Annotated in this window: 46 protein-coding genes, 1 tRNA gene and 3 pseudogenes (1 of these 50 only partly in view); 21 read left to right on the forward strand and 29 right to left on the reverse strand. The window is 71.5% G+C overall.

The genetic code is table 11. The features are described from left to right. A pseudogene (locus tag ACFYZB_RS40115) lies at positions 1-282 on the reverse strand (hypothetical protein); the annotation flags it as partial. 473 nt (positions 283-755) lie between these two features. Here ACFYZB_RS40115 and ACFYZB_RS40120 point away from each other — a divergent pair. From ACFYZB_RS40120 to ACFYZB_RS40140, 5 genes and pseudogenes are all read left to right on the forward strand, one after another. Beyond that, complete coding sequence (locus ACFYZB_RS40120; protein ID WP_388766850.1) at positions 756-911, forward strand: hypothetical protein; 156 nt, start codon at positions 756-758, stop codon at positions 909-911. Continuing rightward, a complete protein-coding gene (locus tag ACFYZB_RS40125) occupies positions 908-1,747 on the forward strand; it encodes a bifunctional DNA primase/polymerase (protein WP_388766852.1) in 840 nt (279 codons plus the stop codon). The genes ACFYZB_RS40120 and ACFYZB_RS40125 overlap by 4 nt, the downstream gene beginning before the upstream one ends. 2 nt (positions 1,748-1,749) lie before the next feature. Beyond that, a complete protein-coding gene (locus ACFYZB_RS40130) occupies positions 1,750-3,225 on the forward strand; it encodes an ATP-binding protein (RefSeq protein ID WP_388766854.1) in 1,476 nt (491 codons plus the stop codon). A gap of 604 nt (positions 3,226-3,829) precedes the next feature. Then, complete coding sequence (locus ACFYZB_RS40135; protein ID WP_388766856.1) at positions 3,830-4,054, forward strand: helix-turn-helix domain-containing protein; 225 nt, start codon at positions 3,830-3,832, stop codon at positions 4,052-4,054. 66 nt (positions 4,055-4,120) lie between these two features. Further along, positions 4,121-5,518: pseudogene (locus tag ACFYZB_RS40140) on the forward strand (tyrosine-type recombinase/integrase). A 45-nt stretch (positions 5,519-5,563) separates the two neighbouring features. On the opposite strand, the gene ACFYZB_RS40145 reads toward ACFYZB_RS40140, so the two are convergent. The 11 genes from ACFYZB_RS40145 to bldG form a co-directional block, all read right to left on the reverse strand. Continuing rightward, positions 5,564-5,637, reverse strand: a tRNA-Thr gene (locus ACFYZB_RS40145). 118 nt (positions 5,638-5,755) lie between these two features. Continuing rightward, the gene (locus tag ACFYZB_RS40150; protein WP_388766858.1) at positions 5,756-7,357 is read right to left on the reverse strand and encodes an alpha/beta hydrolase; all 1,602 of its coding nucleotides are present in this window, start codon (positions 7,355-7,357) and stop codon (positions 5,756-5,758) included. A gap of 142 nt (positions 7,358-7,499) precedes the next feature. Further along, positions 7,500-8,705: a DNA polymerase III subunit delta' gene (locus ACFYZB_RS40155; protein ID WP_388766861.1), complete on the reverse strand. Its 1,206-nt coding sequence runs from the start codon at positions 8,703-8,705 to the stop codon at positions 7,500-7,502. Positions 8,706-8,897: 192 nt separating this feature from the next. Next, positions 8,898-12,146, reverse strand: coding sequence for a dTMP kinase (gene tmk / locus ACFYZB_RS40160; protein WP_388766863.1), 3,249 nt, complete (start codon positions 12,144-12,146; stop codon positions 8,898-8,900). A 199-nt stretch (positions 12,147-12,345) separates the two neighbouring features. Continuing rightward, positions 12,346-15,159, reverse strand: a complete 2,814-nt coding sequence (gene topA / locus ACFYZB_RS40165) for a type I DNA topoisomerase (RefSeq protein ID WP_388766865.1) — start codon at positions 15,157-15,159, stop codon at positions 12,346-12,348. A gap of 265 nt (positions 15,160-15,424) precedes the next feature. After that, the gene (locus tag ACFYZB_RS40170) at positions 15,425-15,622 is read right to left on the reverse strand and encodes a hypothetical protein (RefSeq protein WP_388766867.1); all 198 of its coding nucleotides are present in this window, start codon (positions 15,620-15,622) and stop codon (positions 15,425-15,427) included. 369 nt (positions 15,623-15,991) lie between these two features. Further along, positions 15,992-17,512 (reverse strand): methyltransferase, encoded by a 1,521-nt coding sequence (locus tag ACFYZB_RS40175; protein ID WP_388766870.1) that lies wholly within the window; start codon positions 17,510-17,512, stop codon positions 15,992-15,994. A 290-nt stretch (positions 17,513-17,802) separates the two neighbouring features. Further along, positions 17,803-18,426 (reverse strand): small secreted protein, encoded by a 624-nt coding sequence (locus ACFYZB_RS40180; protein WP_388766872.1) that lies wholly within the window; start codon positions 18,424-18,426, stop codon positions 17,803-17,805. A 242-nt stretch (positions 18,427-18,668) separates the two neighbouring features. Next, positions 18,669-21,071: a sodium-translocating pyrophosphatase gene (locus ACFYZB_RS40185; protein ID WP_388766874.1), complete on the reverse strand. Its 2,403-nt coding sequence runs from the start codon at positions 21,069-21,071 to the stop codon at positions 18,669-18,671. 272 nt (positions 21,072-21,343) lie between these two features. Next, entirely contained in the window at positions 21,344-21,787 is a 444-nt protein-coding gene (locus ACFYZB_RS40190; RefSeq protein ID WP_388766876.1) for an ATP-binding protein, read from the reverse strand. 203 nt (positions 21,788-21,990) lie between these two features. Continuing rightward, positions 21,991-22,332 carry an anti-sigma factor antagonist BldG gene (gene bldG / locus ACFYZB_RS40195; RefSeq protein ID WP_010986038.1) on the reverse strand — a complete coding sequence of 114 codons (342 nt, stop codon included), beginning with the start codon at positions 22,330-22,332 and terminating at the stop codon, positions 21,991-21,993. 83 nt (positions 22,333-22,415) lie between these two features. On the opposite strand from bldG, the gene ACFYZB_RS40200 reads away from it, so the two are divergent. Then, the gene (locus ACFYZB_RS40200) at positions 22,416-24,977 is read left to right on the forward strand and encodes a DEAD/DEAH box helicase (RefSeq protein WP_388766878.1); all 2,562 of its coding nucleotides are present in this window, start codon (positions 22,416-22,418) and stop codon (positions 24,975-24,977) included. Between the two features lie 243 nt (positions 24,978-25,220). Here the strand turns inward: ACFYZB_RS40200 and ACFYZB_RS40205 are convergent. From ACFYZB_RS40205 to ssd, 7 genes and pseudogenes are all read right to left on the reverse strand, one after another. Next, a pseudogene (locus ACFYZB_RS40205) lies at positions 25,221-25,598 on the reverse strand (Rv3654c family TadE-like protein); the annotation flags it as partial. Next, positions 25,595-25,951, reverse strand: a complete 357-nt coding sequence (locus ACFYZB_RS40210; protein ID WP_388766879.1) for a TadE family type IV pilus minor pilin — start codon at positions 25,949-25,951, stop codon at positions 25,595-25,597. The pseudogene ACFYZB_RS40205 and the gene ACFYZB_RS40210, both read right to left, overlap by 4 nt. 22 nt (positions 25,952-25,973) lie before the next feature. Continuing rightward, positions 25,974-26,180, reverse strand: coding sequence for a DUF4244 domain-containing protein (locus ACFYZB_RS40215; RefSeq protein WP_388766881.1), 207 nt, complete (start codon positions 26,178-26,180; stop codon positions 25,974-25,976). A 97-nt stretch (positions 26,181-26,277) separates the two neighbouring features. Next, complete coding sequence (locus ACFYZB_RS40220; protein ID WP_388766883.1) at positions 26,278-27,057, reverse strand: type II secretion system F family protein; 780 nt, start codon at positions 27,055-27,057, stop codon at positions 26,278-26,280. Continuing rightward, positions 27,054-27,899 (reverse strand): type II secretion system F family protein, encoded by an 846-nt coding sequence (locus ACFYZB_RS40225; protein WP_388766935.1) that lies wholly within the window; start codon positions 27,897-27,899, stop codon positions 27,054-27,056. The genes ACFYZB_RS40220 and ACFYZB_RS40225 overlap by 4 nt, the downstream gene beginning before the upstream one ends. Positions 27,900-27,906: 7 nt before the next feature. Then, entirely contained in the window at positions 27,907-29,121 is a 1,215-nt protein-coding gene (locus tag ACFYZB_RS40230; protein ID WP_388766886.1) for a TadA family conjugal transfer-associated ATPase, read from the reverse strand. Then, positions 29,118-30,224, reverse strand: coding sequence for a septum site-determining protein Ssd (gene ssd, locus ACFYZB_RS40235; RefSeq protein WP_351210312.1), 1,107 nt, complete (start codon positions 30,222-30,224; stop codon positions 29,118-29,120). Before ssd ends, ACFYZB_RS40230 begins: the two co-directional genes overlap by 4 nt. Positions 30,225-30,816: 592 nt before the next feature. Between ssd and ACFYZB_RS40240 the strand changes: the two genes are divergently transcribed. Next, entirely contained in the window at positions 30,817-31,647 is an 831-nt protein-coding gene (locus ACFYZB_RS40240; RefSeq protein ID WP_388766888.1) for an HAD family hydrolase, read from the forward strand. Positions 31,648-32,022: 375 nt separating this feature from the next. Here the strand turns inward: ACFYZB_RS40240 and ACFYZB_RS40245 are convergent, their stop codons facing one another. Next, entirely contained in the window at positions 32,023-32,847 is an 825-nt protein-coding gene (locus tag ACFYZB_RS40245) for an oxidoreductase (protein ID WP_388766890.1), read from the reverse strand. Positions 32,848-32,948: 101 nt separating this feature from the next. On the opposite strand from ACFYZB_RS40245, the gene ACFYZB_RS40250 reads away from it, so the two are divergent. Continuing rightward, the gene (locus tag ACFYZB_RS40250) at positions 32,949-33,941 is read left to right on the forward strand and encodes an ATP-binding protein (protein ID WP_388766893.1); all 993 of its coding nucleotides are present in this window, start codon (positions 32,949-32,951) and stop codon (positions 33,939-33,941) included. A gap of 42 nt (positions 33,942-33,983) precedes the next feature. Here the strand turns inward: ACFYZB_RS40250 and ACFYZB_RS40255 are convergent, their stop codons facing one another. Continuing rightward, positions 33,984-35,258 (reverse strand): hypothetical protein, encoded by a 1,275-nt coding sequence (locus ACFYZB_RS40255; protein ID WP_388766895.1) that lies wholly within the window; start codon positions 35,256-35,258, stop codon positions 33,984-33,986. Between the two features lie 263 nt (positions 35,259-35,521). On the opposite strand from ACFYZB_RS40255, the gene ACFYZB_RS40260 reads away from it, so the two are divergent. The 6 genes from ACFYZB_RS40260 (at position 35,522) to ACFYZB_RS40285 (ending at position 43,676) form a co-directional block, all read left to right on the forward strand. Continuing rightward, positions 35,522-38,113: a SulP family inorganic anion transporter gene (locus ACFYZB_RS40260; RefSeq protein WP_388766897.1), complete on the forward strand. Its 2,592-nt coding sequence runs from the start codon at positions 35,522-35,524 to the stop codon at positions 38,111-38,113. Between the two features lie 48 nt (positions 38,114-38,161). Continuing rightward, entirely contained in the window at positions 38,162-40,117 is a 1,956-nt protein-coding gene (gene acs, locus ACFYZB_RS40265) for an acetate--CoA ligase (RefSeq protein WP_388766898.1), read from the forward strand. 188 nt (positions 40,118-40,305) lie between these two features. Then, on the forward strand, positions 40,306-41,748 hold the full coding sequence (nhaA, locus tag ACFYZB_RS40270; RefSeq protein ID WP_388766899.1) for a Na+/H+ antiporter NhaA: 1,443 nt from the start codon (positions 40,306-40,308) through the stop codon (positions 41,746-41,748). A gap of 139 nt (positions 41,749-41,887) precedes the next feature. Continuing rightward, positions 41,888-42,376 (forward strand): phage holin family protein, encoded by a 489-nt coding sequence (locus tag ACFYZB_RS40275; protein ID WP_388766900.1) that lies wholly within the window; start codon positions 41,888-41,890, stop codon positions 42,374-42,376. Then, positions 42,373-43,293, forward strand: a complete 921-nt coding sequence (locus ACFYZB_RS40280) for an alpha/beta hydrolase (RefSeq protein WP_351210329.1) — start codon at positions 42,373-42,375, stop codon at positions 43,291-43,293. The genes ACFYZB_RS40275 and ACFYZB_RS40280 overlap by 4 nt, the downstream gene beginning before the upstream one ends. Before the next feature lie 203 nt (positions 43,294-43,496). Then, positions 43,497-43,676 carry a hypothetical protein gene (locus ACFYZB_RS40285; protein WP_351210331.1) on the forward strand — a complete coding sequence of 60 codons (180 nt, stop codon included), beginning with the start codon at positions 43,497-43,499 and terminating at the stop codon, positions 43,674-43,676. Between the two features lie 24 nt (positions 43,677-43,700). On the opposite strand, the gene ACFYZB_RS40290 is transcribed toward ACFYZB_RS40285, so the two are convergent. Genes ACFYZB_RS40290 through nth form a run of 3 tightly spaced genes read right to left on the reverse strand, consistent with a single transcriptional unit; the run spans position 43,701 to position 46,710 of the window. Beyond that, positions 43,701-44,900, reverse strand: a complete 1,200-nt coding sequence (locus ACFYZB_RS40290; protein ID WP_351210333.1) for a MarP family serine protease — start codon at positions 44,898-44,900, stop codon at positions 43,701-43,703. Positions 44,901-44,913: 13 nt separating this feature from the next. Further along, positions 44,914-45,609, reverse strand: a complete 696-nt coding sequence (locus ACFYZB_RS40295; RefSeq protein WP_351210335.1) for a CoA pyrophosphatase — start codon at positions 45,607-45,609, stop codon at positions 44,914-44,916. Between the two features lie 54 nt (positions 45,610-45,663). Then, positions 45,664-46,710, reverse strand: a complete 1,047-nt coding sequence (nth, locus tag ACFYZB_RS40300; protein WP_388766901.1) for an endonuclease III — start codon at positions 46,708-46,710, stop codon at positions 45,664-45,666. 276 nt (positions 46,711-46,986) lie between these two features. On the opposite strand from nth, the gene ACFYZB_RS40305 reads away from it, so the two are divergent. From ACFYZB_RS40305 to ACFYZB_RS40320, 4 genes are all read left to right on the forward strand, one after another. After that, the gene (locus ACFYZB_RS40305; RefSeq protein WP_014674022.1) at positions 46,987-47,661 is read left to right on the forward strand and encodes a Crp/Fnr family transcriptional regulator; all 675 of its coding nucleotides are present in this window, start codon (positions 46,987-46,989) and stop codon (positions 47,659-47,661) included. A 134-nt stretch (positions 47,662-47,795) separates the two neighbouring features. Beyond that, the gene (locus tag ACFYZB_RS40310) at positions 47,796-48,620 is read left to right on the forward strand and encodes a nucleotidyltransferase domain-containing protein (protein WP_351210340.1); all 825 of its coding nucleotides are present in this window, start codon (positions 47,796-47,798) and stop codon (positions 48,618-48,620) included. A 104-nt stretch (positions 48,621-48,724) separates the two neighbouring features. Beyond that, complete coding sequence (locus ACFYZB_RS40315; protein ID WP_388766902.1) at positions 48,725-49,651, forward strand: RNA polymerase sigma-70 factor; 927 nt, start codon at positions 48,725-48,727, stop codon at positions 49,649-49,651. Beyond that, a complete protein-coding gene (locus tag ACFYZB_RS40320) occupies positions 49,639-50,082 on the forward strand; it encodes an SRPBCC family protein (protein WP_388766903.1) in 444 nt (147 codons plus the stop codon). The genes ACFYZB_RS40315 and ACFYZB_RS40320 overlap by 13 nt, the downstream gene beginning before the upstream one ends. On the opposite strand, the gene ACFYZB_RS40325 is transcribed toward ACFYZB_RS40320, so the two are convergent. The 4 genes from ACFYZB_RS40325 to ACFYZB_RS40340 form a co-directional block, all read right to left on the reverse strand. Then, positions 50,079-50,909, reverse strand: coding sequence for an MBL fold metallo-hydrolase (locus ACFYZB_RS40325; RefSeq protein ID WP_388766904.1), 831 nt, complete (start codon positions 50,907-50,909; stop codon positions 50,079-50,081). The genes ACFYZB_RS40320 and ACFYZB_RS40325 overlap by 4 nt on opposite strands. Then, the gene (locus tag ACFYZB_RS40330; RefSeq protein WP_388766905.1) at positions 50,906-51,787 is read right to left on the reverse strand and encodes an NUDIX hydrolase; all 882 of its coding nucleotides are present in this window, start codon (positions 51,785-51,787) and stop codon (positions 50,906-50,908) included. Before ACFYZB_RS40330 ends, ACFYZB_RS40325 begins: the two co-directional genes overlap by 4 nt. 100 nt (positions 51,788-51,887) lie before the next feature. Further along, the gene (locus tag ACFYZB_RS40335; RefSeq protein WP_388766906.1) at positions 51,888-52,352 is read right to left on the reverse strand and encodes a RidA family protein; all 465 of its coding nucleotides are present in this window, start codon (positions 52,350-52,352) and stop codon (positions 51,888-51,890) included. After that, complete coding sequence (locus ACFYZB_RS40340) at positions 52,349-52,513, reverse strand: DUF4177 domain-containing protein (protein WP_136744038.1); 165 nt, start codon at positions 52,511-52,513, stop codon at positions 52,349-52,351. Before ACFYZB_RS40340 ends, ACFYZB_RS40335 begins: the two co-directional genes overlap by 4 nt. A gap of 142 nt (positions 52,514-52,655) precedes the next feature. On the opposite strand from ACFYZB_RS40340, the gene ACFYZB_RS40345 reads away from it, so the two are divergent. After that, positions 52,656-53,633 carry an ArsA-related P-loop ATPase gene (locus ACFYZB_RS40345; RefSeq protein WP_351210352.1) on the forward strand — a complete coding sequence of 326 codons (978 nt, stop codon included), beginning with the start codon at positions 52,656-52,658 and terminating at the stop codon, positions 53,631-53,633. Beyond that, on the forward strand, positions 53,630-54,964 hold the full coding sequence (locus ACFYZB_RS40350; protein ID WP_388766907.1) for an ArsA family ATPase: 1,335 nt from the start codon (positions 53,630-53,632) through the stop codon (positions 54,962-54,964). The genes ACFYZB_RS40345 and ACFYZB_RS40350 overlap by 4 nt, the downstream gene beginning before the upstream one ends. Before the next feature lie 450 nt (positions 54,965-55,414). Here ACFYZB_RS40350 and wblA read toward each other — a convergent pair whose 3' ends face one another. After that, positions 55,415-55,753 carry a transcriptional regulator WblA gene (wblA, locus tag ACFYZB_RS40355; RefSeq protein WP_351210356.1) on the reverse strand — a complete coding sequence of 113 codons (339 nt, stop codon included), beginning with the start codon at positions 55,751-55,753 and terminating at the stop codon, positions 55,415-55,417. 494 nt (positions 55,754-56,247) lie between these two features. Between wblA and ACFYZB_RS40360 the strand changes: the two genes are divergently transcribed. Then, positions 56,248-57,671 carry the 5' portion of a transglycosylase domain-containing protein gene (locus ACFYZB_RS40360; RefSeq protein ID WP_388766908.1) on the forward strand. 898 nt of this gene lie beyond the right edge of the window, so only the first 1,424 of its 2,322 coding nucleotides appear in the window; it begins with the start codon at positions 56,248-56,250; its stop codon lies beyond the right edge, outside the window.

The following is a 57,671-nucleotide window of genomic DNA, read 5'->3' on the forward strand; positions in this document are numbered from 1 at the left end:
CATGGTCTGGTAGACGTGCCACATCGCCCCGTCGGTACCCCTCGCGAAAACCTCCAGGCGCCCGTCCTCGTTCTGGAACACCGAAGGTTCGCCAGCCATGACCACCGGAGGGTCGCCGTCCATCAGGTACCCGCCGAGGCCTGCCCAGTTGGACCAGCCGTTGTTAGGTACGGTCTGCCAGAGGTGCCACAGCGTCCCGTTAGATGCCCTCGTAAAAACCTCCAGGCGCCCGTCCTGGTTATTTGCCACGTGGCCGCCGACTTTGGATACGACTGCGGTCATCGTTTCCTCCTGATTGGCTAGCAGATTCGATATCTCTACATCTCTACAAATTGACCATCACACTGGATGTGTCGGTCGGCAACTCGACGCGAGACGGCGAGGTCAACGTCCCTGTTGACCAAGTAGTGGCGCTCGGGGCTGAGCACTCTGCCTTGGGCGTAGCTGAGCCCGAACAAGCTCAGTTGGCGCCAGCTCTTCCAACACACCGCGAGGACCGGCCTCGCCGCAGCGACCCGGGTGGACCGGCCCGCCCAGCCCCTCTCTGGGCCATCTAGGGGACCAGGAGACCCCGGCCTGGGGGCGGCCGACACCGAGCAGGCCACCGCGACCGGTCCCGTCAACCTCGACCGCCCGGCCACTCGCCCGTCACTGACCCACGCTCCTAGCTACGCCAAAGGCGGCCCCCGTCTCGCCAAAGTCCGGGGCCGCCCTTGTCCAGCCAGTCACCAACCAAGGAACTGGAGACACTCAGGATGACCCAACCCACCGACATTCGGCGAGTGCTAGCCCTGGCCAGCCCCTTCCGGGTACTGGACGCCTACTCCTGCATCGGCGGCGCCACCGAGGGCTACCGGCGCGCCTTCCACGGCTGCCACATCACCGGCGTGGACATGGAGGCAGCGGCATGAGCGAGCACCTGCGCACTGCTCTGGACCTGGCCGCCTCGCGGATCCCCGTGTTGCCGCTGCGGGCGGGCAAGGTCCCGTTCGGCAACTGCCGCCGCTGCCGGGACAACGCGTGCGGCGGCCGGTCGAACATGAAGAATCCCGGACCGTGCAACTGCCCCGGGCCCTGCCACGCGTGGGCCGCCGCAACCACAGACCCGGACGTCATCAGCTCCGGGCCCTGGCGCCGCGCGTGGATGCAGGCCGAGGCGGTCGCCTACCACCCGGGCGGGGCCGGTCTGACGGTCGTCGACCTGGACAACGCCGACGCGATCGCGTGGGCCCGCGAGAACCTGCCCACCACGCAGATCGTGCCCACCACCCGGGGCGAGCACTGGCTCTACCTCGGTGCGATGCAGTCCGCGAACGCCGTCCGCCCCGGCGTGGACGTCAAGTCCACGATGGCCTACGCCCGCTGGCTCGGGTTCGGCACCGGCCCCATGGGCTACCTGCCGGATGCCGTGCGCGCGCTGGTCCTGAGCAAGCCGTGTCCGGTCCGGGCCTCATCTCCGGCAACCATGGTGCCCGCGCCGGCCGGGGGCGGTGAGTGCCGCCACCGCACGCCCGCCTACCTGGAGCGCGGCATCGCCATGGCCGAGCAGCGCATCACCGAAGCCCGCGAGGCGGTCCACGCGACCGTCTACCGCACGTTCCTTGCCGTGCTGTCCACGCACGGCCGGTGCGGCTGCCTCACCGACGCCCACGTCGCCCGGTTGTTCACCGCCGCGCAGGCCAAGGGCGAATCGGTCCGGCACTGCACCGACGCGTGGACCAACGCCCGCACCGCACTCGGGATGTAGCCATGTCCGAGGACGAGAAGACCCCGGCCCGCCAGATCATCACCGACTACGCACAAGCGCACTTCCGGTATTTCCGCACCATCGACGGCACCGTCTACGCGCAGAAGAACGGCCACCCCGTGGCCCGGCCCATCCGCTCCCAGGGCACGACGGGCAGCCACCGGCAGGAACTCATGGTCGGCCTCTTCAAGGACGGGGTCGGCGTGTTCAACGGCACGGCACTCAAGGAGGCGTTGGACTTGATCGAAGCACTCGCCCTGACCGAGGACGTACAGCCCACCCACATCCGCGTCGCCCCGGGCTTTGACGGTGCAACCTGGCTCGACCTGGGCCGCGACGACGGCCAGTGCGTCCGTATCCACCCCACCGGCTGGGACATCCTCACCCCCGACCCGCAGGAAGTCTGCTGGCGGCGCACCCAGCTCACCGGCGAACTGCCGCTGCCGGCCAAGGACACCAACGGCAAGGGCATCGACCTCCTGCTGCGCCTGTGCAACTTCGCCAGCGCCGAGAGCGAGTGTCTGGCCCTCGCCTGGCTCATCGGCTGTCTGGAGCCGTCCGTGCCTGTCCCCGCACCGTTCCTCACCGGGCCGCAAGGTGCGGGCAAGTCCACCGGCGGCCGGATGCTGGTGCGGATCATCGAAGGGATGAGCGGCGACCTGCGCCGGGCCCCGAAGGACGAGGAGAACATGATCACGGCCGTCGCCGCCGGATGGGTCACCGCCCTGGACAACCTCTCCCACCTGCCCCCTGACCTGTCCGACCTCATGTGCTGCATCGTGACCGGTGCCGAGAGCATCAAGCGGGCGCTGTTCACCGACGGGGATGTCGTCCGCTCCCGCTACCGGCGGCCCATGCTCCTGACCGGCATCGACGTCGGCGTCATCCGCCCCGACCTCGCCGAACGCCTCCTCCCGCTCCGTCTCGTACGGCCCCGGGTACGGCGGACCGAGGCGGAGCTGTGGGCAGAGTACGCGGAGATCCTCCCGGTCGTTCTCGGCTCCCTGCTGGACCTGACGGTGAAGGTGCGGGCCGCCGAGGCGGAGACCCCCACCGACCTGCGGATGGCCGACTTCGCCCACCTGTGCGCGCAGCTCGACGCGGCTACCGGCTTCGGCGCACTCAGGGCCTACCGGGCCAGCCTCGATGACCTCAACGACGACGTCATCGAAGGCGACCTGCTGGCGCAGACGGTTCTGCAGCACGCCGCCGGGCTCGACCCGGGCGCGGAAGTCCGGATGACGTCATCGGAGTGGCTGCACTGCCTCACCACCCTCTACAGCGGCGAGGAGTGCCGTCCCCTGCCCAAGGGCTGGCCCACCACGGGCAAGGTGCTCTCCGACCGGCTCAAGCGGCTGCAGCCGACCCTCGCCGCACGCGGCGTCCTCATCGACTGGGGCCGCACCAGCTCCGCCCGCTACATCGAGATGACCCGCCCCCCGCTCCCGTCCCCGCACGAGCAGGAAGCGGCGTTCTGACCCGCGCCACCCGGCGCGCGCACCGAACAAGCAAGAGGAGCACCCGGCGCCCGGACGGTGCTCCTCTTGCTGTTCCGGCGGCTTGCCGCCGCTGCGCAAGACGCGCAGCGAAGCGGCTCCTTCTTCACGCCCTGAGCCGCACGCACCACCACAGACACCACCCCTCTCTTTTTTCCCAAGAGAAGAGACCCTGCGTCACCCACGTCACCAGCCACACGAAACCGGCCCCTGACCAGCGGCTACAGCGATGACGCTGACAGCCACAACTGCGTCATCCCGCGTCACCTGCGTCACGGGTGACAGAGCGCCGCCCCCGCTCTGTGACACGCCGCGAACCGCCCGCGTCACCGCATACGAGCAGGTCATAGCCGCAAATGACGTGCGTGACGCGGTGACGCAGAAATCCGCACCTAGGACAGACGCGGCTCCCTCGGCCCGACCAGCAGGACCGCCACGTCCGCGTGCGGCGACACGAAATCTGCAGCAAACCCGTATCCGCAACGGCCTCAAGTCGCTGACCTGCAATGTTGCGGCATGGCGGATGTTGCGGAATTCCCAGAAGGTCCCGAGACCCGACAGCACCCCGAGCGAGGAGGCATCTCGGATGAGCACGGCTATTGACGGACTCAGCAAGACGGTCGACGCCCCCACCGGTCGGCTTCTCTACACCCCCAAGGAAGCCGCTGAGGTACTGAGCTACGGCCGTTCGACCATCTACGAGCTGATGGCCGAAGGGGCTCTGAAGTACGTCAAGCGCGGCCGCTCGCGCCGCATACGCCGTAGCGACCTTGAGGCCTACGTGAACAGTCTCGAACCCGTCTGCAACTGATCAACGCGCGCCTGATGAGGCGGCCCGGGCCAAGCGTCCCGGGCCGCCTCTCGCATGGAGGAGTACATGACCCCCCGCAATCCGAACCTGGAGTCGTCCATCTACGAGGGCAGTGACGGCCGGTGGCACGGCCGCGTGACCATGGGCGTCAAGGACGACGGCAGCCCGGACCGGCGGCACCGCAGCGCCAAGACGGAATCCGAAGTGAAGCGCAAGGTCCGGGAGTTGGAGGAGCTGCGTGACAAGGGACGTGCGCCCAAGGCTGGCCGCAAGCCGACCGTGGAACAGTGGATGACCACCTACCTCACCGACATCGCATCCTTGAAGCTCAAGCCTCGCTCCCTGGACGACTACTGGTCAAAGACCAGGAACGACATCATTCCTGGCATCGGTAAGCACAGAATCGACAAGCTCCAGCCGGAGCATCTGGAACGGATGTACCGCGCCATGCTTGACGAGGGGCACGCGCCGTCCCACGTACTCAAGGTGCACCGCATCCTGTCGCGCGCTCTGAAAATCGCACACCGCCGTCGCATGGTCGTCGAAAACGTGGCCACCCTTGTGGATCCCCCGACGGTTGACGAGACCGAAGCAAACCCGTTCACAAGCGAAGAGGCCAAGGCCTTCCTGGAGGCCGCCGCCAAACGCCCCACCTTCATGCGGTGGTGTGTCGGTGTTGGCATGGGCTTCCGGCAGGGCGAAACCCTGGGCCTGCGGTGGCCATACGTCGACTTCGAGAACGAGTTGTTCCGCCCTCAGTGGCAGCTTCAGCGACTCACGTGGCGGCACGGCTGCAAGGACCCCCACGGGTGCGGCGCGAAGTTCCATCGATTCGAGCCGTGCTCGGACGCCTGCACCACTCACAAGGGCTACAAGCGCGGATGTCCGAAGCCGTGCCCGCAGGGCTGCACCGGGCACGCCCGTGCCTGCCCTGATCGGAAAGGCGGTGGCTAGGTCTTCACTCGTCCCAAGACCAAGAAGAGCCGGAACGCCGTGCCGATCCCGCCCCCCTTCATCCCCTACCTGCGCGAGCACAAGGCGCAGCAGGAGGAGAGGCGCGCCGAAGCCGGGGAGGCCTGGGAGGATCACAAGCTGGTCTTCTGCAGGCCGGACGGGCGCCCCCTCGATCCTCGTCAGGACTGGGAGGAGTTCAAGGAGCTACTGGCGGAAGCCGGGATCGACGACCGCCGCCTGTACGACGGCAGTCGCCACACCGCCGGCACGATCCTGAACGAACTGGGGGTGGACATGCCCACGATCATGGAGATCCTGCGGCATACCCAGATCAGTCAGACCCGGCGGTACGTGCAGGGAAGATCACACCTCTCGAAGGACGCGATGCGCCGCATGGGGGACCACTTCATGCCCCGCCTCGAACCGGCGCCGGAACCCCCGACTGAGACCAGAACTGAGACCGGCGACAGCCGCGCGGCCCGCGCCCGGCGGCGCCGCCGCGTCCGCTGAACGAGAAAGCCCAGCTCAGACACTGTCTGGGCTGGGCTTAGAAAGAGCCGCCTTCGGGATTCGAACCCGAGACCTACGCATTACGAGTGCGTTGCTCTGGCCATCTGAGCTAAGGCGGCGCGCCGTCCGCACTATGGTGCGATCGGCAACGTCGGTAAGTCTACACAGTTTCTGGGGGTGCTCCGACCACGCCCCGGGAGCGAGGGCTCCGGGGCGGGCGGCAGGGCGCGGCAGGGGCTATGAGCAGCGTTTCCCCGTGGTGGGCGGGGTGCCACTGAGCAGGTAGGTGTTGATCGCCGTGTCGATGCAGGTGCTGCCGCGGCCGTAGGCGGTGTGGCCGTCGCCGACGTACGTCAGGAGGCGGCCCGAGGCGAGCTGGTGGGCCAGGGACCGGGCCCAGTGATAGGGGGTCGCGGGGTCGCGGGTGGTGCCGACCACCACGATCGGCGCCGCGCCCTTCGCCTCGATGCGGTGCGGCTCACCCGTGGCCTTCACCGGCCAGTACGCGCAGTTCAGCGAGGCCCAGGCCAGGCCCTCGCCGAAGACCGGGGACGCCTTCTCGAAGTCGGGCAGCGCCTTCTCGACCTGTTCGGGGCCGGTGAAGGCCGATGGCAGGTCCAGGCAGTTCACGGCCGCGTTGGCCATCATCAGGTTGCTGTAGTGACCGCCGGAGTCCCGTTCGTAGTAGCTGTCGGAGAGTGCGAGCAGACCCGCGCCGTCGTTCTCCTTCATCGCCGAGGTCAGCGCCTCGCGCAGCTGCTCCCAGGTGCCCTGGTCGTACATCGCCGCGATCACCCCGGTCGTGGCCAGCGCCTCGCCCAGCTTGCGGCCGTCCGCGTCGCCCGCCGGGATGGGGCGGGCGTCCAGCTTCCGGAAGAACGCCCTGAGGTGGTCGCCGACCTGCGCCGGCGTCGAGCCCCTGCTGCCGAGCGAGCAGTCGGAGTGTCGCACGCAGTCCTTCGCGAACGCCTGGAACGCCGTCTCGAAGCCGGCCGTCTGGTCCAGGTTCATCTGCCGCGAGTCCAGGGCGGGGTCCATCGCGCCGTCCAGGACCATCCGGCCGACCCGGTCGGGGAACAGGCCCGCGTACGTCGCCCCGAGGAACGTGCCGTACGACGCCCCCACGTAGTTCAGTTTCGGATCACCCAGGGCTGCCCGCAGGATGTCCATGTCGCGCGCCGCCTCGACGGTGGAGACGTGCCGCAGCAGCCGCGCCGAGTGCGCTGCGCAGCTCTCCGCGAACCCTTTGTCCGCCGTGACCAGCGCGTTCTCCTCCCGCTGGTCGTCGGGCGTCAGGTCCGTCTCTGCGTACGCGTCCATCTGGCGGCCGTCGAGGCACTCCACGGGCTCGCTGCGGCCCACACCCCGCGGGTCCACCGCGACCATGTCGTAGCGGGCTCGGACGTCGGCCGGGTAGCCGATGCCCGCGTAACTCTGGAGGTAGCCCACCGCCGAGCCGCCAGGGCCACCCGGGTTGACCAGCAGCGAACCGAGCGGCCTTCCCTTGCCGGTGGCGAGCTTGCGGGCGACGGCCAGCCGGACGTCGCCCGCGCCGGGCTCGGCGTAGTTCAGCGGGGCCTTCATCGTCGCGCACTGGAAACCGGGGACAGCGCAGCTGTGCCAGTGCAGCTTCTGGGAGTAGTACGACGACAACACCGACGGCGTCGCGTGCGGCAGCGCGGCCAGCACCGTGTCCGCACCACCCGCGGACGTGGTCGAGCTCCCGGAGGAACAGGCGGACACGAGCAGGGCGGCCGCCGTGAACAGGGCGGCCGTGAGGCGAGCCGTCGTCCGGGAGCGGGCGCCCCGGGTTCGGCGGAGGGAGGGCCTGGTGTGCATCTGGCGAGCGTAACGCTGTGCGATGCCCCGGATGCGATGCGTGTGGATTGTGGCCTCGTACGAGGGACAACGGCGGCGGTTCCTCACCCGTGACATCGTCGGTCGACCTCCTGGCTTCGCTGTTCAGCCCGCGCGCAACGGTTCAGCCCGCCCGCAACGCCATCGTCATCGCCTCCACAGCCAGCAGCGGGGCCACATTGCGGTCGAGGGCCTCGCGGCACGCCGCGATCGCCTCGATGCGGCGGAGTGTGGACTCCGGGGTGCTGCCGCGCGCCAGCCGCTGCAGGGCGTCCTCGGCGTCGCCGTTGGCGATCGCCACACGGGAGCCGAGCTGCAGGGCGAGGACATCGCGGTAGAAGGCCGTGAGGTCGCCGAGGGCGATGTCGAGGCTGTCGCGCTGCGTGCGGGTTCTGCGGCGCTTCTGCATGTCCTCGAGGTCCTTCATCACGCCCGCCGTGCCCCGCGGCAGCCGGCCGCCCTGGGCCGCGCCCAGCGCCGCCTTCAGCTCCTCGGCCTCCTTGCCGTCCATCTCCTCGGCGAGCTGCTTGGCGTCCTCGGCGGCCGCGTCGACCAGCTCCTGGGCGGCTTTGAGGCAGGCGCCGACCTCGTCGAGGCGCAGGGGCAGCTTGAGGACGGCCGCGCGGCGCTCGCGGGCCGCCGGGTCGGTGGCCAGGCGCCGGGCGCGGTCGACGTGCCCCTGGGTGGCGCGGGCAGCGGCCGCCGCGACCCCGGGTTCGATGCCGTCGCGCCGTACGAGCATGTCGGCGACCGCGTCCACGGACGGCGTGCGCAGGTTCAGGTGGCGGCAGCGGGAGCGGATCGTCGGCAGGACGTCCTCGATGGAGGGGGCGCACAGCAGCCAGACCGTGCGGGGGGCGGGCTCCTCCACGGCCTTGAGGACGGCGTTGGCCGACTTCTCGTTCAGCCGCTCGGCGTCCTCCACCAGGATGATCTGCCAGCGGCCGTTCGCCGGGGCGGTGAACGACTTGCGGACCGTGTCCCGCATGTCCTTCACCAGGATCTCCGCGCCCACGGCGGCCACCGTGGTGACGTCCGCGTGGGTGCCGAGCAGCGCGGTGTGGCAGCCGTCGCAGAAACCGCAGCCGGGGGCTCCGCCGAGGGCGCGGTCGGGGCTGACGCACTGCAGGGCCGCGGCGAAGGCCCTGGCCGCCTGGCTCCGGCCCGCTCCGGGCGGGCCCGTGAACAGCCATGCGTGCGTCATCTTCGACGCCTCGGGCAGCGGCTCGTCGGCCGCGGCTGCCGTGACGAGGGCGTCGGCGTCCCGCGCGGCCGCGTCGAGCACCGCGCTCACCTTCTCCTGCCCGACGAGGTCGTCCCACACGGTCATGGGTCACGCCGCCTTTCGTCACACTCCGCGTTCCTGCCCTCCATTGTGCGGGCGGGCACTGACAACGCGGTCCGGCGGACGTTGCGGTGGTGGTGAAACCTTGCGGTGAGAGGCGTGAGAGCGAGGGCGGCGCCGATCGATGGTCCGATCGGCGCCGCCCTGTGCCCTGTGTTCTGTGTCCGCAGGCTGTCGTCAGCCGCGCCGGCCGCGGCCCCTGCGGCCCTGCTCCTCGTCGTGGTCGCCGTACTCCCGCTCGTCGTGCGACCCCAGCAGCTCGTCCGCCAGCGACGGCAGGTCGTCCAGCGGGGTTTCCTCGGCCCAGTCGGGACGCGGCCGGCGGCGAGGGGTGCCGTCGGCGTCGATCTGCGGCATCTCGCGCGTACGGTCCTCGGAGCCGTCGGGGCCCGCGGCGGACCGCTCGTCCCGGAAGAAACCGGGCGGCACCCGGTTCGCCGGGTCGTCACCCGGTACGGGCGGCAGTACGGCCGTCTCGTCGGCCGCACCCGGAACCGGCGGCAGCACCGCCGTCTCGTCCGCCGCGCCGGAAACCGGCGGCAGCACCGCCGTCTCGTCCGCCGCGCCGGAAACCGGCGGCTGCGGCAGCTCGGCCGTCACCTCGGCGTCGGAGCCGGGCGCGGTGGTCCCGGTCGTCTCCGGCTCCTCGCCGGCCGGGCCACGGTCGTGCCGTTCGTCGCGCACCGGCCGCAGCACCGTCGTCTCCTCGGTGCCGCGCCCGTCGGGCGACACCACCGGGGTGGGAACCGTCGCCGCGTCCGGGGCCGGACCCGGCGCGGCCGGCAGGGGCGTGCTGGACCGGCGGGCCGCCGTGTCAGCCGCCGCCGCTGCCTCGGCCGCCTGCCGACGGGCCTCCTCGGCGCGCAGCAGCGCCTCCTCGGCCTTGTGCTGCTTCTCCAGGCGGCGCGCTTCCTCCTCGGCACGCTGCCGGGCCTCCTCCTCGGCCTGCCTGCGGCGCCGCTCCTCCTCGGCCCTGCGGCGGGCCTCCTCCTCGGCGCGGGCCTTCTCCTCGGCGAGCAGCCGCTGCCGCTCCTCCTCCGCACGCCGGGCCGCTTCCGCCGCCCGCTGCCGGGCCTCCTCCGCCTGCCGTTCGGCCTCGCGACGCTGCGCCTCCTCCAGCTCGCGGCGCTTGCGCTCCTCCTCCTCGGCGCGCAACCGGGCCAGCTCCTCCTGGCGCTCGCGCTCCAGGCGCTCCTCCTCGGCCTTGCGCGCGGCCTCTTCCTCGGCCTTGCGGCGGGCCTCCTCCTCGGCCTTCTTCCGGGCCTCCTCCTGGGCCTTGATCTCGGCCTCGGACAGCGGCAGCACGGTGTCGAGCCGGTGCCGGATCACCGTGGTGACGGCCTCGGGCTCCTGGCCTGCGTCCACCACCAGGTAGCGGCCGGGATCGGCGGCGGACAGCGTGAGGAAACCGGCCCGCACGCGCGCGTGGAACTCCGCGGGCTCCGACTCCAGCCGGTCCGGCGCCTCGGTGAACCGCTCGCGGGCGGTCTCCGGGGAGACGTCCAGCAGGACGGTGAGGTGCGGGACGAGCCCGTTGGTCGCCCAGCGGTTGATGCGGGCGATCTCGGTCGGAGACAGGTCGCGGCCGGCGCCCTGGTAGGCGACCGACGAGTCGATGTAGCGGTCGGAGATCACGACCGCGCCGCGCTCCAGGGCGGGCCGTACGACGGTGTCGACGTGCTCGGCGCGGTCGGCGGCGTACAGCAGCGCCTCCGCGCGGTGCGACAGACCCGCCGAGGACACGTCCAGCAGGATCGAGCGCAGCCGCTTGCCGACGGGCGTGGCCCCCGGCTCGCGGGTGAGCACGACCTCGTGGCCCTTGGCGCGGATCCACTCCGCGAGCGCCTCGGCCTGGGTGGACTTGCCGGCGCCGTCGCCACCCTCCAGGGCGATGAAGAAGCCGTTCGTCGCCGGTGCCTCGACCGGGTCGTCGCCGCCGAGCAGTGCGTCCTTGAGGTCCTGGCGCAGCGGGATGCCGGAACGGTCGTCGACCTTCGCGAGCACCAGCGCCGCCACCGGCAGCAGCAGCGCGCCGACCAGCATCAGTGTGAAGGAGGCGCCGCCGTGCGCGAAGACGAACTTGCCGTTCTCCAGCCGGTGCCGGCCGATGAGTCCGGCGACCACGGGCGCGGTCAGGGCGCCGAGCGCTATGAAGACCCGGACGACCGCGTGCAGGTGCTCGGTGACGCGCGCCCGGCGGTAGTCCTCGGTCTCCTGGTCGAGCAGGGCATGTCCGGTGTTCGCGGCCACTCCCGCGGTGACGCCGGCGAGGGTGACGATCAGCAGCACCGTGGTGACGTCCGGGACGAGCCCGGCGGCCAGCAGGGCGATGCCGGTGAAGGCGATCGCCAGGGCGAGCAGCCGACGCCGCGAGAGCGAGGGCAGCAGCGAGGGCGCCGTACGGATGCCGACGGCGACACCGCCGGTCAGGCCCAGCACCAGCAGGCCGTACAGGACCGGGCCGCCGCCCAGGTCGGTGGCGTGCAGCACACACACCGAGACGGCCGCCGCGATCGACCCGGCCACCGCGGCACAGGCCGGGACGAGCAGCGGGATCGCGCCCGTACGGCCCTTGTCGACGCCGCTGCCGGTGCGCGGGCGGCGCAGGCCCTCCAGCGGGGACCGCGGGCGCGGGGTGCGGGTGTCGGGCAGTTCCAGGAAGGTCAGCACGGACAGGGAGGCGGCGAACAGGCCGGCCGCCACATACGACGCGAGGGCCGCATGGTGCTGGTCGAACCAGGCCACGCCGGTGCCCAGCAGGTTGTTCAGCAGACCGGCGACGACCAGCGCGGCGGCCGCCAGCGGGACGGCGAGGAAACTCGTGCGCAGCGAGAGACGGCGCAGGGCGTCCATGTGGTCCGGCAGCGGCCGTACGGTGGCGCCCTCCGGGGGCGGGCCGGGCAGCAGGGCCGGGGCCGCGCTCTCCCGGCACACCGTCCACAGGCGCTCGGCGACGCCGGTGACGAAGGCGGTGACCAGCAGGACGGCCAGCGCGTTGTCCGGGGTCCAGTCGATCCACAGGGGCGCGACGATCAGCAGCGCGGCGCGCACGCCGTCGGCGCCGACCATGGTCCAGCGGCGGTCGAGGGGACCTTCCTGGGCGGTCAGCGTGGTCAGCGGGCCGAGGAGGACCGCGCCGAACAGCAGAGCGGCGAGGACGCGCGTCGCGAAGACCGTCGCCACTGCGAACGCGACCCCTCGGTATCCACCGCCGAACGCGCCCTGGGCGATCGCCGCCTGGAGGGCGAGGACGACCAGGACGAGGAGTGCGAGGGTGTCGCCGACACCGCTCACCAGCTGTGCGCTCCACAGGCGCCGCAACTCGGGTCGGCGCAGCAGGGAACGGACGGCGCGCTCGCGGGAGTCCGCGACCAGGGCGTCGTCCGGGGCTGTGGTGGGGGCCGTTGGCTGCTCGGCTCGCGTCATGCGTTCAGCCTATCCGCAGCCACCGACACCACACCCCGCCTCTCCTGGCATGGGCACGGCCCGACATCAAAGTGATGCCGGGCCGTTCGCTCTGCGAAGCCGGAGGGCCGCCGACGCCCCCCATACCGGAAGCCACCGCTCCCATGTCAGAAGCTACGGACCTCCACACCAGAAGCCGTAGGCCCCCGCGGCGGTGAGGTCAGGCCTCCGGGGTGGAAGACGTCGCCTTGGAAGCCGTTGCCTTCTTGGTGGTCGTCTTCTTCGCCGTGGTCTTCTTCGCGGCCGCGGTCGTCTTCTTCGCCGCCGTCTTCTTGGCAGCGGTCTTCTTCGCCGGGGCCTTCTTCGCGGTCTTCTTGGCGGGGCCCTTGGCGCGCTTCTCGGCGAGCAGCTCGAAACCACGCTCCGGGGTGATCGCCTCGACGCTGTCGCCGGAGCGCAGGGTCGCGTTGGTCTCGCCGTCGGTGACGTACGGCCCGAAGCGGCCGTCCTTGACCACGACCGGCTTGCCGGAGACCGGGTCCTCGCCCAGCTCCTTCAGCGGCGGCTTGGCGGCGGCCCGGCCACGCTGCTTCGGCTGGGCGTAGATCGCCTGCGCCTCTTCCAGCGTGATCGTGAAGAGCTGGTCCTCGGACTGCAGCGAGCGCGAGTCCGTGCCCTTCTTCAGGTACGGGCCGTAGCGGCCGTTCTGCGCGGTGATCTCCTGGCCGTCGGCGTCCGTGCCGACGATCCGCGGCAGCGACATCAGCTTCAGGGCGTCGTCGAGCGTCACCGTGTCGAGCGACATCGACTTGAACAGCGAGGCCGTGCGCGGCTTGACCGCGTTCTTGCCGGTCTTCGGGGTGCCCTCGGGGAGGACCTCGGTGACGTACGGGCCGTAGCGGCCGGCCTTGGCGACGATCTGGTGGCCGGTCGCCGGGTCGGTGCCCAGCTCGAAGTCACCGCTGGGCTTGGCCAGCAGCTCCTCGGCCAGCTCGACACTCAGCTCGTCCGGCGCCAGGTCGTCCGGGATGTCGGCGCGCTGGTGCTGCTCGGTGTCCTTCTCGCCGCGCTCGATGTACGGACCGTAGCGGCCGACGCGGAGCACGATGTCGTTGCCCACAGGGAACGACGACACCTCGCGCGCGTCGATCGCGCCCAGGTCGGTGACGAGCTCCTTGAGGCCGCCGAGGTGGTCCCCGTCGCCGTTGCCCGCCTCGGCCGCGCCGCCGTGGCCCGTGCCCTCACCGAAGTAGAACCGCTTCAGCCACGGCACGGCCTTGGCCTCGCCGGCCGCGATGCGGTCGAGGTCGTCCTCCATCTTGGCGGTGAAGTCGTAGTCGACGAGCCGGCCGAAGTGCTTCTCCAGCAGGTTGACGACGGCGAAGGAGAGGAAGGACGGGACGAGGGCCGTGCCCTTCTTGAAGACATAGCCACGGTCGAGGATCGTGCCGATGATCGACGCGTACGTCGACGGCCGGCCGATCTCGCGCTCTTCCAGCTCCTTGACCAGGGAGGCCTCGGTGTAACGGGCCGGGGGCTTGGTGGCGTGGCCGTCGACCGTGATCTCCTCGGCGGACAGCGCGTCGCCCTCGGCGACCTGCGGCAGCCGGCGCTCGCGGTCGTCCAGCTCGGCGTTCGGGTCGTCGGCACCCTCGACGTAGGCCTTCAGGAAGCCGTGGAAGGTGATCGTCTTGCCGGAGGCGCTGAACTCCACGTCCCGGCCGTCGGCGGCGGCACCGCCGATCTTCACGGTCACGCTGTTCCCGGTCGCGTCCTTCATCTGGGAGGCGACGGTCCGCTTCCAGATCAGCTCGTAGAGCTTGAACTGGTCGCCGGTCAGGCCGGTCTCGGCGGGGGTGCGGAAACGATCACCCGAGGGGCGGATCGCCTCGTGGGCCTCCTGGGCGTTCTTGACCTTGGCGGCGTAGGTGCGCGGCTGCGGCGGCAGGTAGTCGGCGCCGTACAGCTGCGTGACCTGGGCGCGGGCTGCCGTGATCGCCGTGTCGCTCAGCGTCGTGGAGTCCGTACGCATGTACGTGATGTAGCCGTTCTCGTACAGCTTCTGGGCGATCTGCATGGTCGCCTTCGCGCCGAAGCCGAGCTTACGGCTGGCCTCCTGCTGCAGCGTCGTCGTACGGAACGGGGCGTACGGCGAGCGACGGTACGGCTTGGACTCGACGGAGCGCACGGAGAAGCGGGTGTTCTCCAGGGCGGCGGCGAGGCCGCGGGCGGTCCCCTCGTCGAGGTGGAGGATGTTCTCGCTCTTGAGCTGTCCCAGGGAGTCGAAGTCGCGGCCCTGCGCGATCCGCCGGCCGTCGACGGTCTGCAGGCGGGCGATCAGCGACGACGGGTCCGACGGATCCCCCGCGCGGCCGGTCGCGAAGGTACCCGTCAGGTCCCAGTACTCGGCAGAACGAAACGCGATGCGCTCGCGTTCCCGCTCCACCACGAGCCGCGTGGCGACGGACTGGACACGGCCGGCCGACAGGCGCGGCATGACCTTCTTCCACAGGACCGGCGAGACCTCGTAGCCGTAGAGGCGGTCGAGGATGCGGCGGGTCTCCTGGGCGTCGACCAGCTTCTGGTTGAGCTGGCGCGGGTTGGCGACGGCCTCGCGGATCGCGTCCTTGGTGATCTCGTGGAACACCATCCGCTTGACCGGGATCTTCGGCTTGAGGACCTCCTGGAGGTGCCAGGCGATCGCCTCGCCCTCCCGGTCCTCATCGGTGGCGAGGAAGAGCTCGTCGGAGTCCTTCAGCAGGTCCTTGAGCTTCTTGACCTGCGCCTTCTTGTCAGCGTTGATGACATAGATCGGCTGGAAGTCATGGTCGACGTCCACACCGAGGCGGCGGACCTCGCCGGTGTACTTCTCGGGCACCTCCGCGGCGCCGTTGGGGAGGTCGCGGATGTGCCCGACGCTCGCTTCGACGACGTAGCCGGGGCCGAGGTAGCCCTTGATCGTCTTCGCCTTGGCAGGCGACTCGACGATGACGAGTCGGCGGCCGCCCTGTGCGGTCTCGCTGGTCGGGGACAACTTCGCTCTTCTCTCCGGTCGACGCTGGGGCCTCCCCAGGGCTTCCTCCCGGGGTCGCGGCGTGCTGGCACGTGTGACGCTGCGGAGTGTGACGGTACATCCCGCCCCCGTGTCAAACGGGAAAAGCCCACAACGGCCACTCGAACGGTAACCCGACTACCGCCATTCCTGCCGCCCGGACTACCGGGTACCCACGTGAGGCATGTCCGGAGCGTGACGCTCCCCTTGCGCCGACGGCATGATCCCCGCCGGGCGCCCGCCGATGTCAGAGGCGGGTCAGGCAGTAAACGCCGAGGGCCAGCGCGACCGTCCCGGCCACGCTCGCGAGGGCCGCCGATGCGACCTGGTTCACACCGTGGGCCACCGGCTCGCGACGCCTGAGGCGGGTACTGGTCCAGGCCAGGAGAGCGCCCCCGAACAGGGCGAACACCACTCCCGCGAAGATCGCCGGCCCGCTCTCCATCCCCCGCCCACCTCTTCCGTGCCGTCCGGCTCTGCCCGCGCCGGGAGACTGGCACGCACGGGAGGCGGATCGGGGACGGGAGGGCGACATCGAGGTGAACGAGAGGCGGACGTGACATCGAACACAAAATCGAATAACGCCGGGATGGTCGCGGCAGGCATATTTTTCCGGCCGTTTTCCCGGCATCGGCGCGTCTCTCCGCCCGCCGCCGCTCCGCACCTGCCCGCGCGCGGCCCGCACCCCGGCATGCGACGATGATCCGGACGCGGCCCCCCAGGCATCGGGGCACGGCTACGACCGCACCCGTACCGGGCCTACCTCACCCGACCCAAGCCGCCGTAGCCCTGCCTCCCTGCCGCCCCGTCCCGCTCAGCGCGACGGCTCGAGGAAGCCCTGTTCCACCAGCACACGGATCTGCGCGGGCGTCCGGTCCCGGAGCACCACCGGGTCCTCGTCCATCAGCTGGGCGATGGCGTCGAGGATGCGGCCCGCGCTCAGCGTGCCGTCGCAGACGCCCGCGAACCCGGCGCCGACCGTGTCCACCTTCGTGGCCCGGCGCATCCCGCGGTGCTGACGCAGCACCACATGCTCCGGGTCCTCGGCGCCGGGCAGCCCGACCTGTTCCTGGACCACCTCGGCGGCGAGCTTGAAGTGACTGTGGAGCAGCGCCGCGTCGTCGTGCTCGCGGAGATAGTCGAGACGCTCGAAGTGCGCCCGGATCGTGTCCCCCAGGGGCTGCTCGACCGGGTGCGGCCACTCCTCCACCGTGACGACGGGCTCGGCGGAACCCGTCCGGCGCAGGGTGATCCAGCCGAAGCCGACCGCCTTGACCTTGCGCGCCTCGAACTCGTCGAGCCAGGCGTCGTAGCGAGCCTGGTACTCCGCCGGATCCCCGCGGTGGTCACCGGCGTCCCTCAGCCACAACTCGGCGTACTGCGTGATGTCCTGTACCTCGCGCTGCACGATCCAGGCATCGCACCCGCGCGGCACCCACGACCTGAGTCTGTCCTGCCAGTCCTCCCCCGCTACGTGCTGCCAGTTGGCGAGGAACTGCGCGAACCCGCCCTCGTTCAGCCGTTCCCCCGCCTGCTGAACGAGCGAGCGGCACAGATCGTCCCCGCCCATGCCGCCGTCCCGGTACGTGAGGCGGGCGCCGGGCGAGATGACGAAGGGCGGGTTGGAGACGATCAGGTCGAAGGTCTCGTCGGCCCGGACCGGCTCGAACAGGGAGCCCTCGCGCAGGTCGGCGGCGGGCGCGCCGGAGAGCGCGAGGGTGAGCGCGGTGATGTGCAGGGCGCGCGGGTTGAGGTCGGTCGCCGTCACGCGCGTGGCGTGCTGGACGGCGTGCAGCGCCTGGATGCCGGAGCCGGTGCCGAGGTCCAGGGCGGACGCGACCGGCGTACGGACGGTGATGCCGGCGAGGGTCGTGGAGGCGCCGCCGACGCCGAGTACGACGCCCTCGTCGCGCTGTCCGATACCGCCCGCACCGCCGACCGCGCAGCCCAGGTCGGAGACGATGAACCAGTCCTCGCCGCCGGGGCCGCCGTAGGGCCGTACGTCCACGGTGGCGGCCACCTCGTCGCCGCCCACGCGCGTGAGCCACCCGGCCTCCAGCGCCTCCTCGGCCGGCAGAACGGCCGCCACGCGCGCGTGCGGCACCGGCTGCTGGAGCAGGAACAGCCGCACGAGCGTCTCCAGCGGCGTGTCGCCACGGGTCGCCCTCAGGGCGGGCACGGTCTCGCTGCGGGCCAGCGCCGCGTACGCGGGGGCACCGAGCAGCTCCAGCAGCCCGTCGGCGGTGAAGGATGCGGCCAGCAGCGCGTCACGCAGGCGCGCGGCGATGTCGGTCCGGTCGGAAGCGGGCAGGGAAGCGAGTCCGGAGTCAGTCACGCCCCCATTGTGGCCCGCGGCACGCGCCGTACGCGGCCTCAGCACGCCTCACCGACGCCGCGCGCCACACGTCACCGACGCCGCTCGGCGCGCCTCACGCCCCGGCCCGGACACGTCCCGCCGGCCCCTGCCGCAGGGCGACCCGCCCGGGCCGCCCTGCGGCAGGCCCACAGACCACGAGCCACGGTCCCGAGCCGCCGGCCACGATCACGCGGCCGTGGGCTGCCGGCCGTGGGCCGCGCCCCGAGGGCCGTGCATGAGCCGTCGGCCGACAGCCGGGAAGCGTCCCGTCAGCCCGCCGACGGCGACGACGAAGCCGTGGCCGCGACCTTCTTGCAGCTGGCCTGCTGGGCGATGGCGTTCTTGACGTCACCCTGCTGGAGCTTCTCCAGCGCGTCGGTACCGCTCTTGTGCTGCTTCTCCAGGTCCGTCATCTGCACCGCGATGTCGTGCAGACCCGAGGCGAACTTGGCCTGGTCCTTGGTGTTCAGCGCGTCGACCTGCTTCTTCAGGCCTGCGTAGGAGGCGGAGAGACCGTCGAAGCTCTTCACGACGTCCTGGAGCCGCTTGGCGCCGTCCTGGACACCGGGAGGCGCGCCGGCGTTGCTGACGGCGGTGGCGATCGCCTTGTAGCCGTCGGCCATGTCCTGGAAGGCCTGCGAGTCCGTCTTCTGGAGGGTCTCGGGCTTGGCCGTGTCGGCGGCCGTCGTGCTGATCGCCGCGTTCGCCGCCTTGATCTTCGCGTCCTGCGCGGGCACCGCGTCGCACACCGACTTGGCCCAGGCGACCAGCTTGGGGTCGGGCCCCTTGTCGCCGCCGCTGCTACTGCTGCATCCCGACAGCGCCGCCACCAGTACCGCACCGCCGGACAGTGCGGCCGCGAGCTTCTTGTTCACCGGATCGGTCCCTTCCATGGCTCTCGGCCCACGGACCCTACACGGCGGACCCACACCCTCCACTCCCCGAACGACCCCTGAAGCACCCTTTGTGAGCTTTTACACCATGGGAGAGAAGGCTCACCACGTGGGCGAGCCCACAGTCGCGCCCACAGACGCACCCACACAGCGCCCACAGAGGGAAGCGGGCGGGCGGCGCGCCAACACGCGCCGCCCGCCCACCCGTTGAGCAGGGCCTCTCGAACAGGCCGAAAGTGCCGCTACGAAACCACCGCCGTGTTCGCCGAGTTGGCGACCCGCTCGGTGCTCTCCTCGTCGCCGACGGCGATTCCGCGCCGCTTGGAGACGTACACGGCGACGACGATCACCAGGAGCGCGAGGAGCGCGACGCCGATCCGCACGCCCAGGTTCTTGTCGCTGCCGTAGGAGAACTTGATCACCGCGGGCGCGATGAGCAGCGAGACCAGGTTCATGACCTTCAGCAGCGGGTTGATCGCCGGTCCGGCGGTGTCCTTGAAGGGGTCGCCGACGGTGTCGCCGATCACCGTGGCCGCATGGGCCTCGCTGCCCTTGCCGCCGTGGTGGCCGTCCTCCACCAGCTTCTTGGCGTTGTCCCAGGCGCCGCCGGAGTTGGCGAGGAACACCGCCATCAGCGTGCCCGCACCGATCGCACCGGCGAGGTAGGAGCCGAGCGAGCCGACGCCGAGCGTGAACCCGACGAAGATCGGCGCCATGACGGCGAGCAGACCCGGCGTGGCCAGCTCCCGCAGGGCGTCCTTGGTGCAGATGTCGACGACCTTGCCGTACTCGGGCTTCTCGGTGAAGTCCATGATCCCGGGCTTCTCACGGAACTGCCGCCGCACCTCGAACACGACCGAACCCGCCGAACGCGACACGGCGTTGATGGCCAGTCCGGAGAAGAGGAAGACGACCGCCGCGCCCGCGATGAGACCGACGAGGTTGCTGGGCTGGGAGATGTCCAGGGACAGGCTCAACGGCGCGCCCGGCCCGGTGAGTTTCGCCCCCACGTCCTGCACGTTGGTGGTGATCGCGTCGCGGTACGACCCGAACAGCGCCGACGCGGCGAGGACAGCGGTGGCGATGGCGATGCCCTTGGTGATGGCCTTGGTGGTGTTGCCGACCGCGTCCAGGTTGGTGAGCACCTGCGCGCCCGCGCCCTCGACGTCGCCGGACATCTCGGCGATGCCCTGTGCGTTGTCGGAGACCGGGCCGAAGGTGTCCATGGCGACGATCACACCGACCGTGGTGAGCAGGCCCGTGCCGGCCAGCGCGACCGCGAACAGCGCGAGCATGATCGACGTACCGCCGAGCAGGAACGCGCCGTACACGCCGAGCCCGATGAGCAGCGCGGTGTAGACGGCGGACTCCAGGCCGAGCGAGATGCCGGACAGGACGACGGTGGCCGGTCCGGTGAGGGAGGTCTTGCCGATGTCCCTGACCGGGCGGCGGTTGGTCTCGGTGAAGTAGCCGGTCAGCTGCTGGATGACGGCGGCCAGCAGGATGCCGATCGCCACCGCGACCAGGGCGAGGATCCGCGGGTCGCCGTCCTTGCCCCTGATCGCCGCGTCCGTCACCCCTTGCAGGGCGGAGTACTTCGAGGGCAGGTAGACGAAGACCGCGACCGCGACCAGCACGAGGGAGATCACCGCGGAGATGAAGAAGCCGCGGTTGATCGCCGTCATCCCGCTGCGGTCGGCGCGCCGCGGGGCGACCGCGAAGATGCCGATCATCGCGGTGATGACTCCGATCGCGGGCACGAGCAGCGGGAAGGCGAGTCCCGAGTTGCCGAAGGCGACCTTGCCGAGGATCAGGGCGGCCACCAGGGTCACGGCGTACGACTCGAACAGGTCGGCCGCCATGCCCGCGCAGTCGCCGACGTTGTCGCCCACGTTGTCGGCGATGGTCGCGGCATTGCGCGGATCGTCCTCCGGAATGCCCTGTTCGACCTTGCCGACCAGGTCGGCGCCGACGTCGGCGGCCTTGGTGAAGATGCCGCCGCCCACACGCATGAACATGGCGATCAGGGCGGCGCCGAGGCCGAAGCCCTCGAGCACCTTCGGAGCGTCGGCCGCGTACACCAGCACCACGCAGGAGGCGCCCAGCAGGCCGAGCCCCACCGTGAACATGCCGACGACGCCGCCCGTGCGAAATGCGATCTTCATCGCGATGTGCGAGACGGTGGTGAGATCCTTTTGCGGTTCGCCCGGTCCGGGGGTGGCTTCCCGGGCCGCCGCTGCGACCCGCACATTGCTGCGCACGGCGAGCCACATGCCGATATAGCCGGTGGCCGCCGAGAACGCCGCTCCGATCAGGAAGAACACCGATCGTCCGGCACGCTGATTCCAGTCGTCCGCGGGCAGCAGCATGAGCAGGAAGAAGACGACGACGGCGAATGCGCCGAGCGTGCGCAACTGCCGGGCGAGATACGCCTTCGCGCCTTCCTGGACCGCCTCGGCGATCCGCTTCATGCTGTCGGTGCCCTCGCCCGCGGCCAGCACCTGGCGCACCAGGATCCCCGCGACCACCAGTGCGGCCAGGGCAACTGCCGCGATGACGGCCACGATGATCCGGTTGTCACCGGTCAGGACTGCGGCTGCGAGGGATGTGGGATGACCCGATTGAGGGGTAGAAAGCCCCGCCATTCGTCCTCCTTGACGCTTGGGCTGAGCTCAAGATGTGGGGATTCTAGGTACCTCAGTGTGATCTAAACAGGGCGCGGTAAACGGAATTCGCCTCCGCCGACCCATCGGCAAATGATCGAGATGCCACCCGACCACCCGAATGGAGTAACGCCCTCAGGGCATTTTTAATGATCGTGAATTTCTTCACGAATTCGGGTGAGCGCACGTTCGTGCTGGAAAAACACGGAGGGCCCTGCTCGGCAGGGCCCTCGTGAAGTGGAGTACGGCGACGATCAGACCAGTGCCGTGGCCGACGGCGTGGCCGGCGGCGTGGCCGGCCAGGTCATGCGGATCAGGCCGCCGTCGTGCCCTGTGGTGACCTGGACGTCGTCGACGAGGCCGCTGATGACCGCGAGGCCCATCTCGTCCTCCTCGACCTCCGCCTCGCCGTCCTGCGCGGCGCCGGGCGTGTCGCCCGGGACGGCGTGCGGCGCCTCGTCGCCGACCTCGATGGAGAACTGTTTCTCCTCTTCGATCAGCGCCACCTTCACGGGCGCGCTGATGCCGCTGTTCTGGTGCAGTCCGACGGCACGGGAGCAGGCCTCGCCGACGGCGAGCCGGACCTCGTCGAGGACGGCCTCGTCCACTCCGGCCCTGCGTGCCACCGCGGCCGCCACCAGTCGGGCGGTCCGGACGTGCTCGGGCAGCGCGCTGAAGCGGAGTTCGACGGTGGCCATGCATCCCCCTCGCGACTACGGGCGTGCGGTCGGGGGCGGGGCCGCCGAGAGCCCGCACCCCCTGCTGTGCTTCTGTGCCCCGGGCCGCTTCAGGGCCCGGGGGCGGAACCGGCCGACGCACCGGCCCGGAACGCGGCAGGCCGGACGTGACCGGCCGACGTCCGGGCTCCGAGGGGAGCCCGGCGCCGGTGACCGGTCCAGAGTCAGTCGGTGGCCGCCACCGCTTCCTCGACCGAGGTGTGGATCGGGAACACCTTGGTGAGGCCGGTGATACGGAAGATCTTGAGAATGCGCTCCTGGTTGCACACCAGGCGCAGCGAGCCCTCGTGGGCACGCACTCGCTTCAGGCCGCCTACCAGCACGCCGAGCCCGGTGGAGTCGAGGAAATCCACGCCCTCCATGTCGACGACGAGGTGGAAATTCCCGTCGTTCACCAGCTCGACCAGCTGCTCGCGCAGCTTGGGCGCGGTGTATACATCGATTTCGCCACCGACCTCGACGACCGTACGATCGCCGACGGTACGGGTCGACAGGGACAGGTCCACGGATCCTCCAGCACCTTGCTATCGAGCGGTCGCCCCAAAAGGACACCTCGGCTTGCGGCCCCAGGGACGCATCGCCAGCCGCGATGGCATTCAATCACTTACCGGCAGGCGTGCACGACGCCTTGGCTCCATTGTCCGTCACGCCAGTGACACACTCGGTGCCGATGGCCAAGAATCTCCGATCCGATCGATCCCCGGCGGACCCGGCGTCCCGCCCGTCTCCGGGCGCGGTCCTGGGCCGGCTCGCCTCGGGGCCGAGCCGGTCTGCGCGCATCACTCATACGGAGCACTTGCCCCCGCGCGCGGGCCGCCATGCCGTCTGGCCTGACCGAATCCGCTCCGAGGTGATCGCGGCCGTCCAGGCGTGCGGCATCGAACACCCCTGGGCGCACCAGGCGCTGGCCGCCGAGCACGCCCTGGACGGCGATTCGGTGGTCGTCGCCACCGGCACCGCCTCCGGCAAGTCCCTCGCCTATCTGGTGCCCGTGTTGTCCACCCTTATGGACGGCGCCGAGGCTCCGAACGGCCGAGGGGCCACCGCGCTCTACCTCGCGCCCACCAAGGCGCTCGCGGCGGATCAGTGCCGGTCGGTGAAGGAACTTTCACAACCGCTCGGCACCTCGGTGCGCCCGGCCGTGTACGACGGCGACACCCCGTTCGAGGAGCGCGAGTGGATCCGCCAGTACGCCAACTACGTCCTCACCAACCCCGACATGCTGCACCGCGGGATACTCCCCTCCCACCCCCGCTGGTCCTCCTTCCTGAAGTCCCTCAAGTACGTCGTCATCGACGAGTGCCACACCTACCGGGGCGTCTTCGGCTCGCACGTCGCCCAGGTACTGCGCCGACTGCGTCGGCTGTGCGCCCGCTACGGCGCCTCGCCCGTCTTCCTGCTGGCCTCGGCGACCGCCGCCGAGCCCGCCGTCGCCGCCCGTCGGCTGACCGGCCTGCCGGTGACCGAGATCGCCGACGACGCCTCCCCGCGCGGGGAGCTGGTCTTCGCCCTGTGGGAGCCCCCACTCACCGAGCTGCACGGCGAGCGGGGTGCCCCCGTACGGCGGACGGCCACCGCCGAGACCGCCGACCTGCTGACCGACCTGACCGTGCAGGGCGTGCGTTCGGTCGCCTTCGTACGGTCCCGGCGCGGCGCCGAGCTGATCTCGGTGATCGCCCAGGAGAAGCTGGCCGAGGTCGACCGCGCCCTGGTCCGGCGTGTCGCGGCCTACCGCGGCGGCTACCTCCCCGAGGAGCGCCGCGCCCTGGAACGCGCCCTGCACTCCGGCGAACTCCTCGGCCTCGCCGCCACGACGGCCCTGGAACTGGGCGTGGACGTCTCCGGCCTGGACGCGGTGGTGATCGCCGGATATCCGGGCACGCGCGCCTCCCTGTGGCAGCAGGCGGGCCGCGCGGGCCGATCCGGACAGGGCGCCCTCGCGGTCCTCGTGGCCCGCGACGACCCGCTGGACACCTTCCTGGTCCACCACCCCGAGGCCCTGTTCGACCAACCGGTCGAATCCACGGTCCTGGACCCCGACAACCCCTACGTCCTCGCCCCCCACCTGTGCGCCGCCGCGGCGGAACTCCCGCTGACCGAGGAGGACCTGGACCTCTTCGGCCCCGCCTGCCCGGACGTGCTGCCGCAGCTGGAGGCCGCGAAGCTGCTCCGCCGGCGGACGAAGGCCTGGCACTGGACGCGCCGCGAGCGGGCCGCCGACCTGACCGACATCCGCGGCGCGGGCGGGCGCCCGGTGCAGGTCGTCGAGTCCGGCACCGGCCGCCTGCTCGGCACGGTCGACGCGGGCGCCGCGCACTCCACGGTCCACGAGGGCGCGGTCCACCTCCATCAGGGCCGTACCTACCTGGTCCGTCACCTGGACCTGGAGGACTCGGTCGCCCTGGTCGAGCAGGCCGAGCCGCCGTACTCCACGGTCGCCCGCGACACCACCTCCATCGCCATCCTGGAGACCGACACCGAGATCCCCTGGGGCGCCGGCCGTCTCTGCTACGGCTCGGTCGAGGTCACCAACCAGGTCGTCTCCTACCTCCGCAGACGCCTCATCACCGGTGAAGTGCTCGGTGAGACCAAGCTCGACCTCCCTCCTCGTACGCTGCGCACCCGCGCGGTGTGGTGGACGGTCACCGACGACCAGCTCGACGAGGCCCGGATCATCCCGGAGATCCTCGGCGGCTCCCTTCACGCCGCCGAACACGCCTCCATCGGCCTGCTCCCGCTCTTCGCGACCTGCGACCGCTGGGACATCGGCGGCGTCTCGGTCCCGCTGCACCCGGACACCCTGCTGCCGACGGTCTTCGTGTACGACGGCCACCCCGGCGGCGCGGGCTTCGCCGAGCGTGCCTTCCACACCGCCCGCACCTGGCTCGCCGCCACCCGCGAGGCCATCGCCTCCTGCGAGTGCGACGCCGGCTGCCCGTCCTGCATCCAGTCCCCCAAGTGCGGCAACGGCAACGACCCGCTGCACAAGAGGGGCGCGGTGCGGCTCCTCACGGTGCTGTTGCGCGGGGCACCGGAGGAAAAGCCGGGGGAAGAGCCAGGGCAAGGGCCGAGGGAGGCGCCGCCGGGGAAGCCGGCCCCGGTGGCACGGCCGCCCGAGGACCCGGCCCCGGAGCAGGCGCCGCGCGCTTGATCATGCGCGGCACGGGTGCTTCCGGCACGGGGCTCGTGACATGGGGGCCGGCACGGGGGCTTACGGCGCGGGGGGTCCGGGGGCGGTCCTCCCGGCACGGAGGCATCCCGTACTGGTCGGCCCGGCACAGGGGCGGCTTCCCGCGCGTCCTCCCCGCGCGGGAGCTCCCGGCGCGGGGGCCGCCGACGCCGACGCCCCCTGCACGGATCCGCCCGGCACTGATCCATCCGGGACGGGTCCATCCGGTACCGGTCCATCCGGTACCGGTCCCGCGGGCCCGGCTCTGGCCCTGACCTCCGCCGCGAACGGCCCCCTCCCCGAGGCCGCCGTCACGTCCGAGGTCTCGCCGACGATCACGCACCGCACCAGCCGTACGCCCTGCGCCGCCGCCACCCGCTCGGCCCGGGCACAGGCCGCCGCGGCGCCCTCCTCCCAGTGGGCCGCCGCCGCGAGTGCCGCCAGGTCCGCGCCGCCGGCCGCCCGGTGCCGGACGACGACGGCCTGCCCCAGCGCGAGCACGCCGCCGAACACCGCGCACAGCACGGCCATCGCCCCCAGGCTCCACACGGTGGCGGACCCCCGGTCGGACTGCCGCCGACGCCTCGCCCCACCTCCCCTCACGGCTCCGCCTCCCCGGTCGCCGCGGTCTCCCCGGCCGGTGTGGTCTCCTCGGAAGGCGCGACGGCCTGTTCCCGCACCTCGAACGGCAGCCCGCTCAGCACCGGCGGTCTGGCCACCACCGTCACCCGTACCTGATCGCCCTCGCGCCCGACCGTCACCCGGGCGCCGCGCGGCGCGGCCTCCCGGGTCACCGTCACCACCGCGTCGACCGGGTCCTCACGGGCGGCGGCCCGGGCGCCGATGCGGGCGGCGTCCACGCACTGGATCTGTGCGGCCACCACGAGCAGCCCCCAGACCAGCGCCATCGTGAACGCCACCAGCACGCACAGCACCACGGCCGCCTCCGCGGTCACGAACCCTCGGTCCGCCTCTCGCTCACATCCGCGCACTGAGGGCCTTCTTCACGATGTCCTGCAGCTCCGCCCGGACCTGGCCGCTGGTGACGACCTCGTAGAGCAGCAAGGCGAACCCGACGGCCGCGATGATCCCCATCGCGTACTCGGACGTCACCATTCCGGCGTCCCTGCGGCCCTTCCCCCGCAGCCGTACCAGTGCCGCCGCTTCCTTGATCTTCCTGCGCATTCCAACCCCCGTGGGATTCATGGTCTTTGTGGTTCTCCGCGACTACTCGGCTCGCCCGTCGCCTGGGCCCGTTCGCTCTCGTTCGCTCTCGTACGCCTCACCTGCCTCCCATCACGCCGCCCGCGAGTCCGATCACTACGGGCAGCACACCGACCGCGATGAAGGCGGGCAGGAAGCACAGGCCCACGGGTGCGGAGATCAGTACGGCCGCGCGCCGGGCCCGGGCCGTCGCGGCGCGGGCCCACTGCGCGCGTGCGTCGGCGGCGAGGCGGGCGGCCGGACCGGCCGCCGGAAGCCCGGACTCGTCGGCCCGCTCCAGCAGCCGCGCCAGCGGTGCGGCGTCGGGCAGCTCTGCCAACCGCCGCCAGGCCACCGCCGGTTCACCGCCGAGGCGTACCTCGGCCGCGCCCCGCGCCAGCGCCCGTCCGACCGGCCCGTCGAGCGCCTCGCCGACCGCCTGTGCGGCGATCACCGGTCCGGCGCCGGCCGCGACGCAGGCGGCCAGCAGGTCGGCGGCCAGCGGGAGTTGGCGTGTGGCGGCGGCCGCGTCGACCGGTCCCTCCTGGCCCGCGGCCAACTCCCGGCTGCGCCACCACCGCAGCACGACCCCGGCACCCAGCCCCAGCACGGCCCCGGTCGCCCCACCGACCAGGATCCAGGCACCGCACACCGCGCCGGCCAACGGCAGCCACCGCCGTACCGCGCCCGCCGACGCGAACCGCCTCCTGGGCACCGGGACTTGCGGACCGAGCAGCTCGACCGCCCGCCGCCGTGCCCGACGTCGCCTCCGGACCAGGTCCAACCGCCGAACAGCCCAGCCGAGGGCCAGCACAACGCCTCCGACCGTCCCCATGCTGTGGACGACTTCCACGCTCACACCGCCCCCGCTCCCCGCACGATCCGCACGGCCCACCACATCCCGGCCGCTTCGAAGGCGGAGCCGATCGCCAGGCAACCGAGACCTGCGCCCGTGTGGAGCAGGACGTGGAGCGGGGCCGCGCCCATGGCCGCGCCGAGGAGCAGGCCGAGGGCGGGGAGCGCGGCGAGCAGCACCGTGGTCGCGCGGGCGCCTGCCAGCTGGGCACGCAGGTCGGCGCGCTGGTCCCGCTCGGCGCGCAGGGCCGCGTCCAGCCGGTCCAGGCCCGCCGCGAGCCCGGCCCCCTGGTCCACGGCCACCCGCCAGCACGCGGCCAGCCCGAGCAGGCCCTCGGCGCCCGGCTGCCGGGCCGCCACGGTCAGCGCGCCCGGCACGTCTCCGCCGAACCGCGCCGCCGCGACCACGGCGGCCTGCGCCTCGCCGAGCCCGCCGGAGTCCCGCGCCGCCCGCAGCAGCGCCTCGCCCGGCTGTCGGCCGGCGCGCGCCTCCCCGGCGAGGGCCCCGCACAGGGCGATCACCGCGTCCGCCCGCCGCTCCCGGGCCCGCCGGGCCTGCCCGGCCTGCCGCACCCGGCGCAGCACCGGCACTCCGGCCGCTCCCGCGACGACCGGGATCACCGAGGTCCCCAGCAGCCCGAGCAGCAGGCCGGCCGCGAGTGCCCACCACTCGGCCCCCAACCGGCCACGGAGCCGCCGAAGTTCCGCGAGGGCCTGGTCCCAGGAGGGCGGGCCCGTCGTCACCACTCCGCCGCCCGCGAGCAGCAGCCGCGCCCGCCGCATCCCGTAGTGCCGCCCGCTCAGCAGCCAGACCAGCGCGCCGAGACAGATCAGCGCCGCACCCATGGACGTCTCACCGATCACTTCCCGCACCCCTTTCCCTCGGTTCCCAGTCCGCTCCGGTGTCCAGGAGCCGCTCCAGCCGCTCCCAGCCGCGCTCCCGTACGAAGGCGCTCTCACCCCAGCGCAGGGCCGGTACCGTCCGGACCAAACCCGTGGCGTCCCGTTCCAGCACGTGCACCTCGGCGATCCGGCGCCGCCCGGACCGGTCCCGTACGAGGTGCACGACCACGGAGAGCGCGGCCGCGAGCTGGCTGTGCAGCGCGGCCCGGTCCAGTCCGGCGGCCGTGGCCAGCGCCTCCAGGCGGGCCGGGACGTCTCCGGCGGCGTTGGCGTGGATCGTGCACGAGCCGCCCTCATGGCCCGTGTTGAGGGCGGCGAGCAGATGCACGACCTCGGGTCCGCGTACCTCTCCGACGACCAGCCGGTCGGGCCGCATCCGCAAGGCCTGCCGGACGAGGTCCTCGAGGGTGACCAGGCCCGCGCCTTCCTGGTTGGCGGGCCGGGTCTCCAGCCGCACGACGTGCGGGTGGTCCGGGCGCAGTTCGGCGGAGTCCTCGGCGAGCACGATCCGCTCACCCGCCCCGACCAGCCCCAGCAGGGCGCTCAGCAGGGTCGTCTTGCCGCTTCCGGTGCCGCCGCTGACGAGGAAGGACAGCCGGGCCGCGAGCAGAGCCCGCAGGATCCGGTCGCCGCCGGGCGGCACCGTGCCCGCCTCGACCAGTTCCTCCAGCGTGAACGCCCGGGGCCGTACGACCCTGAGGGCCAGGCAGGTGCAGCCGACGGCGACCGGGGGCAGTACGGCGTGCAGCCGGGTGCCGTCGGGCAGCCGGGCGTCCGCCCACGGCCGGGCGTCGTCCAGCCGGCGTCCGGCCACGGCGGCCAGCCGCTGCGCGAGGCGTCGTACGGCCGCCGCGTCGGGGAAGGTCACAGGGGTCAGCTCCAGGCCGCCGCCGCGGTCCACCCACACCCGGTCGGGGGCGGACACCAGGACGTCGGTGACGTCCGGGTGGGCGAGGAGCGGCTCCAGGGGGCCGGTGCCGACGAGTTCGGACCTGAGCTGCCGGGCGGTGCCGAGCACTTCGGCGTCGCCGAGCACCCGGCCCTGCTCGCGCAGGGCCTGGGCCACACGCGCGGGGGTGGGTTCGGCGCCGCTCTCGGCCAGCCGGCGCCGGACGCCGTCGAGCAGCGTGGCGCCGTCCGCGCGGTCGAGTCCGGGGAAGGTCATCGGGTGCCTCCGGCCTCGACCAGCGCGCGCTCCCAGAAGTTCACGCAGAAACGGGCGAGCGGGCCACGACCGGTCGCGCCGGGCGGTTTCGCACCGCCCGGCGGCCGCAGCAGCGGCGGGTCGACCGGCACCTCGCCGGCCAGCGGCAGGCGGAGCAACCGGGCCACCTCCTGGTCGTCCAGGCCGGGTGCGTACGGCCCGCGTACCGCCACGCGCAGGTCGCGCACGACCATGCCGACGGCGGAGGCGACCCGCCCGGCGGCGGCGACCGCGCGCAGTTCGGCGGGGACGACGAGCAGTGCCAGGTCGAGCTGGGCGAGGACTTCGGCGACCCCGTCGTCGAGACGGCGGGGCAGGTCCACCACGACCGTGCCGCCGCGTCGGCGGGCGGCGGCGAGCACCGCGCGCACCGCCTGCGGCGGGACGGCGACGCAGTCCCCGCGGTCCCAGCTCAGCACCCGCAGGGAGTGCAGTTCGGGCAGCGACTCCTCCAGGGCGCCGCCGCCGACCCGGCCACGGGAGGCGGCGAAGGCGGGCCAGCGCAGTCCGTCGGCGCTCTCGCCACCGAGGAGTACGTCGAGTCCGCCACCGAGCGGATCGGCGTCCACGAGGAGGGTGCGCAGTCCCTCGCGCGCGGAGGTGACGGCGAGCGCGCACGCGAGCGTGGAGGCGCCGGCCCCGCCCCGGCCGCCGATCACCCCGACGGTGAGGGCCGGGCGGCCGACTCCCTCGACGACGTCGGCGATCCGGTCGACCAGCCACTGCTCGCCGTCGGGGAGCATCAGGACGTGGTCGGCGCCGATCTCGACGGCGCGTTGCCACACCCCCGGGTCGTCCTGGTCACGGCTGACCAGCACCACTCCGCGCCGGCGCGTGGCGCCGCCGACCCGGCGGGCGGCGTCGTCGCCGACCAGTACCAGCGGGGCCGCCTCCCAGCCGTCGCCGTGTTCGGGGACGCCGTGGTGGACCTCGGGTGTGGCGCCGGCGGCCGCGCACAGGCGCAGCAGGTCGTCCAGGAGTTCGGCGTCCTCGGTGACGATGAGCGGCCTGCCCGGCCGGTCCGGGGAGCCGGGCGGCGGGTCGTGGGTGACGGCTGCGGTCACGGGTGTTCCCCCTTCGCTGCGTGGGCCGCGCAGCCCCTGCGGCCACGCGATTCCCAAAGGTGTGAAGAACCGTCAAGCGGCCCCCCATATGAACGGCCGACAGAAACCGGCCATAGGCGCTGCGGCAATCGGAACCGGCCATGAACTCGCCGCGGCCGAGCGCGCTGGAATCACGGTGCAGCGATCCGCGAAATCATGTGGATCTTGGTCGAAAACTGTGGACAACTCCCGGACTGTGAATATCACCGTCACCCATACCGGTGACCCGTGTACCGACCCCTGTGCGACTTCCACAGAGCAGCGCGACGATTACCCCGAGTAACGGATCATGGGCGCGCCGAAGCGGCGGCCGCGGCGGCATCGCGCCTGCCTGCGGTCGCACGAAAAAAGGGGGAAGGAGGGAGAAAACCGCCCGGACATGCGACGACCCCCGCCGGGGGGGAGAGCGGGGGTCGTCCCCACGGCCGACTCGGGGGGGGAGGAGTCGGACCGGGTTAGCACGGTCGCGAACGATCCGTGACTTCCATGGTGTACCCGAGAGCCCTCTCAGGCAAACCCACGCGCCCCACCTTACGCCGAATGGTGGGCGCCTATGCTCTGGGGCGTGGAAAACCACTCCTTGCCCCGCGCAGCAGCCTTCTTTGATCTGGACAAGACGGTCATTGCGAAGTCGAGCACGCTCACCTTCAGCAAGTCCTTCTACCAAGGCGGGCTGATCAACCGCAGGGCCGCGCTGCGCACCGCATATGCCCAGTTCGTCTTCCTCGTCGGCGGCCTGGATCACGACCAGATGGAGCGCATGCGCGAGTATCTGTCCGCTCTGTGCCGCGGCTGGAACGTGCAGCAGGTGAGGGAGATCGTGGCCGAGACCCTGCACGATCTGATCGATCCGATCATCTACGACGAGGCCGCCTCCCTCATCGAGGAGCACCACACGGCCGGCCGGGACGTGGTGATCGTGTCGACCTCGGGCGCCGAGGTGGTCGAGCCCGTCGGCGAACTGCTCGGCGCGGACCGGGTGGTGGCCACCCGCATGGTGGTCGGCGAGGACGGCTGCTTCACCGGGGAGGTGGAGTACTACGCCTACGGCCCGACCAAGGCGGAGGCGATCCGGGAGCTGGCCGCGTCCGAGGGCTACGACCTCGAGCGCTGCTACGCCTACAGCGACTCGGCGACGGATCTTCCCATGCTCCAGGCGGTCGGGCACCCGCACGCGGTGAACCCGGACCGCGCCCTGCGCCGCGAGGCCCTCGCACGCGGATGGCCCGTTCTGGAGTTCCGTCGACCCGTCCCACTGAAGAAGAGACTGACCACGTTCCCCGTGCCGCCCCGTCCCGCACTGGTCGCGGCGGCGGCCGTAGGAGCGGCGGCCGCGACCGCCGGCCTCGTCTGGTACGCCAGCCGGCGCCGCAGCACCGCCTGAGGCCCCCGCTGACGCCGGAACACCGCCCGGCCCGCGTCCGTTTACGCCTCGTTTGAAGCGAAAAGTAAAGAACCGGAGGCAGGGGTTTCGCTTCCTGCGGGCCCGCGGTACAAAGACCTTAGGCCCGCGAGACCAAAGGACATCCGAGAGGATCCCCTACCACTACGCAGTTGGCCCCACGGACCATGCATGGACAACGGGCACCCACGCGACGTCGACCCGTCGATTACGGGCCAGCCGCACCAGGTGACGGGCAAAGTCCCCGACCTGATGGGCAGATATCGAGGACGCTTGGTAACCCGGTGGACATGCCAGCGGCGGTACGAAGACTCGTACCGCCGCATTCATGTCCGGGGAAGCCCCCGGGACGCCTTCTCAGGCCGCGCCGCGCTGCAGCGCCTCGCACACCGCCGTCGACTCCCGCGCACCCAGTTCGATCGCCCTGCCGCAGTGCGCGATCCAGGCCGCCATGCCCTCGGGGGTGCCGGAGACGTATCCCTCCAGCGCCGCCAGATAGGAGGCGCGGCCCAGCTCGGCGTGGCCGACCTCGGCCGGACAGATCGACTTCGGGTCCAGGCCGCTGCCGATCAGCACGATCCGCTCGGCCGCGCGCGCGACCAGGCCGTTGTGGGACACGAAGGGCCGTAGCGCGAGCAGCTCGCCGTGCACGACGGCGGCCGTGACCAGCGCGGGTGCGGACGTCCCGGCGATGATCAGGTCCGCGAGCCCCTCCAGCCGGCCGGAGACCTCCGCCGCGTCCGGCAGCGGCAGCTCGATCAGCGGTTCGTCCACGGTCTCGCCGGCCTGGCGCGGCCTGCCGACCTCGTCACCCTTGCTCGCCGCGGCCACCAGGTGCAGCCGGGCCAGCACCCTGAGGGGCGACTGCCGCCAGATGGAGAGCAGCTGTCCCGCCTCGGCCGACAGCCTGAGGGCCGCGCCCATGACGCGCGCCTCGGCGTCGCCGCCGAAGTCGGTGCGCCGCCGTACCTCCTCCAGGGCCCAGTCGGCCCCGGACAGTGCCGCGGAGCCGCGGGCGCCGCGCAGGGCCGCCTCGGAGGTGATCTCGGTGCTGCGGCGCCGCATGATCCGGTGTCCGTAGACCCGGTCCACGGCCTTGCGCACGGATTCCACGGAGTCGGCGACACCGGGCAGCGAGCCCAGGGCCGCGAGCGGGTCGGCGTTCGCGCCTGTCGTACTCATGAGTACGACCCTACGCACCGCAGGGGCCGGCCCCTCGAAGGAGTGGTCTTCTTCACTCCGGCATGACACGCACAGCTATCAACCGACTACCGTTGGTGAACATGAAAATTGCTTTCGTCGGGAAGGGCGGGAGTGGCAAGACCACGCTCTCCTCCCTCTTCGTCCGCCACCTCGTGGCCGCCGGCGCCCCGGTGGTCGCCATCGACGCGGACATCAACCAGCACCTCGGGCCCGCCCTCGGACTCGACGAGGCGGAGGCCGCCGCGCTGCCCGCCATGGGGGAACGACTGCCGCTGATCAAGGACTACCTGCGCGGCGGCAACCCGCGCATCGCCTCCGCCGCCACGATGATCAAAACGACCCCGCCCGGCGAGGGCTCACGGCTGGTCCGGGTGCGGGAGCCGAATCCGGTCTACGACGCCTGTGCGCGGCCGGTGGAACTCGACGGCGGCGCCGTCCGTTTGATGGTCACCGGCCCCTTCACGGACGCCGACCTGGGGGTCGCCTGCTACCACTCCAAGACGGGAGCGGTGGAGCTGTTCCTGAACCACCTCGTCGACGGCCCCGACGAGTATGTCGTGGTCGACATGACCGCCGGTTCGGACTCCTTCGCCTCCGGCATGTTCACCCGCTTCGACATGACGTTCCTCGTCGCCGAGCCGACCCGGAAGGGGGTCTCCGTCTATCGCCAGTACAAGGAGTACGCCCGCGACTTCGGCGTCGCCCTGAAAGTCGTCGGCAACAAGATCCAGGAGCAGGACGACATCGACTTCCTGCGCGCGGAGGTCGGCGACGACCTGCTGGTGACCGTCGGGCGCTCGGACTGGGTGCGCGCCATGGAGAAGGGCCGGCCGCCCCGGTTCGATCAGCTGGAGGAGGCCAACACCCGCGCCCTGCACACCCTGCGGGCCGCCGCCGACGCCACCTACGAGCTGCGGGACTGGGACCGCTACACCCGCCAGATGGTGCACTTCCACCTGAAGAACGCGGAGGCGTGGGGCAACGAGCGCACCGGGGTCGACCTGGCGGCCCAGGTCGACCCGGCCTTCGTGCTCGGTGAAAGCCTCGGCGCGGAGGTCCCAACCGCCGTGTGACGCCTCCGGCTCCGGGCGGCACCGACGGCCTGCGCGTGACGCCTACTGCTTGACCGCCGGGGCCCCGGGCACGCCCTTGGGCGCCGGGGCCGGGCGGCCGGAGAGGAAGGACGCCCAGCCCTGCCGGGGCGCCTCGCCCACCTCCAGGGTGCGCAGCTTCTCCAGGGTCTTCGGGTCCTGGGCGTCCAGCCAGTCGACCAGCTGATGGAAGGAGACGCAGCGCACGTCGGGCTTGTTGCACACCTTCCTCACCGTGTCCTCGACCGCGCGCATGTAGGTGCCGCCGTTCCAGGACTCGAAGTGATTGCCGATGATCAGCGGGGCGCGGTTGCCGTCGTAGGCCCGGTAGAAGCCCTTGATCAGGCCGTCGCGCATCTGGTCGCCCCAGTAGTCGAACTTGTCCGGGTCGCCCTGGGTCTTGGTGCCGGACTGGTTGACCATGAAGTTGTAGTCCATGGTCAACTGCTCATAGGTGTGGCCGGGGAAGGGCACCAGCTGCATCGACAGGTCCCACAGGCCCTGCTTCTTCTTGGGCCAGACCTGGTTGTCGACCCCGCTGGAGTCATAGCGGAAGCCCAACTCACGGGCCGCCTTCATGAAGTTCTTCTGGCCCTCCAGGCAGGGAGTGCGGGCGCCGATCAGCTCCTTGTCGTAGTCGAAGGGCAGCGGGGCCGACTTCTTCATGCCGCTGTTGGTCTTCCAGGTCTTCACGAACTGCTTGGCCTGGGCGATCTCGCTCTTCCACTCGTCCACGGACCAGGTGCCGACCCCGCCGTCGGGCCCGCAGAAGTGGCCGTTGAAGTGCGTGCCGATCTCATTGCCCTCCAGCCAGGCCAGCCGTGCCTGTTTGACGGTGTCGGCGATGCCCTTCTCATCGTTGAAACCGATGTCGGAGCTGCCCGGCGCGTGCTGCGGCGGCTGGTACAGGTCGCGCTTCTCCTTCGGCAGCATGTACACGCCACTGAGGAAGTAGGTCATGGTCGCATGGTTCTCCTTGGCGACCTCGCGGAAGTGCGAGAACAGCTTCTGGCTGTCCTCGCCCGCGCCGTCCCAGGAGAACACCACGAACTGCGGGGGCTTCTGACCGGGCTTCAGACGCTCGGGCCTGGGCAGATGCGGCTGCGAGCCGGTGTACGCGGTGGATCCGTCGCCGATCGGCCGGAACACGCTGCCCGGCGCCGGAGCCCCCTTCTGCGGGCCGGGCGCAGCTGGCTTCGAACCGTGAGAATTGTGGGAGCCGGTCGCGCAACCGGCGAGCGACGCGGCACAGGCCGCGGCGACCATGGCGCCGACGGCGATCCTCTGGGTGGCGGCCATGTTCTGCCCACCTTCTTCCTTCTCCCTGGCAAACGCTGACGAGGTCCCTTTTCTGGTGGTGCGCCGGGCTTGAACCGACAGCGCCGCCAAGGTCGCACGGGACCGAGAAGGAATTAGTACGACAAGCCGATCAAATGATTAGTTCACTCATGCGAGGGGTCGACTGAACCATTTGCCACGAAAAGTTATGCATGACCTTTACGCGGCATTACGGTTCCTTTGCCAAGCGTTGCTCCATCCCGCCGCCCCGAGGAGACGGGACCATGTCAGCCTGCGCATCCCCGCACACCCAGCACCCACACCCGCCGCACGGCCCGGCGCCGGGCCGCCGGCCCCGCTTCGCCGTGGCGGGCGCCGACCTGTCCGCGTCCGTCGCGGTCTTCCTGATCGCCCTGCCCCTGTCCCTCGGCATCGCCCTGGCCACCGGTGCTCCGCTCCAGGCCGGCCTCGTCGCCGCTGCCGTGGGCGGACTCGTCGCCGGCCGGCTCGGCGGCTGCCCGCTCCAGGTCAGCGGCCCGGCTGCCGGACTCACCGTGGTCACCGCCGACCTGATCCACCACTACGGCTGGCGGGCGACCTGCGGCATCACCGTCCTCGCCGGACTCGCCCAACTCGCCCTCGGCTGCCTGCGGGTGGCGCGCGGCGCGCTCGCGGTCAGCCCGGCCGTGGTGCACGGCATGCTCGCCGGGATCGGCATCACCATCGCCGTCGCCCAACTGCACATCGTCCTCGGCGGCAGCCCCGACAGCTCCGTCCTCGCCAACCTGCGTGCGTTGCCGGCCCAGTTGGCCCACCTGCATCCGGCCGCCGTCTCGATGAGCGTGCTGGCACTCGCCCTGCTGCTGGCCTGGCCCCGCCTGCCCGGCCGGGCCGGCCGGATGCTCCGGCACGTGCCGGCCGCCCTCGTCGCCGTCGCCGGGGCCACCGCCACGGCGTCCCTCACCGGCCTGGCCCTGCCCCGCGTCGATCTGCCGTCCTGGCGCAGCCACGCCGTGGCCGGACTGCCCGAGGGTCCGGCGCTGGGCCTCGCCGCAGCCGTGCTCACCACCACCCTCGTGTGCAGCGTGCAGTCGCTGCTCGGCGCGGTGGCCGTGGACAAGCTGGTCGCGGCCCGGCCCGGCCCGGCCCCCCGCGTCGGCCGCTCCGGCCTGGACCGGGAGCTGCTGGGCCAGGGCGCCGCCAACATCGTCTCCGGGGCACTCGGCGGACTGCCGGTCGCCGGGGTGGCCGTGCGCAGCACCGCGAATGTGAATTCAGGTGCCGTGAGCCGGAACTCCACGATGCTGCACGGCGTTCTCGTAGTAGTCGCCGCGCTGCTGATGGTCCCGGCCCTGGAGGAGATCCCGCTCGCCTCCCTCGCCGCCCTGGTCATGGCCGTCGGTATCCAGATGGTGTCCCTGCACCACATCCGCACGGTGACGCGCCACCGCGAAGTGCCGGTCTACGCCGCGGCCGCACTCGGCGTGGTGTTACTCGGCGTCCTGCAGGGCGTGCTCCTGGGAGTCGCCGTGGCGGTCGCCGTCGCCCTGCACCGCCTCGCCCGCACCCGCATCACCCACGAAGAGAAGGAGGGAATCCATCACGTAAGAATCCGAGGTCAGTTGACGTTCCTCGCGGTGCCCCGGCTCAGCCGGTCCCTGCATCTCGTACCCCAAGGCGCCCACGCCGTCGTGGAGTTGGACGGATCGTTCATCGACCACGCGGCGTACGAGTCACTGCAGGACTGGCGCAGCTCGCACACCGCGCGCGGCGGTACGGCCGAGCTGTCGGGCCGACGCGCCGGGATCCGGACCGCCGAGCAGGCCACGCCCACCGGGCCCTGCCTGCCCACCGGGCAAGACCTGCCCATCGAGTCGGCCCTGCCCACCGGGCCACCTCCGCCCACCGGATCACCCCTACCCAACGCGTCAGCCCTGGCCACCGGTCCGACCCCGACGGCCGAGCAACACCCGTCCACCGGACCGACCCCGTCCACCGGGTGCCGGTGCCGGCCCTGGACGCCCTGGCGCGATCACCGGGCCTGCTTCCCGGAGATCGTCGCCGCGCCGACGGGACGGAAGGCGGGGCGCGAACTGGTCCGCGGGATCGGGGCGTTCCAGCGCCACACGGCGCCGCTGGTGCGCGAGGAGCTGGCGCGGCTCGCCCGGGAGGGCCAGCGGCCCACGCAGCTCTTCCTGACCTGTGCCGACTCCCGGCTCGTCACGTCGATGATCACCGCCAGCGGCCCCGGCGACCTCTTCGTCGTCCGCAACATCGGCAACCTGGTGCCGATGCCGGGCGAGGAGCGCGGCGACGAGTCGGTGGCGGCCGCCGTCGAGTACGCGGTGGAGGTGCTCGGCGTGCGCTCCGTCACCGTGTGCGGGCACTCGGGATGCGGGGCGATGCAGGCGCTGCTGACCGCGGCCGACGAGGACGGGGACACCCCGCCGCGCCGGTGGCTGCGGCACGGCCTGCCGAGTCTGGCGCGGTTGGCCGGGGACCGCCGTGCCTGGCCCCGGCTCGCCGGGCGGGCCCCGGCGGACGCGGTGGAACAGCTGTGCCTGATCAACGTGGTCCAGCAGCTGGAGCACCTGCGGGAGCACGGCCCGGTGGCCCGGGCGCTGGCCGGGGGCGGGCTGGAACTGCACGGGATGTACTTCCACGTGGGCGAGGCGCAGGCGTACTTGCTGGCGGGGAACGAAAGGGAGGGAGACGACGTCTTCGAGCACGTCCGGGGAAGTGGCATGGACGGGGTACCTGAACGGGAGGCACACAGTCCGGCGCGAGAGGCACACGGCGCGGCCCCGGAAAAGGACTTAACAACAGGTCTAAACCAATTTTGCCAACCGCCCTTGTCACCGAGCCCCCGCGTCTGATGAGCTGTGGCCTGGGACACAACGGACACCCTGCGAGAGGGAGATGTCGTGAGCAACGAGAGCCTGGCCAACCTGCTCAAGGAAGAACGCAGGTTCGCGCCCCCCGCCGACCTGGCCGCGCACGCCAACGTCACGGCGGAGGCGTACGCACAGGCCAAGGCTGACAGGCTCGGCTTCTGGGCCGAGCAGGCCCGTCGGCTGACCTGGGCCAAGGAACCGACCGAGACGCTGGACTGGTCGAACCCGCCGTTCGCGAAGTGGTTCAAGGACGGCGAGCTGAACGTCGCCTACAACTGCGTGGACCGGCATGTGGAGGCAGGGCACGGGGACCGTGTCGCCATCCACTTCGAGGGCGAGCCGGGCGACAGCCGCTCGATCACCTACGCCGAGCTGAAGGACGAGGTCTCCAAGGCGGCCAACGCCCTGCTGGAGCTGGGCGTCGGCAAGGGCGACCGGGTCGCCATCTACATGCCGATGATCCCCGAGACGGCGATCGCGATGCTGGCCGCGGCCCGGATCGGCGCCGCGCACTCGGTGGTCTTCGGCGGCTTCTCGGCGGACGCGCTCGCGACCCGTATCCAGGACGCGGACGCCAAGGTCGTCATCACCGCCGACGGCGGGTACCGGCGCGGCAAGCCGTCCGCGCTCAAGCCCGCCGTGGACGAGGCGATCTCCAAGGTCGACAACGTCGAGCACGTGCTGGTGGTGCGCCGTACCGGCCAGGACGTGGCATGGACCGAGGGCCGGGACCTGTGGTGGCACGAGCTCGTCGAGCGGCAGTCCGCCGAGCACACCCCTCAGGCGTTCGAGGCGGAACACCCGCTGTTCATCCTCTACACCTCCGGCACGACGGGGAAGCCGAAGGGCATCCTGCACACCTCCGGCGGCTACCTCACCCAGACGGCGTACACCCACTGGGCGGTCTTCGACCTCAAGCCGGAGACGGACGTGTACTGGTGCACGGCCGACGTCGGCTGGGTGACCGGGCACTCGTACATCGTGTACGGCCCGCTGGCCAACGGCGCGACGCAGGTCATGTACGAGGGAACGCCGGACACCCCGCACCAGGGCCGGTTCTGGGAGATCGTGCAGAAGTACAAGGTCACGATCCTCTACACCGCGCCGACCGCGATCCGGACGTTCATGAAGTGGGGCGACGACATCCCCGCCAAGTTCGACCTGTCCTCCCTGCGCGTCCTCGGTTCGGTGGGCGAGCCCATCAACCCCGAGGCGTGGATCTGGTACCGCAAGAACATCGGCGCGGACCGGACGCCCGTCGTGGACACCTGGTGGCAGACCGAGACCGGCGCGATGATGATCTCGCCGCTGCCCGGCGTCACCGAGGCCAAGCCCGGCTCCGCGCAGACCCCCCTGCCCGGCATCTCCGCGACCGTCGTCGACGACGAGGCGAACGAGGTGCCCGACGGCGGCGGTGGCTACCTGGTCCTCACCGAGCCCTGGCCGTCGATGCTGCGCACCATCTGGGGCGACGACCAGCGGTTCATCGACACCTACTGGTCGCGGTTCGAGGGCAAGTACTTCGCCGGTGACGGTGCGAAGAAGGACGACGACGGCGACATCTGGCTGCTGGGCCGGGTGGACGACGTGATGCTCGTGTCCGGGCACAACATCTCCACCACCGAGGTGGAGTCGGCGCTCGTCTCCCACCCGTCGGTCGCCGAGGCGGCCGTCGTCGGTGCCACCGACGAGACCACCGGCCAGGCGATCGTCGCGTTCGTCATCCTCCGCGGTACGGCCGCGGAGACCGAGACGCTCGTCGGCGAGCTGCGCGACCACGTGGGCGCCACGCTCGGCCCGATCGCCAAGCCCAAGCGGATCCTGCCGGTGGCCGAGCTGCCCAAGACCCGCTCCGGCAAGATCATGCGCCGGCTGCTGCGGGACGTGGCCGAGAACCGTCAGCTCGGTGACGTCACCACACTGACGGACAGCACGGTCATGGACCTCATCCAGGCGAAGCTGCCCGCCGTCCCCAGCGAGGACTAGGCGGAACGGCAGCAAGGGGCGTCCGGTGCCGGCACCGGGCGCCCTCTTTTCGTTCGTCTCACTAACATCAAGCGTCAAAATCCGGTAAAGTGGCAGCCTCAGGGTGTGCCGGGAAGTCTGGTCGGCGACGCCGTCGGCGACCCCGCGCGACGGCGTGATCATCGCCGTACGACCCGGAGGTCCCCGCCGTGGCCGCGCCCCGCACCCCGAAAGCCCCCCGTAAGGCGCTCGGCCGTCTCTCCCTGCCCGAGCGGGCCTTCGTCGCGGACGCGCTGCGGACTGAGACCGTCGGCGGTGTCCTGCTGCTCCTCGCCGCCGTCGCGGCGCTGGTCTGGGCGAACATCCCCGCCCTCCACCACAGCTACGAGTCCGTCAGCCACTTCCACCTCGGTCCCGGCGCGCTCGGCCTGAACCTGTCCGTGGCCCACTGGGCCGCCGACGGCCTCCTCGCGGTGTTCTTCTTCGTCGCCGGCATCGAGCTCAAGCGCGAGCTGATCGCCGGGGACCTGCGCGATCCCAGGGCGGCCGTACTCCCCGTGGTGGCCGCGCTGTGCGGCATGGCCGTACCCGCGCTCGTCTACGCCCTCACCAGCCTCACGGGGCACGGCTCGCCGCGGGGCTGGGCGGTGCCCACCGCCACCGACATCGCCTTCGCGCTCGCCGTCCTCGCGGTCATCGGCACCTCCCTGCCCAGCTCCCTGCGTGCCTTCCTGCTCACCCTCGCGGTGGTCGACGACCTCTTCGCGATCCTGATCATCGCGATCTTCTTCACCGACCGGCTGAACTTCGCCGCGCTCGGCGGGGCCGCCGCCGGACTGGTCGTCTTCTGGCTGCTGCTGCGCAAGGGCGTACGCGGCTGGTACCTGTACGTGCCGCTGGCCCTGGTGATCTGGGCGCTGATGTACAACAGCGGCGTGCACGCCACCATCGCCGGTGTGGCCATGGGCCTGATGCTGCGCTGCACCACCCGGGAGGGGGAGCAGCACTCCCCCGGCGAGCACATCGAGCACCTGGTGCGGCCCCTGTCCGCCGGGCTGGCCGTGCCGATGTTCGCGCTGTTCAGCGCCGGGGTGAAGGTCTCCGGCGGGGCGCTCGGGGACGTGTTCACCAAGCCCGAGACGCTCGGCGTGGTGCTCGGACTGGTCGTCGGCAAGACGATCGGCATCTTCGGCGGCACCTGGCTCACCGTCCGCTTCACCCGGGCCTCCCTCAGCGAGGACCTCGCCTGGGCCGACGTCTTCGCGGTGGCCTCCCTCGCCGGCATCGGCTTCACCGTCTCCCTGCTCATCGGCGAACTCGCCTTCGCCGGCGACGCCGTCCTCACCGGCGAGGTCAAGGCGGCCGTCCTCACCGGATCGCTCCTCGCGGCGCTGTGCGCGACGGTGCTGCTGAAGATGCGCAACGCCAAGTACCGCAGGCTGTGCGAGGAAGAGGAGCGCGACGAGGACCTCGACGGCATCCCGGACGTCTACGAACAGGACGACCCGGCCTACCACCTGCGCATGGCCGAGATCCACGAGCGCAAGGCCGCCGAACACCGCCGGATCGCCGCCGAGAAGGCCTCCGCCGCGCGCCACGGGCTTCAGGAAGTACCGGGCGGGGCAGGCGAGGAGGACGAGCGTCCGGCATGATCTGACGAGACGGTACAAAACAAGACGGCCACACGAGCGGGCCCGCCGACCGCGTACGACGGCAGTACGACGGATGTACGACAGCGGTACGACGGCACGGCACGCCCGCGGCACGACAGACCTCGTAAGGGAGAACGCGATGAGCGCACCCGACGGCAGCCCGGTCGGCGCCGAACGCAGCATCGGCCAGCTGTTCGCCTCGGCGACGACCGAATTGTCGGCGCTGGTGCACGACGAGATCGCGCTGGCCAAGGCCCAGCTGAAGCAGGACGTCAAGCGCGGCGCGGTCAGCGGCGGCGCGTTCACGGCGGCCCTGGTGCTGCTCGTCTTCTCGCTCCCGATGCTCAACTTCGCCCTCGCCTACGGCATCCGGACCTGGAGCGGCTGGAACCTGGCGATCTGCTTCGTGCTGTCCTTCGCGGCGAACGCGGTCCTCGCCGGTCTCCTCGCGCTGATCGGCGTGCTCTTCGCGAAGAAGGCCAAGAAGAGCCAGGGCCCGCAGAAGGTGGCCGCCTCGATGAAGGAGACGGCGGGCGTGCTGCAGAACGCCAAGCCGCACCCGCGCGTGGAGCTGCCCGAGGACCGGGCCCCCGCGGCCATCGAGACTGTGGCACGCTCGTCGTCATGACGGACCCCGCCCCCTCGGTCGTACGGATCGAAGGTCCCTGGACCCACAAGGACGTCGCCGCGAACGGCGCGCGCTTCCACATCGCCGAGCTCGGCGACGGCCCCCTGGTGCTGCTGCTGCACGGCTTCCCGCAGTTCTGGTGGACCTGGCGGCACCAGCTGGTCGCGCTCGCGGACGCGGGCTACCGGGCGGTGGCGATGGACCTGCGGGGCGTCGGCGGCAGCGACCGTACGCCCCGCGGGTACGACCCGGCCAACCTCGCGCTCGACGTCACCGGCGTGATCCGCTCGCTCGGCGAGCCGGACGCGGCGCTGGTCGGCCACGACCTGGGCGGCTATCTGGCGTGGACGGCGGCGGCGATGCGGCCCAAGCTCGTCCGGCGGCTCGCCGTGGTGTCGATGCCGCACCCGCGGCGCTGGCGCGCGGCGATGCTGCGGGACGCCCGGCAGACGGCCGCCAACTCCTACATCTGGGGTTTCCAGCGACCGTGGATTCCGGAGCGTCAACTCACCGCGGACGATGGGGCGCTGGTGGGCCGGCTGATCCGGGAGTGGTCCGGGCCGCGGTCACCGGAGGACGAGGCGGTGGAGACCTACCAGCGGGCCATGTGCATCCCGTCGACGGCGCACTGCGCGATCGAGCCGTACCGCTGGCTGGTGCGCTCGCTGGCCCGCCCGGACGGCATCCAGTTCAACCGCAGGATGAAGCGGCCGGTGCGGGTGCCCACGCTGCATCTGCACGGCTCCCTGGACCCGGTGACCCGCACGCGCAGCGCGGCCGGTTCGGGCGAGTACGTCGAAGCGCCGTACCGCTGGCGCCTGTTCGACGGCCTCGGCCACTTCCCGCACGAGGAGGATCCGGCCGCCTTCTCCACCGAGCTCGTCAACTGGCTCAAGGACCCCGAGCCGGACCGGTGAAGCGTCACCCGCACCGGTCTCGCGCTCCGGTGACATTCACTCGTATCGGTGAGGGACGCCGGTGACCGTGCGGTGACGGTTCGATGCGCGGAGTATCCGGTTCCTGAACAGTTGTCCGCCGAACGGCCACATGCCTGCCGCATAGGCCAATTGGGCGGCGCTCAGGCGGTTATCGACCTTCGGGCGGGGGCACACGTCGGGGTATGGGCTGGACGCACGACTACAGTGACGCACCCCGCAACCGCCGCGCGACCGCCGGTGTGAGCACGCCTCAGCGAGGCACCCCACAACTCGCGGAAGGGGACCTCCGCGTGGGGATCCCGCGCATCCTGCGCCGACGGGCCCGCTGGGTCTCGGTGCGCCTTCGTCATCCGCGCGGCTGAACGGAGCCCCCGGGGACCGGGGGCTCACAGCGCGCAGCTGTCCGTACCCACCTGCTCGTTCGCCGTACGCCCCTGCCGGATGTCGGGCTGGATCTCGTCCGCCGTAAGGGCGTACCCGGTCTCGGCGTCGTCGAGGGACTTGGCGAACACCACGCCGTACACCCGGCCGTCGGGGGTGAGCAGCGGGCCGCCCGAGTTGCCCTGGCGGACGGTCGTGTACAGCGAGTAGACGTCACGGCGGACGGTGCCGCGGTGGTAGATGTCCGGGCCGTTGGCCGTGATGCGCCCGCGCACGCGCGCGGCGCGCACGTCGTACGAGCCGTTCTCGGGGAAGCCCGCGACGATCGCGCCGTCACCGCCGGCCGCGTCCTGCCCGGAGAACTGGAGGGCGTTCGCCTTCAGGTCGGGTACGTCGAGCACGGCGATGTCGCGCTTCCAGTCGTACAGGACCACCTTGGCGTCGTACTTGCGGCCCACGCCGCCTATCTGCACGGTGGGCGCGTCGACACCGCCGACGACGTGCGCGTTGGTCATGACCCGGCGGCCCGCGAAGACGAAGCCGGTGCCCTCCAGGACCTTGCCGCAGCTGGGGGCGGTGCCGGTGACCTTGACGATGGAGCGCTGGGCGCGCACGGCGACCGGGCTGTTCGCGAGGGCCGGGTCGGGCGGCCGGACGTCCTTGATCGGCTCGTTGGCGAACGGGCTGAAGACCTGGGGGAAGCCGTTCTGCGCGAGGACGGAGGAGAAGTCCGCGAACCAGGTGTCGGCCTGCGCGGGCAGCGCCCGGGAGACGCCGAGGAGCACCTTGGAGCCGCGGACCTCCTTGCCGAGCGTCGGCAGGGTGGTGCCGGCCAGGGCGGAGCCGATCAGCCAGGCCACCAGCAGCATGGCGACGACGTTGACCAGGGCGCCGCCGGTGGCGTCCAGCGCGCGGGCCGGGGACCAGGTGATGTAGCGGCGCAGCTTGTTGCCGAGGTGGGTGGTCAGGGCCTGGCCGACGGAGGCGCAGACGATGACGACGACCACGGCGACCACGGCGGCGGTGGTGCCGACGTCCGCGTTGCCGGTCACGGCGTCCCAGATGACGGGCAGCGTGTACACGGCGACGAGGCCGCCGCCCAGGAACCCGATCACCGACAGGATGCCGACGACGAAGCCCTGGCGGTAGCCGACGACCGCGAACCAGACGGCCGCGACCAGCAACAGGATGTCCAGCACGTTCACGTACGACACCCTGTCATGCGCGCCAGTCGAGTGGGACCTGCTTCTCTCTGTCCCAGGGGCGCTCCCAGCCCGCGAAATGCAGCAGGCGGTCGATCACCCCGGCCGTGAAACCCCACACCAGGGCCGATTCGACCAGGAATGCCGGGCCTCGGTGGCCGCTGGGGTGGACGGTGGTGGCGCGGTTGGCGGGGTTCGTGAGATCCGCCACGGGGACCGTGAAGACCCGCGCCGTCTCGTTCGGGTCGACGACGTCGACCGGGCTGGGCTCGCGCCACCAGCCGAGCACGGGTGTGACGACGAAACGGCTGACCGGGATGTACAGCGCGGGCAGCACGCCGAAGAGCTGGACGCCGGACGGGTCCAGGCCGGTCTCCTCCTCCGCCTCGCGCAGCGCGGCCCTGAGCGGTCCGTCGGTGTGCGGATCGCCGTCCTCCGGGTCGAGCGCGCCGCCGGGGAAGGACGGCTGCCCGGCGTGCGAGCGCAGCGAGCCGGCGCGCTCGATCAGCAGCAGCTCCGGGCCGTGCTCACCCTCGCCGAACAGGATCAGCACGGCCGACTTGCGGCCGGAGCCGTTCTCCGGCGGCAGGAAGCGGCTCAGCTGGAGCGGCTCGACCGTCTCGACGGCCCGCACCACCGGCGCCAGCCACTCCGGCAGCCCCTCCTTGCTCAGCGTCACCGCATCGCCCCGCGTCTCACTGGTCCTCGCCATCGCCACCCCCGTCGCTCTGCCCGTCCAACGCCCGAGAACCCCGAGATCGTTCCGTCACGCGGCCCCCAGCGGCGGGGCCGGCCTGCCGCCCGCGTCGAGGTAGGCCTGCGGGGGCTTGAGCCGCTGGCCGGGGAAGCCGCCCTTCTCGTACTTCAGGAGCTTCTTCGCCTTCTCCGGGTCGGTCTCGCCCTCGCCGTAGGCCGGGCAGAGCGGGGCGATCGGGCAGGCGCCGCAGGCGGGCTTGCGGGCGTGGCAGATACGGCGGCCGTGCCAGATCACGTGGTGCGACAGGTCGGTCCAGTCACTCTTCGGGAAGAGCGCGCCGACGGCGGCCTCGATCTTGTCCGGGTCCGTCTCCTCGGTCCACTGCCAGCGCCGCACCAGCCGCTGGAAGTGCGTGTCCACGGTGATCCCGGGCCGCCCGAAGGCGTTGCCGAGCACGACGAAGGCGGTCTTGCGGCCGACGCCGGGCAGTTTGACCAGCTCCTCCAGCCGGCCGGGCACCTCGCCGCCGAAGTCCGCCACGAGGGCCTTGGAGAGCCCCATGACCGACTTGGTCTTCATCCGGAAGAACCCGCAGGGGCGCAGGATCTCCTCGACCTCCTCCGGATTGGCGGCGGCCAGGTCCTCGGGCGTCGGGTACTTCGCGAAGAGCGCCGGGGTGGTCTGGTTGACGCGCAGGTCGGTGGTCTGGGCCGACAGCACGGTGGCGACCAGCAGCTGGAAGGGGTTGTCGAAGTCCAGCTCGGGGTGGGCGTACGGATACACCTCGGCGAGCTCGCGGTCGATGCGGCGGGCGCGGCGGACCAGGGCGGTGCGGGACTCGTCCTTCGGTGGCTTCACGGCGACCTTCTTGACGGGCGCCGCCTTCTTCACGGCCACGGCCTTCCCCGTCGCCACGACCTTCTCGGCGGGGGCGACCTTCCTGGCCGGGCCCGCCTTCTTGGCCGCGCCCGCCTTCTTGGCCGCCTTCTTGGCCGAGCCCGCCCTCTGGACCGGCGTTGCCTTCTCCGTCGACGTCGACGCGGCTTTCGTGGCCGACGCAGCCTTTTTTGCCGTTTTTCCGGTTTTCTTACTGCCGCCGGAGCTCTGTTCGCCCACAGCGGAATCACGACGTACAACCACCCGCCAAGCCCCCTAGGCCCGTGCTCTCACCGGCGTTTTGGACACCCGGCCAGCCTAAGGCCCGGCGCCGACATCCGCCCCGGACCCCGGCGATCGGCCCCCGATTGGACCCCTGGCGCTTACCTCGGGACACCTGTGCGGCATCCTTGTGACAGATCACACTGTTTGGACCGTCCGGCAAAATGGGGAACACGGTCCCCTGGCACTCGGGGGAGCAAGATCCCCTGAGCAGGTCGACAAGGAGAGAACTCAGTGGACGACGTTCTGCGGCGCAACCCGCTCTTCGCGGCTCTCGACGACGAGCAGGCCGCGGAGCTTCGCGCCTCCATGAGTGAGGTGACCCTCGCACGCGGCGACTCCCTGTTCCACGAGGGCGACCCGGGCGACCGGCTGTACGTCGTCACCGAGGGCAAGGTCAAGCTGCACCGCACCTCCCCCGACGGCCGCGAGAACATGCTCGCCGTCGTCGGCCCCGGCGAGCTGATCGGCGAGCTGTCGCTCTTCGACCCGGGCCCGCGTACGGCGACCGCGACCGCGCTGACCGAGGTCAAGCTGCTCGGTCTCGGCCACGGCGACCTCCAGCCCTGGCTCAACGCCCGCCCCGAGGTGGCCGGCGCCCTGCTGCGCGCCGTCGCCCGCCGCCTGCGCAAGACCAACGACGCCATGTCCGACCTGGTCTTCTCCGACGTCCCCGGCCGCGTGGCGCGCGCCCTGCTGGACCTGTCGCGCCGCTTCGGCGTGCAGTCCGAGGAGGGCATCCACGTCGTCCACGACCTCACGCAGGAGGAGCTGGCCCAGCTGGTCGGCGCCTCGCGCGAGACCGTGAACAAGGCGCTGGCGGACTTCGCCCAGCGCGGCTGGCTCCGCCTGGAGGCGCGGGCCGTGATCCTGCTGGACGTGGAGAGGCTGGCGAAGCGTTCCCGCTGACGCGATCTCTGCCGTACGACACCGGGGTCCGCTTCTCACCCGCCGGACCCCACTGTCGTCGCCGGCCGGCCCGCTGATGCCGGCCGCGCCGAAAACGAGCCGCACGTCCGCCTCGCAGACGGCACAGTGGCCCCATGGCTGAAACGATCCGTCGGCCCGGACTCGACGACCAGGGCTTCATCGCGCGCGAAGGCTCCCTCGCGCGCGTGCCCGGCGTCTTCCGTCCCGTCGTGGCCGCAGCCCGCGACGCGCTGCCGGAGCTTTTCGGGGCCCGGCTGCACAGCGCCTACCTCTACGGATCGATCCCGCGCGGCACCGCGCGCGTGGGCCGCAGCGACCTGGACCTGTTCGTCGCGCTCCGGGACGAGCCGGCGGACGCCGACCGGGACGCCGTACGGGCGCTCGGTGAGGCGATCGACAAGGAGTTCCCGCAGATCGACGGCGTCGGCACGCTGCTGTACGGCAGGGACCGGGTGCTGAGCGACCTGGAGCGGTACGACCTGGCCTGGTTCGTGGCCTGCCTGTGCACCCCGCTGCTCGGTGAGGACCTTGCCGAGCACCTGCCGCGCTACCGCCCCGACTCCCTGCTCGCCCGCGAGACCAACGGCGACCTGGCGCTGTGGCTGCCTCGCTGGCGGCAGCGGATCGCCGACGCCGAGGACACCGAGGAGGCCCGCCGGCGCTTCGTGCGCTTCATGTCACGGCACCTCGTCCGCACCGGCTTCACGCTGGTCATGCCCCGCTGGAACGGCTGGACCAGCGATCTCGGCGAGATGGCGGAGGTGTGCGGCACCTACTACCCCGAGCGGGCCCCACAGCTGCGCACGGCGGCGCGGTACGGCTACGAGCCCGTCGGCGATCGGCAGGTGCTGCGGTCGTACGTGGACGACCTCGGGCCCTGGCTCGCCGACGAGTACGCGCGCGTGCACGGCGTGAAGGCGCCGCGCCCGGAGGACTGACGAGGGACGCATCGCACTGTGAGGCGAGTCACAGCGCGGGAGTGTCACGGTCCGCCGATCCGGAGTGTCTCAGTGCCGTCCGAAGAGAGGAGCCGGGGCTGATCATGGCCGAGGACGCCTTCACCGAGCACCGTCCGCTGCTGTTCACCATCGCCTACGAGATGCTGGGCAGCGCCGCCGACGCCGAGGACGTGCTGCAGGAGAGCTATCTGCGCTGGCGGGAGGTCGATCCGGCCACGGTCGGGCACGCGCGCGCGTACCTGGTCCGCACGGTGACCCGGCAGGCGCTCAACCACCTGCGCGCGGTCAGGGCCCGGCGTGAGGAGTACGTCGGCGCATGGCTGCCGGAGCCGATCCGTACCCAGCCCGACGTCGGCGAGGACGTGGTCCTGGCCGAGTCGGTGTCGATGGCGATGCTGCTGGTCCTGGAGACGCTGAATCCGACCGAACGCGCGGTGTTCGTCCTGCACGACGTGTTCGGCTACCCGCACGGTGAGATCGCCGCCGCGATCGGCAGGGCCGAGGGCACCGTCCGGCAGATCGCACACCGCGCGCGCGGTCACGTCCACGCGCGGCGCCGCCGCTTCGAGCCCGACTCCGCCGCCGCCGGGCAGGTCGTCGAACGGTTTCTGCAGTCGGCCGCGGGCGGTGACGTGCAGGCGCTGATGGACCTGCTCGCGCCGGATGTCGTGGTGATCTCCGACGGCGGCGGGAAGGCCACCGCCGCCCGCCGCCCGGTCACCGGGCGCGCGGAGGTCGCCCGGTTCGTCCTCGGCGTGTACCGCACCAGCGCGACGACGGCCCGCATCGAGCCCGCCCGCTACAACGGCATGCCCGCGGCCCGGTTCCTCACCGGCGGCGCGCTGGACTGGCTGGTGGCGTTCGAAATCCGGGACGGCCGGATCACCGGCCTGTACGGCATGCGCAACCCGGACAAGCTGGACCGCGCCGACGTCGTGCACCCGCTCGACAGAGGAGCGATCGGCACAGGAGCACTCGGCCGAGGAGGCCGGCAGACATGGAGACCATGACCGTGGAACGCGTCGTCCACGCCCCGATCGACGACGTGTTCGCCTGGCTCACGACGACCACCCACTACACGGCCTCCCCGCTGGTGCTGCGCTGCAGACTCACCCGGCACGGCGAGGCCGCGCCCTACGGCGTCGGCGCGGTCCGCAGCCACCTCTGGCTGATCGGCTGGTTCCGGGAGCGCATCAGCCGCTACGAGCCGCCGTACGCAACGGAGTACGTCGTGGAGCGCAGCGTGCCGCCCGCCCGGCACGAGTTCGGGCGTATGACGTTCACCGAGACGGACGGCGGCACCCTGGTCCGGTGGACCACCCGGGCGGAGATCCCGCTCCCCCTGCTGGGCGCCGCCCTCACCCGGTTCCTGGCCCGCCCGGTGATCACGCACACCTTCGGCACCATCCTCGACGCCGCCGAGAAGGCGCTGGCCGGCTAGATCAGCCCGTGCTCGCTCAGGTAGTCCAGCTGGGCCCGTACCGACAGCTCCGCGGCAGGCCACAGGGAGCGGTCCACGTCGGCGTACACGTGGGCGACGACCTGCGCCGGGGTGCGGTAGCCGTCCTCGACGGCCGTCTCCACCTGGGCGAGCCGATGGGCGCGGTGGGCGAGGTAGAACTCGACGGCGCCCTGGGCGTCCTCCAGGACCGGCCCGTGGCCCGGCAGGACGGTGTGCACGCCGTCGTCCACCGTCAGGGACCGCAGGCGGCGCAGGGAGTCCAGATAGTCGCCCAGCCGGCCGTCGGGGTGGGCCACGACGGTCGTACCGCGCCCGAGGATGGTGTCGCCGGTCAGCACCGCCCGGTCGGCCGGGAGATGGAAGCACAGCGAGTCCGCGGTGTGTCCGGGCGTCGGTACGACCCTCAGCTCCAGGCCGCCGACGGTGATCACGTCCCCCGCGGCCAGGCCCTCGTCGCCCAGGCGCAGCGCCGGATCGAGGGCACGCACGCGCGTGCCGGTCAGTTCCGCGAAACGGGCGGCGCCCTCGGCGTGGTCGGGGTGACCGTGGGTGAGCAGGGTCAGCGCTATGCGCCTGCCGGCCTTCTCGGCGGCGTCGACAACGGCGCGCAGATGGCCGTCGTCCAGGGGTCCCGGATCGATCACCACGGCGAGGTCGGAGTCGGGTTCGGCGACGATCCACGTATTGGTGCCGTCCAGGGTCATCGCGGAGGCGTTGGGCGCGAGGACGTTGACGGCCCGTTCGGTGGCGGGACCGGAGAGCACCCGGCCGCGGGGCTGGCCCGGCAGCGCGCTTGCGTCGGTCATGCGGGGCCTCCACCCGTCGTCGGAGCCGTCGGGATGTGCTTCGTGAACTCCTCGTGCCCCGGCCAGGACAGGACGATCTCGCCGTCCTGGAGGCGGGCGCGGGCCAGCACCGGCGTCATGTCGCGTCCGGGGGCGGCCGCGAGGGTCTCGGCGGCGGTGGCGTACGGCAGCAGCTGGCGCAGGGTGGCGATGGTGGGCGGCATCATCAGCAGCTCGCCCTTGTCGTAGCGGGCGGCGGCCTGAGCGGGCCGGATCCACACCGTGCGGTCGGCCTCCGTGGAGGCGTTCCGGGTGCGCTGGCCCTCGGGCAGGGCGGCCACGAAGAACCAGGTGTCGTAGCGGCGGGCCTCGAACTCGGGGGTGATCCAGCGGGTCCAGGCACCGAGCAGGTCCGAGCGGAGGACCAGCCCACGCCGGTCCAGGAACTCGGCGAAGGACAGCTCACGGGCGACCAGCGCGGCCCGGTCCGCCTCCCAGTCCTCCCCGGTGGTGTCGCCGACGACCGACTCCGCGTCGGGCCCGGCGAGCAGGACACCGGCCTCCTCGTACGTCTCCCGCACCGCCGCGCAGACGATCGCCTGGGCGCCCGGCCCGTCGACGCCCAGCCGCTCGGCCCACCACGCGCGCGTGGGGCCCGCCCAGCGCACCAGACGGTCGTCGTCGCGCGGGTCGACGCCGCCTCCGGGATACGCGTACGCGCCTCCGGCGAAGGCCATGGAGGCGCGTCTGCGCAGCATGTGGACCGCGGGGCCGTCCGGCGTGTCCTTCAGGAGCAGCACCGTGGCCGCGCGCCTGGGGGACACCGGGGTGAGGGTGCCGGCCGCGAGCGCGCGGATGCGGTCCGGCCACTCCGGGGGGTACCACTGACCGTTCGCCATGGGCGGAGGCTATCCCGTGTAGGGCGAATGTTCGAGAGGTACCCGAGGTCAGAGGGGTCGCGGTGGGCTGCCGTGGTGGGTCACCGGGCGAGCGGTTGGGTCACGGGGCGAGCTCGACCTGGACCTCGACCTCGACCGGCGCGTCCAGCGGGAGCACCGCCACGCCGACCGCGCTGCGGGCGTGCACGCCCTTGTCGCCGAGGACCTCGCCGAGCAGTTCGCTGGCGCCGTTGACCACACCGGGCTGCCCGGTGAAGTCGGACGCGGAGGCGACGAAGCCGACGACCTTCACCACGCGCGCGATGCGGTCCAGGTCGCCGACCACGGACTTCACGGCGGCCAGCGCGTTCAGCGCGCAGGTGCGGGCCAGGTCCTTGGCCTCCTCCGGGGTGACCTCGGCGCCGACCTTGCCGGTGACCGGCAGCTTGCCCTCGACCATCGGCAGCTGGCCGGCGGTGTAGACGTACACACCGGACTGCACGGCCGGCTGGTACGCGGCCAGCGGCGGTACGACCTCCGGCAGGGTCAGCCCCAGTTCGGCCAGCTTCGTCTCGACCGCGCTCATGCCTGCTTCTCCCGCTTCAGGTAGGCCACGAGCTGCTCGGGGTTGTTGGGTCCGGGCACGACCTGGACGAGCTCCCAGCCGTCCTCGCCCCAGGTGTCCAGAATCTGCTTCGTGGCATGGACGAGCAGCGGCACGGTGGCGTATTCCCACTTCTTGGTCATGGGGCCGACTGTAGCCGCTGTGGCCGGTGGGGCAGGCGGCCGACCACCGGCGGCATTGTCCACAGGCGGGGCGGCCGACTGTGAGCTGCGTTATCCACAGCCTCCCGCGTGAGTGTCGGGCGGACTGGTTAGTCTCGAAGGCGTGAGCAGGCTCCAGGTCGTCAGCGGCAAGGGCGGGACCGGAAAGACGACGGTCGCCGCCGCACTGGCGCTGGCCCTCGCGACCGAGGGGAAGCGGACGCTTCTCGTCGAGGTCGAGGGCCGGCAGGGCATCGCCCAGCTCTTCGAGACGGAGGCGTTGCCGTACGAGGAGCGGAAGATCGCGGTCGCTCCCGGCGGCGGTGAGGTGTACGCCCTCGCCATAGACGCCGAACTGGCCCTTCTGGACTACCTCCAGATGTTCTACAAGCTGGGCGGCGCGGGCCGGGCCCTGAAGAAGCTCGGCGCGATCGACTTCGCCACCACCATCGCACCCGGCATCAGGGACGTCCTGCTCACCGGCAAGGCGTGCGAGGCCGTGCGCCGCAAGGACCGCTCCGGGAAGTTCGCGTACGACTACGTCGTCATGGACGCCCCGCCGACCGGCCGCATCACCCGCTTCCTGAACGTGAACGACGAGGTGGCGGGCCTGGCGAAGATCGGCCCGATACACAATCAGGCGCAGGCGGTGATGCGGGTGCTGAAGTCGCCGGAGACGGCCGTGCACCTGGTGACGCTGCTGGAGGAGATGCCGGTCCAGGAGACCGCCGACGGCATCGCCGAACTCCGCGCGGCGCGGCTGCCGGTGGGCCGGGTCATCGTGAACATGGTCCGGCCGCAGGTGTTGGACGCGGCCGACCTGGAACTCGTACGGACCGTGGAGCGTTCCTCCCTCGCACAGGCGCTCTCGGCCGCGGGTCTGGGCGGTGCCCGGCGCGGCGGGAACGCGGAGAAGCTGGTGGACCCGCTGCTGCGGCAGGCCGCCGAGTACGCCGAGCGGTACGCGCTGGAGCAGGAGCAGCGCGCGGTCCTCGGCGAGCTGGGCCTGCCGCTGGGCGAACTGCCGCTGCTCGCCGAGGGCATGGACCTGGCGGGCCTGTACGAACTCGCCACCGAGCTGCGGAAGCAGGGGTTGACATGAGTCCGGACCCGGCCGAGGCAACGCGTGAGAAGGCCCACGGTCTCTCCCCCGCGCGCGTGCTGGACATCGACCCGCTGCTCGACGACCCGAAGACCCGGATCGTGGTGTGCTGCGGCTCGGGCGGGGTCGGCAAGACGACGACCGCGGCGGCCCTCGGCCTGAGGGCGGCCGAGCGGGGCCGCAAGGTGGTCGTGCTCACCATCGACCCGGCCCGGCGGCTGGCACAGTCGATGGGCATCGACTCCCTCGACAACGTCCCGCGCCGGGTCAAGGGCACCGACGGCGACGGCGAACTGCACGCCATGATGCTCGACATGAAGCGCACCTTCGACGAGGTCGTGGAGGCGCACGCGGACCCCGAGCGGGCGGCCACGATCCTGGCGAACCCCTTTTACCAGTCGCTCTCGGCGGGCTTCGCGGGCACGCAGGAGTACATGGCGATGGAGAAGCTGGGCCAGTTGCGCGCGAAGGACGAGTGGGACCTGATCGTCGTCGACACCCCGCCCTCCCGCTCCGCGCTGGACTTCCTGGACGCGCCGAAGCGGCTCGGCTCCTTCCTGGACGGCCGCCTGATCCGCCTCCTCACCGCTCCCGCCAAGCTCGGCGGACGCGCGGGCATGGCCTTCCTCAACGTCGGCATGTCGATGATGACCGGCACGCTCGGCAAGCTGCTGGGCGGTCAGCTGCTGAAGGACGTGCAGACCTTCGTGGCCGCGATGGACACCACCTTCGGCGGGTTCCGCACACGCGCGGACGCCACGTACAAGCTGCTCCAGGCGCCCGGTACGGCGTTTCTGGTGGTCGCGGCCCCGGAGCGGGACGCGCTGCGCGAGGCGGCGTACTTCGTGGAGCGGCTGGCCGCCGAGAAGATGCCACTGGTGGGCCTGGTGCTGAACCGGGTGCACGGCAGCGGTGCCGGCCGGCTGTCGGCCGAGCGGGCGCTCGCCGCCGCCGAAAATCTTGAGGACCCCCGCATTGTGGATCAGGGGGGCGGGAAAGCTGGACTTCGTAACTCTCCCGACCCATACGGCAGTTCGCGATCTCCCGCATCCGATGCCGCAACCGACGCCCCGGCTTCCGAAGAAGGCTCCCCCGCCGATACGGAGCGCTCCGTCGACCGGCTCACCGCGGGTCTGCTGCGACTGCACGCCGATCGCATGCAGCTGCTCTCGCGCGAGCGGCGCACGCGTGACCGCTTCACCGCCCGTCACCCCGAGGTGGCGGTCGTCGAAGTAGCCGCGCTGCCCGGCGACGTCCACGACCTCGTCGGCCTGCGCGACATCGGCACCCGGCTGGCCGCGGGCGCGACAGGACGGACGGAACTGCCGTAGCCGGCACGGCAAAGGCCGACGGCTGCCGACCAGAGGCCGAGGGCTGCGGGCCGGGCCGGGCCGCAGGGCTTGCGCGCGGTGCCGGGCGGGCCGGTCGTCGCGGCGCGGGCGTGGGTAAGCACGGGCGGGCGGTCGTAGGTGCGGCGGGCGGCCGTCGTACGCGGTCGGGCGGGCGGTTGCAGGCGGCAGGCGTGCCGACACCCGTCGCGCGGGGCGGTTGTCGTACGCGTGACGCAGTCGCACGAGCGCTGGTGAGCCGACGTACGCGCGCGAGCGATGGTCGTACGCGCGGGGTGGCGGTCCTGCATGCGCGGCACGCAGACAAGGCAAAGCTCGCAGAACGCGCAAAACCCCGGGCGTCTCGGCTGTCTCGAACGGGCGGCGCAAGGCCGGTCGTGGCTTCCCCAGGCGTAGGCCGGACCGGCGCTTCCCGCGCCCCCCGCGGCTCCCTCAGCTCACCGCCGCGTAGTTCTCGTACACCTCGTCGTTGTCGAGGGGCACGATGCCCGTCCCGCGCTCGTACTCCAAGCGGGCGGTCTCCAGCAGTCTGCGCCAGGAGGTCACGGTGGGCCGGCGGCGCAGCAGTGCGCGGCGCTCCCGCTCCGTCATGCCTCCCCACACGCCGAACTCGACGCGGTTGTCCAGCGCGTCGGCCAGGCATTCGGTGCGTACCGGGCATCCGGTGCACACCGCCTTGGCCCTGTTCTGCGCTGCTCCCTGAACGAACAGTTCATCCGGATCGGTAGTGCGGCAGGCAGCCTGCGCACTCCAGTCGGTTACCCAGCCCATACCGGCGCCGTCCTCTCCCGAATCGAGGCTCCCCCACGGCGGCAGCGGCATATTCACCGCTGCCAGTTGAGGACGTTACGGAAGGTGGGCACAGCGCAACACCCCCTTCGGGCCCAATCTTGAATGGCCCGAACGGACTATGGGTAAGCGGCAGATCACCCGCGGGAGTGAGCTGGCGACATGTGCGACCATCCCGGCAAACCGGGACAGCTGTGGTGCGCCACAACGGGCGCCGAGTGACACACGAGGCGGATTCGGACACGTCCCCCTCGGGAGACGGTCACGCCCCCGCCGGAAAAACGGGGTACACCCGGAACGATTCGGGGTCGCCGGACGTATTGATTACGTGACCGCACTGCTGTGACAGTTGAGAGCAGCTTAGGCCAAGGCCTGCGCGCGTGTCCGGCGAATGGGAAGGTAGGGCGTCCCGCTTTGCCGTGCCGTGATGCGGTCGCTCTTTCGGAACGCTCATCAGTACGGATTAGGCTGCCCCCATGCCAAAGAAGCGCTCGGGCGGTGGTCTGTCGCCAACGCAACAGGCCGCCAAGTTCCTCGGTGTCAGTGTGCTCGCCGGAGCCCTGATGGCGGGCATCGCGCTGCCCGCGGCCGGCGCGCTGGGCCTCGCGGCCAAGGGTTCGGTCCAGAGCTTCGACGAGATCCCGGCCAACCTCAAGAGTCCCCAGCTCAGTCAGCGCACGACCATCCTGGACAGCCAGGGCCAGCAGATCGCGTCCGTCTACTCCCGCGACCGTACGGTGGTGGACCTCAAGGACATCTCGCCGTACATGCAGAAGGCGATCGTCGCGATCGAGGACTCCCGCTTCTACCAGCACGGCGCGATCGACCTCAAGGGCGTCCTGCGCGCCCTGAACAAGAACGCGCAGGAAGGCGGGGTCGCCCAGGGCGCCTCCACGCTCACCCAGCAGCTGGTGAAGAACTACTTCATCGAGGAGGCCGGTGACGACCCGACGAAGGTCGCCGAGGCCACCCAGCAGACCCTCGGTCGCAAGATCAAGGAGCTGAAGTACGCGATCCAGATCGAGGAGAAGCTGGGCAAGAAGAAGATCCTCGAGAACTACCTGAACATCACCTTCTTCGGCGAGCAGGCCTACGGCGTCGAGGCCGCCTCCCAGCGCTACTTCTCCAAGCACGCCAAGGACCTGAACCTCCAGGAGTCGGCGCTGCTGGCCGGCATCGTGCAGTCCCCGAGCCGCTACGACCCGGTCAACGACGAGGCGGAGGCCACCAAGCGGCGCAACACCGTGCTGCAGCGCATGGCGGAGGTCGGCGACATCTCCCAGAAGGAGGCCGACCAGGCCAAGGAGCAGCCGCTCGGACTGCACCCGAGCCAGCCCAAGAACGGCTGCATCACCGCCGTCAAGGGCGCCGGCTTCTTCTGCGACTACGTCCGCGACGTCGTCCTGAACGACCCGGTCTTCGGCAAGACCAAGGAGGCCCGGGCCAAGCTGTGGAACCAGGGCGGGCTGACGATCCGTACGACGCTCGACCCGCAGGCGCAGGACTCGGCACAGGCGTCCATCAGGAAGCACGTCTACCAGTCCGACGCGGTGGCGACGGCCGCGACCATCGTCGAGCCCGGCACCGGCAAGATCCTCGCCATGGGCCAGTCCCGCCCCTACGGCTTCGGCCAGAACGAGACGCAGATCAACCTCTCGGTCAACTCGGACATGGGCGGCGGCGCCGGCTACCAGCCCGGTTCGACGTTCAAGCCGATCGTCGCGGCGGCCGCGATCGAGGGCGGCAAGTCCCCGACGCAGCAGTACCCGTCGCCGTACGAGATGCCGTACCCGAGCCAGGTGCCGGCGTGTGACGGCAAGGTCTGGCGCAACGACCCGAACAACCCCGCCAAGCTGACGAACGAGAACGCCTCGGAGCACGGCCCGTACGGCATGAAGGA

Source organism: Streptomyces sp. NPDC001852 (assembly GCF_042891825.1).
GTDB lineage: Bacteria > Actinomycetota > Actinomycetes > Streptomycetales > Streptomycetaceae > Streptomyces.

Excerpts from the sequence above, each read along its gene's own strand:
- ACFYZB_RS40150 (WP_388766858.1), bottom strand. The coding sequence starts at position 7,357 with ATGCACACCAGGCCCTCCCTCCGCCGAACCCGGGGCGCCCGCTCCCGG.
- ACFYZB_RS40155 (WP_388766861.1), bottom strand. The coding sequence starts at position 8,705 with ATGACCGTGTGGGACGACCTCGTCGGGCAGGAGAAGGTGAGCGCGGTG.
- ACFYZB_RS40255 (WP_388766895.1), bottom strand. The coding sequence starts at position 35,258 with ATGGCCGCCACCCAGAGGATCGCCGTCGGCGCCATGGTCGCCGCGGCC.
- ACFYZB_RS40200 (WP_388766878.1), top strand. The coding sequence starts at position 22,416 with ATGGCATTCAATCACTTACCGGCAGGCGTGCACGACGCCTTGGCTCCA.
- ACFYZB_RS40315 (WP_388766902.1), top strand. The coding sequence starts at position 48,725 with ATGGCCGAGGACGCCTTCACCGAGCACCGTCCGCTGCTGTTCACCATC.
- ACFYZB_RS40135 (WP_388766856.1), top strand. The coding sequence starts at position 3,830 with ATGAGCACGGCTATTGACGGACTCAGCAAGACGGTCGACGCCCCCACC.
- ACFYZB_RS40130 (WP_388766854.1), top strand. The coding sequence starts at position 1,750 with ATGTCCGAGGACGAGAAGACCCCGGCCCGCCAGATCATCACCGACTAC.
- tmk (WP_388766863.1), bottom strand. The coding sequence starts at position 12,146 with ATGACGCGAGCCGAGCAGCCAACGGCCCCCACCACAGCCCCGGACGAC.
- ACFYZB_RS40280 (WP_351210329.1), top strand. The coding sequence starts at position 42,373 with ATGACGGACCCCGCCCCCTCGGTCGTACGGATCGAAGGTCCCTGGACC.
- ACFYZB_RS40285 (WP_351210331.1), top strand. The coding sequence starts at position 43,497 with ATGGGCTGGACGCACGACTACAGTGACGCACCCCGCAACCGCCGCGCG.
- wblA (WP_351210356.1), bottom strand. The coding sequence starts at position 55,753 with ATGGGCTGGGTAACCGACTGGAGTGCGCAGGCTGCCTGCCGCACTACC.
- ACFYZB_RS40225 (WP_388766935.1), bottom strand. The coding sequence starts at position 27,899 with ATGGGTGCGGCGCTGATCTGTCTCGGCGCGCTGGTCTGGCTGCTGAGC.
- ACFYZB_RS40335 (WP_388766906.1), bottom strand. The coding sequence starts at position 52,352 with ATGAGCGCGGTCGAGACGAAGCTGGCCGAACTGGGGCTGACCCTGCCG.
- ACFYZB_RS40120 (WP_388766850.1), top strand. The coding sequence starts at position 756 with ATGACCCAACCCACCGACATTCGGCGAGTGCTAGCCCTGGCCAGCCCC.
- ACFYZB_RS40185 (WP_388766874.1), bottom strand. The coding sequence starts at position 21,071 with ATGGCGGGGCTTTCTACCCCTCAATCGGGTCATCCCACATCCCTCGCA.
- ACFYZB_RS40180 (WP_388766872.1), bottom strand. The coding sequence starts at position 18,426 with ATGGAAGGGACCGATCCGGTGAACAAGAAGCTCGCGGCCGCACTGTCC.
- ACFYZB_RS40310 (WP_351210340.1), top strand. The coding sequence starts at position 47,796 with ATGGCTGAAACGATCCGTCGGCCCGGACTCGACGACCAGGGCTTCATC.
- ACFYZB_RS40275 (WP_388766900.1), top strand. The coding sequence starts at position 41,888 with ATGAGCGCACCCGACGGCAGCCCGGTCGGCGCCGAACGCAGCATCGGC.
- ACFYZB_RS40170 (WP_388766867.1), bottom strand. The coding sequence starts at position 15,622 with ATGGAGAGCGGGCCGGCGATCTTCGCGGGAGTGGTGTTCGCCCTGTTC.
- ACFYZB_RS40215 (WP_388766881.1), bottom strand. The coding sequence starts at position 26,180 with ATGCGCAGGAAGATCAAGGAAGCGGCGGCACTGGTACGGCTGCGGGGG.
- ACFYZB_RS40340 (WP_136744038.1), bottom strand. The coding sequence starts at position 52,513 with ATGACCAAGAAGTGGGAATACGCCACCGTGCCGCTGCTCGTCCATGCC.
- ACFYZB_RS40230 (WP_388766886.1), bottom strand. The coding sequence starts at position 29,121 with ATGACCTTCCCCGGACTCGACCGCGCGGACGGCGCCACGCTGCTCGAC.
- ACFYZB_RS40245 (WP_388766890.1), bottom strand. The coding sequence starts at position 32,847 with ATGAGTACGACAGGCGCGAACGCCGACCCGCTCGCGGCCCTGGGCTCG.
- ACFYZB_RS40350 (WP_388766907.1), top strand. The coding sequence starts at position 53,630 with ATGAGTCCGGACCCGGCCGAGGCAACGCGTGAGAAGGCCCACGGTCTC.
- ACFYZB_RS40320 (WP_388766903.1), top strand. The coding sequence starts at position 49,639 with ATGGAGACCATGACCGTGGAACGCGTCGTCCACGCCCCGATCGACGAC.
- ACFYZB_RS40330 (WP_388766905.1), bottom strand. The coding sequence starts at position 51,787 with ATGGCGAACGGTCAGTGGTACCCCCCGGAGTGGCCGGACCGCATCCGC.
- ACFYZB_RS40325 (WP_388766904.1), bottom strand. The coding sequence starts at position 50,909 with ATGACCGACGCAAGCGCGCTGCCGGGCCAGCCCCGCGGCCGGGTGCTC.
- ACFYZB_RS40240 (WP_388766888.1), top strand. The coding sequence starts at position 30,817 with ATGCTCTGGGGCGTGGAAAACCACTCCTTGCCCCGCGCAGCAGCCTTC.
- ACFYZB_RS40295 (WP_351210335.1), bottom strand. The coding sequence starts at position 45,609 with ATGGCGAGGACCAGTGAGACGCGGGGCGATGCGGTGACGCTGAGCAAG.
- ACFYZB_RS40250 (WP_388766893.1), top strand. The coding sequence starts at position 32,949 with ATGAAAATTGCTTTCGTCGGGAAGGGCGGGAGTGGCAAGACCACGCTC.
- ACFYZB_RS40260 (WP_388766897.1), top strand. The coding sequence starts at position 35,522 with ATGTCAGCCTGCGCATCCCCGCACACCCAGCACCCACACCCGCCGCAC.
- ACFYZB_RS40125 (WP_388766852.1), top strand. The coding sequence starts at position 908 with ATGAGCGAGCACCTGCGCACTGCTCTGGACCTGGCCGCCTCGCGGATC.
- ACFYZB_RS40190 (WP_388766876.1), bottom strand. The coding sequence starts at position 21,787 with ATGGCCACCGTCGAACTCCGCTTCAGCGCGCTGCCCGAGCACGTCCGG.